At 64.1% G+C, this 56,002-nt stretch carries 60 protein-coding genes and 4 pseudogenes (2 of these 64 cut by a window edge); 28 read left to right on the top strand and 36 right to left on the bottom strand.

The features are described from left to right. From NV348_RS35650 to NV348_RS35640, 3 genes are all read left to right on the top strand, one after another. Positions 1-2,524, top strand: the 3' portion of a protein-coding gene (locus NV348_RS35650; protein ID WP_447150845.1) for a DUF4062 domain-containing protein. 848 nt of this gene lie to the left of the window's left edge; 2,524 of the gene's 3,372 nt are visible here — the last part of the coding sequence; the start codon falls outside the window, past its left edge; its stop codon occupies positions 2,522-2,524. Between the two features lie 120 nt (positions 2,525-2,644). Further along, positions 2,645-2,962, top strand: a complete 318-nt coding sequence (locus tag NV348_RS35645) for a transposase (RefSeq protein WP_447150835.1) — start codon at positions 2,645-2,647, stop codon at positions 2,960-2,962. A gap of 51 nt (positions 2,963-3,013) precedes the next feature. Beyond that, positions 3,014-3,907: a transposase gene (locus NV348_RS35640; RefSeq protein ID WP_447150834.1), complete on the top strand. Its 894-nt coding sequence runs from the start codon at positions 3,014-3,016 to the stop codon at positions 3,905-3,907. Here the strand turns inward: NV348_RS35640 and NV348_RS35635 are convergent. The 5 genes from NV348_RS35635 to NV348_RS35615 all read right to left on the bottom strand — a co-directional run bounded on the left by NV348_RS35635 (position 3,900) and on the right by NV348_RS35615 (position 7,769). Continuing rightward, positions 3,900-4,142: a hypothetical protein gene (locus tag NV348_RS35635; RefSeq protein ID WP_447150844.1), complete on the bottom strand. Its 243-nt coding sequence runs from the start codon at positions 4,140-4,142 to the stop codon at positions 3,900-3,902. The genes NV348_RS35640 and NV348_RS35635 overlap by 8 nt on opposite strands. A 172-nt stretch (positions 4,143-4,314) precedes the next feature. Further along, on the bottom strand, positions 4,315-4,803 hold the full coding sequence (locus NV348_RS35630) for a hypothetical protein (RefSeq protein WP_447150843.1): 489 nt from the start codon (positions 4,801-4,803) through the stop codon (positions 4,315-4,317). A gap of 50 nt (positions 4,804-4,853) precedes the next feature. Beyond that, positions 4,854-5,273, bottom strand: a complete 420-nt coding sequence (locus NV348_RS35625) for a hypothetical protein (protein ID WP_447150842.1) — start codon at positions 5,271-5,273, stop codon at positions 4,854-4,856. 94 nt (positions 5,274-5,367) lie between these two features. Then, complete coding sequence (locus NV348_RS35620; protein ID WP_447150841.1) at positions 5,368-6,996, bottom strand: hypothetical protein; 1,629 nt, start codon at positions 6,994-6,996, stop codon at positions 5,368-5,370. A gap of 386 nt (positions 6,997-7,382) precedes the next feature. Next, positions 7,383-7,769, bottom strand: coding sequence for a single-stranded DNA-binding protein (locus tag NV348_RS35615; RefSeq protein WP_447150840.1), 387 nt, complete (start codon positions 7,767-7,769; stop codon positions 7,383-7,385). 92 nt (positions 7,770-7,861) lie between these two features. Between NV348_RS35615 and NV348_RS35610 the strand changes: the two genes are divergently transcribed. From NV348_RS35610 to NV348_RS35600, 3 genes are all read left to right on the top strand, one after another. Continuing rightward, positions 7,862-8,986, top strand: a complete 1,125-nt coding sequence (locus tag NV348_RS35610; protein WP_447146861.1) for a tyrosine-type recombinase/integrase — start codon at positions 7,862-7,864, stop codon at positions 8,984-8,986. Positions 8,987-9,543: 557 nt separating this feature from the next. Next, positions 9,544-11,259: a tyrosine-type recombinase/integrase gene (locus NV348_RS35605; RefSeq protein WP_447150839.1), complete on the top strand. Its 1,716-nt coding sequence runs from the start codon at positions 9,544-9,546 to the stop codon at positions 11,257-11,259. Continuing rightward, positions 11,246-11,635, top strand: coding sequence for a DUF6262 family protein (locus NV348_RS35600; protein WP_447146859.1), 390 nt, complete (start codon positions 11,246-11,248; stop codon positions 11,633-11,635). Before NV348_RS35605 ends, NV348_RS35600 begins: the two co-directional genes overlap by 14 nt. A gap of 46 nt (positions 11,636-11,681) precedes the next feature. Here NV348_RS35600 and NV348_RS35595 read toward each other — a convergent pair whose 3' ends face one another. The 5 genes and pseudogenes from NV348_RS35595 to NV348_RS35575 form a co-directional block, all read right to left on the bottom strand. Continuing rightward, positions 11,682-12,182, bottom strand: a complete 501-nt coding sequence (locus NV348_RS35595; RefSeq protein WP_447146858.1) for a single-stranded DNA-binding protein — start codon at positions 12,180-12,182, stop codon at positions 11,682-11,684. A 287-nt stretch (positions 12,183-12,469) separates the two neighbouring features. Beyond that, complete coding sequence (locus NV348_RS35590) at positions 12,470-13,027, bottom strand: Pycsar system effector family protein (protein ID WP_447146857.1); 558 nt, start codon at positions 13,025-13,027, stop codon at positions 12,470-12,472. Continuing rightward, positions 13,008-13,607: a type II CBASS E2 protein gene (locus tag NV348_RS35585; RefSeq protein ID WP_447146856.1), complete on the bottom strand. Its 600-nt coding sequence runs from the start codon at positions 13,605-13,607 to the stop codon at positions 13,008-13,010. The genes NV348_RS35590 and NV348_RS35585 overlap by 20 nt, the downstream gene beginning before the upstream one ends. Next, positions 13,604-14,407: an adenylate/guanylate cyclase domain-containing protein gene (locus NV348_RS35580; protein ID WP_447146855.1), complete on the bottom strand. Its 804-nt coding sequence runs from the start codon at positions 14,405-14,407 to the stop codon at positions 13,604-13,606. The genes NV348_RS35585 and NV348_RS35580 overlap by 4 nt, the downstream gene beginning before the upstream one ends. An 866-nt stretch (positions 14,408-15,273) precedes the next feature. Then, positions 15,274-15,486: pseudogene (locus tag NV348_RS35575) on the bottom strand (single-stranded DNA-binding protein); the annotation flags it as partial. Positions 15,487-15,783: 297 nt separating this feature from the next. Between NV348_RS35575 and NV348_RS35570 the strand changes: the two are divergent. From NV348_RS35570 to NV348_RS35545, 5 genes and pseudogenes are all read left to right on the top strand, one after another. Further along, a protein-coding gene (locus tag NV348_RS35570) for an IS3 family transposase (RefSeq protein ID WP_447145096.1) occupies positions 15,784-16,916 on the top strand; the annotation gives its coding sequence in 2 pieces (ribosomal slippage) (positions 15,784-16,045 and positions 16,045-16,916; 1,134 coding nt in all). 55 nt (positions 16,917-16,971) lie between these two features. After that, a complete protein-coding gene (locus NV348_RS35565; RefSeq protein ID WP_174562715.1) occupies positions 16,972-17,349 on the top strand; it encodes a VOC family protein in 378 nt (125 codons plus the stop codon). 409 nt (positions 17,350-17,758) lie between these two features. Then, a pseudogene (locus NV348_RS35555) lies at positions 17,759-20,559 on the top strand (aconitate hydratase). Between the two features lie 90 nt (positions 20,560-20,649). Continuing rightward, a complete protein-coding gene (locus tag NV348_RS35550) occupies positions 20,650-21,066 on the top strand; it encodes a NucA/NucB deoxyribonuclease domain-containing protein (RefSeq protein ID WP_084504784.1) in 417 nt (138 codons plus the stop codon). Between the two features lie 183 nt (positions 21,067-21,249). Beyond that, on the top strand, positions 21,250-21,444 hold the full coding sequence (locus NV348_RS35545; protein ID WP_062992153.1) for a hypothetical protein: 195 nt from the start codon (positions 21,250-21,252) through the stop codon (positions 21,442-21,444). Between the two features lie 380 nt (positions 21,445-21,824). Here NV348_RS35545 and NV348_RS35540 read toward each other — a convergent pair whose 3' ends face one another. The 3 genes and pseudogenes from NV348_RS35540 to NV348_RS35530 form a co-directional block, all read right to left on the bottom strand. Beyond that, complete coding sequence (locus NV348_RS35540) at positions 21,825-22,256, bottom strand: hypothetical protein (RefSeq protein ID WP_143876129.1); 432 nt, start codon at positions 22,254-22,256, stop codon at positions 21,825-21,827. Positions 22,257-22,494: 238 nt separating this feature from the next. Further along, positions 22,495-22,962 (bottom strand): transposase, encoded by a 468-nt coding sequence (locus NV348_RS35535; RefSeq protein WP_255284832.1) that lies wholly within the window; start codon positions 22,960-22,962, stop codon positions 22,495-22,497. 20 nt (positions 22,963-22,982) lie between these two features. Further along, positions 22,983-23,576 (bottom strand): annotated as a pseudogene (locus NV348_RS35530) (cbb3-type cytochrome c oxidase subunit I); the annotation flags it as partial. 292 nt (positions 23,577-23,868) lie between these two features. On the opposite strand from NV348_RS35530, the gene fdxA reads away from it, so the two are divergent. The 4 genes from fdxA (at position 23,869) to NV348_RS35510 (ending at position 26,116) form a co-directional block, all read left to right on the top strand. After that, the gene (fdxA, locus tag NV348_RS35525; protein ID WP_357212895.1) at positions 23,869-24,219 is read left to right on the top strand and encodes a ferredoxin; all 351 of its coding nucleotides are present in this window, start codon (positions 23,869-23,871) and stop codon (positions 24,217-24,219) included. Next, positions 24,216-24,914, top strand: coding sequence for a helix-turn-helix transcriptional regulator (locus tag NV348_RS35520; protein ID WP_101466925.1), 699 nt, complete (start codon positions 24,216-24,218; stop codon positions 24,912-24,914). The genes fdxA and NV348_RS35520 overlap by 4 nt, the downstream gene beginning before the upstream one ends. Further along, the gene (locus tag NV348_RS35515; protein WP_062992144.1) at positions 24,911-25,345 is read left to right on the top strand and encodes a hypothetical protein; all 435 of its coding nucleotides are present in this window, start codon (positions 24,911-24,913) and stop codon (positions 25,343-25,345) included. Before NV348_RS35520 ends, NV348_RS35515 begins: the two co-directional genes overlap by 4 nt. A gap of 243 nt (positions 25,346-25,588) precedes the next feature. Beyond that, positions 25,589-26,116 (top strand): universal stress protein, encoded by a 528-nt coding sequence (locus tag NV348_RS35510; protein WP_357212899.1) that lies wholly within the window; start codon positions 25,589-25,591, stop codon positions 26,114-26,116. 247 nt (positions 26,117-26,363) lie between these two features. Here the strand turns inward: NV348_RS35510 and NV348_RS35505 are convergent, their stop codons facing one another. Then, positions 26,364-26,975, bottom strand: coding sequence for a DUF2249 domain-containing protein (locus tag NV348_RS35505; protein ID WP_357212902.1), 612 nt, complete (start codon positions 26,973-26,975; stop codon positions 26,364-26,366). Positions 26,976-27,142: 167 nt separating this feature from the next. Here NV348_RS35505 and NV348_RS35500 point away from each other — a divergent pair, with 167 nt between their 5' ends. Further along, positions 27,143-27,460, top strand: a complete 318-nt coding sequence (locus NV348_RS35500; RefSeq protein WP_357212904.1) for a hypothetical protein — start codon at positions 27,143-27,145, stop codon at positions 27,458-27,460. A 775-nt stretch (positions 27,461-28,235) separates the two neighbouring features. On the opposite strand, the gene NV348_RS35495 is transcribed toward NV348_RS35500, so the two are convergent. Both NV348_RS35495 and NV348_RS35490 read right to left on the bottom strand, forming a co-directional pair. Next, positions 28,236-28,568, bottom strand: a complete 333-nt coding sequence (locus tag NV348_RS35495; RefSeq protein ID WP_062992136.1) for a cupin domain-containing protein — start codon at positions 28,566-28,568, stop codon at positions 28,236-28,238. 79 nt (positions 28,569-28,647) lie between these two features. Continuing rightward, positions 28,648-29,825 (bottom strand): IS3 family transposase gene (locus NV348_RS35490; RefSeq protein ID WP_447150838.1). Its coding sequence is split into 2 segments (ribosomal slippage): positions 28,648-29,538 and positions 29,541-29,825, totalling 1,176 coding nucleotides; the frame shifts between segments, so codons are not numbered across the junction. Between the two features lie 420 nt (positions 29,826-30,245). On the opposite strand from NV348_RS35490, the gene NV348_RS35485 reads away from it, so the two are divergent. The 4 genes from NV348_RS35485 to NV348_RS35470 all read left to right on the top strand — a co-directional run bounded on the left by NV348_RS35485 (position 30,246) and on the right by NV348_RS35470 (position 32,972). Then, complete coding sequence (locus NV348_RS35485) at positions 30,246-30,470, top strand: DUF2798 domain-containing protein (RefSeq protein WP_062992134.1); 225 nt, start codon at positions 30,246-30,248, stop codon at positions 30,468-30,470. A 94-nt stretch (positions 30,471-30,564) separates the two neighbouring features. Beyond that, a complete protein-coding gene (locus tag NV348_RS35480; protein ID WP_357212907.1) occupies positions 30,565-31,065 on the top strand; it encodes a GNAT family N-acetyltransferase in 501 nt (166 codons plus the stop codon). A 208-nt stretch (positions 31,066-31,273) separates the two neighbouring features. Next, positions 31,274-31,747 carry an RrF2 family transcriptional regulator gene (locus tag NV348_RS35475; protein WP_062992132.1) on the top strand — a complete coding sequence of 158 codons (474 nt, stop codon included), beginning with the start codon at positions 31,274-31,276 and terminating at the stop codon, positions 31,745-31,747. 1 nt (position 31,748) lies between these two features. Then, positions 31,749-32,972: a globin domain-containing protein gene (locus NV348_RS35470; RefSeq protein ID WP_396908654.1), complete on the top strand. Its 1,224-nt coding sequence runs from the start codon at positions 31,749-31,751 to the stop codon at positions 32,970-32,972. A 129-nt stretch (positions 32,973-33,101) separates the two neighbouring features. On the opposite strand, the gene NV348_RS35465 is transcribed toward NV348_RS35470, so the two are convergent. The 4 genes from NV348_RS35465 to NV348_RS35450 form a co-directional block, all read right to left on the bottom strand. Continuing rightward, positions 33,102-33,290, bottom strand: coding sequence for a hypothetical protein (locus NV348_RS35465; protein ID WP_143876131.1), 189 nt, complete (start codon positions 33,288-33,290; stop codon positions 33,102-33,104). An 852-nt stretch (positions 33,291-34,142) separates the two neighbouring features. Then, positions 34,143-34,940: a SigB/SigF/SigG family RNA polymerase sigma factor gene (locus NV348_RS35460; RefSeq protein WP_357212914.1), complete on the bottom strand. Its 798-nt coding sequence runs from the start codon at positions 34,938-34,940 to the stop codon at positions 34,143-34,145. 46 nt (positions 34,941-34,986) lie between these two features. Beyond that, complete coding sequence (locus tag NV348_RS35455) at positions 34,987-35,148, bottom strand: hypothetical protein (RefSeq protein WP_447150837.1); 162 nt, start codon at positions 35,146-35,148, stop codon at positions 34,987-34,989. Between the two features lie 423 nt (positions 35,149-35,571). Beyond that, positions 35,572-35,730, bottom strand: a complete 159-nt coding sequence (locus NV348_RS35450; RefSeq protein WP_357212916.1) for a DUF1508 domain-containing protein — start codon at positions 35,728-35,730, stop codon at positions 35,572-35,574. Between the two features lie 77 nt (positions 35,731-35,807). On the opposite strand from NV348_RS35450, the gene NV348_RS35445 reads away from it, so the two are divergent. From NV348_RS35445 to NV348_RS35435, 3 genes are read left to right on the top strand one after another with little or no spacing between them, the layout of a single operon-like run. Beyond that, the gene (locus NV348_RS35445; RefSeq protein WP_447150836.1) at positions 35,808-36,284 is read left to right on the top strand and encodes an ATP dependent DNA ligase; all 477 of its coding nucleotides are present in this window, start codon (positions 35,808-35,810) and stop codon (positions 36,282-36,284) included. 20 nt (positions 36,285-36,304) lie between these two features. After that, the gene (locus NV348_RS35440) at positions 36,305-36,622 is read left to right on the top strand and encodes a transposase (RefSeq protein WP_447150835.1); all 318 of its coding nucleotides are present in this window, start codon (positions 36,305-36,307) and stop codon (positions 36,620-36,622) included. Between the two features lie 51 nt (positions 36,623-36,673). Then, positions 36,674-37,567: a transposase gene (locus tag NV348_RS35435; protein WP_447150834.1), complete on the top strand. Its 894-nt coding sequence runs from the start codon at positions 36,674-36,676 to the stop codon at positions 37,565-37,567. 189 nt (positions 37,568-37,756) lie between these two features. On the opposite strand, the gene NV348_RS35430 is transcribed toward NV348_RS35435, so the two are convergent. The 6 genes from NV348_RS35430 to NV348_RS35405 all read right to left on the bottom strand — a co-directional run bounded on the left by NV348_RS35430 (position 37,757) and on the right by NV348_RS35405 (position 42,768). Then, entirely contained in the window at positions 37,757-37,993 is a 237-nt protein-coding gene (locus tag NV348_RS35430) for a hypothetical protein (protein ID WP_357212921.1), read from the bottom strand. Beyond that, the gene (locus NV348_RS35425) at positions 37,990-38,568 is read right to left on the bottom strand and encodes a hypothetical protein (RefSeq protein ID WP_447150833.1); all 579 of its coding nucleotides are present in this window, start codon (positions 38,566-38,568) and stop codon (positions 37,990-37,992) included. Before NV348_RS35425 ends, NV348_RS35430 begins: the two co-directional genes overlap by 4 nt. Positions 38,569-38,624: 56 nt before the next feature. Then, positions 38,625-39,757, bottom strand: a protein-coding gene (locus NV348_RS35420) for an IS3 family transposase (protein ID WP_447150832.1) whose coding sequence is annotated in 2 segments (ribosomal slippage) — positions 38,625-39,496 and positions 39,496-39,757 — 1,134 coding nt in all. Because the reading frame shifts where the segments join, the coding sequence is not laid out codon by codon here. Between the two features lie 64 nt (positions 39,758-39,821). Further along, positions 39,822-40,331, bottom strand: coding sequence for a hypothetical protein (locus tag NV348_RS35415; RefSeq protein WP_447150831.1), 510 nt, complete (start codon positions 40,329-40,331; stop codon positions 39,822-39,824). A 417-nt stretch (positions 40,332-40,748) separates the two neighbouring features. Further along, a complete protein-coding gene (locus tag NV348_RS35410) occupies positions 40,749-41,072 on the bottom strand; it encodes a hypothetical protein (RefSeq protein ID WP_357212926.1) in 324 nt (107 codons plus the stop codon). A gap of 415 nt (positions 41,073-41,487) precedes the next feature. Continuing rightward, positions 41,488-42,768: a PucR family transcriptional regulator gene (locus NV348_RS35405; protein ID WP_447150830.1), complete on the bottom strand. Its 1,281-nt coding sequence runs from the start codon at positions 42,766-42,768 to the stop codon at positions 41,488-41,490. A 217-nt stretch (positions 42,769-42,985) separates the two neighbouring features. On the opposite strand from NV348_RS35405, the gene NV348_RS35400 reads away from it, so the two are divergent. The 3 genes from NV348_RS35400 to NV348_RS35390 all read left to right on the top strand — a co-directional run bounded on the left by NV348_RS35400 (position 42,986) and on the right by NV348_RS35390 (position 47,027). Further along, positions 42,986-44,194 carry an esterase/lipase family protein gene (locus NV348_RS35400; protein ID WP_062991517.1) on the top strand — a complete coding sequence of 403 codons (1,209 nt, stop codon included), beginning with the start codon at positions 42,986-42,988 and terminating at the stop codon, positions 44,192-44,194. Between the two features lie 7 nt (positions 44,195-44,201). Further along, complete coding sequence (locus tag NV348_RS35395) at positions 44,202-45,323, top strand: PucR family transcriptional regulator (RefSeq protein ID WP_062991515.1); 1,122 nt, start codon at positions 44,202-44,204, stop codon at positions 45,321-45,323. A 390-nt stretch (positions 45,324-45,713) separates the two neighbouring features. After that, on the top strand, positions 45,714-47,027 hold the full coding sequence (locus NV348_RS35390) for a lipase family protein (protein WP_062991534.1): 1,314 nt from the start codon (positions 45,714-45,716) through the stop codon (positions 47,025-47,027). Here the strand turns inward: NV348_RS35390 and NV348_RS35385 are convergent. The 3 genes from NV348_RS35385 to NV348_RS35375 all read right to left on the bottom strand — a co-directional run bounded on the left by NV348_RS35385 (position 46,977) and on the right by NV348_RS35375 (position 49,093). Further along, positions 46,977-47,387, bottom strand: a complete 411-nt coding sequence (locus NV348_RS35385) for a hypothetical protein (protein ID WP_447150829.1) — start codon at positions 47,385-47,387, stop codon at positions 46,977-46,979. The two genes, NV348_RS35390 and NV348_RS35385, sit on opposite strands and share 51 nt — an antisense overlap. A 22-nt stretch (positions 47,388-47,409) precedes the next feature. Then, entirely contained in the window at positions 47,410-47,868 is a 459-nt protein-coding gene (locus NV348_RS35380) for a hypothetical protein (protein ID WP_101466936.1), read from the bottom strand. Positions 47,869-48,493: 625 nt separating this feature from the next. Further along, entirely contained in the window at positions 48,494-49,093 is a 600-nt protein-coding gene (locus tag NV348_RS35375) for a hypothetical protein (protein WP_447150828.1), read from the bottom strand. A gap of 588 nt (positions 49,094-49,681) precedes the next feature. Here NV348_RS35375 and NV348_RS35370 point away from each other — a divergent pair. Next, positions 49,682-50,101, top strand: a complete 420-nt coding sequence (locus tag NV348_RS35370; RefSeq protein WP_062991507.1) for a hypothetical protein — start codon at positions 49,682-49,684, stop codon at positions 50,099-50,101. A gap of 59 nt (positions 50,102-50,160) precedes the next feature. Here NV348_RS35370 and NV348_RS35365 read toward each other — a convergent pair whose 3' ends face one another. The 6 genes and pseudogenes from NV348_RS35365 to NV348_RS35340 all read right to left on the bottom strand — a co-directional run bounded on the left by NV348_RS35365 (position 50,161) and on the right by NV348_RS35340 (position 53,985). Beyond that, a complete protein-coding gene (locus NV348_RS35365; RefSeq protein WP_062991533.1) occupies positions 50,161-50,697 on the bottom strand; it encodes a helix-turn-helix domain-containing protein in 537 nt (178 codons plus the stop codon). A gap of 112 nt (positions 50,698-50,809) precedes the next feature. Further along, positions 50,810-51,685 carry a dihydrodipicolinate synthase family protein gene (locus NV348_RS35360; protein ID WP_169812871.1) on the bottom strand — a complete coding sequence of 292 codons (876 nt, stop codon included), beginning with the start codon at positions 51,683-51,685 and terminating at the stop codon, positions 50,810-50,812. A gap of 35 nt (positions 51,686-51,720) precedes the next feature. Continuing rightward, positions 51,721-52,257, bottom strand: a pseudogene (locus NV348_RS35355) (aldolase); the annotation flags it as partial. A gap of 53 nt (positions 52,258-52,310) precedes the next feature. Then, entirely contained in the window at positions 52,311-53,045 is a 735-nt protein-coding gene (locus NV348_RS35350) for a transposase (protein WP_357214212.1), read from the bottom strand. Positions 53,046-53,213: 168 nt separating this feature from the next. Continuing rightward, a complete protein-coding gene (locus NV348_RS35345; protein ID WP_357214214.1) occupies positions 53,214-53,399 on the bottom strand; it encodes a transposase in 186 nt (61 codons plus the stop codon). A 445-nt stretch (positions 53,400-53,844) separates the two neighbouring features. Beyond that, positions 53,845-53,985, bottom strand: a complete 141-nt coding sequence (locus tag NV348_RS35340; protein WP_357213100.1) for a hypothetical protein — start codon at positions 53,983-53,985, stop codon at positions 53,845-53,847. 934 nt (positions 53,986-54,919) lie between these two features. Between NV348_RS35340 and NV348_RS35335 the strand changes: the two genes are divergently transcribed. Next, positions 54,920-55,330 (top strand): DUF6924 domain-containing protein, encoded by a 411-nt coding sequence (locus NV348_RS35335; RefSeq protein ID WP_447150827.1) that lies wholly within the window; start codon positions 54,920-54,922, stop codon positions 55,328-55,330. 419 nt (positions 55,331-55,749) lie between these two features. On the opposite strand, the gene NV348_RS35330 is transcribed toward NV348_RS35335, so the two are convergent. Next, a protein-coding gene (locus NV348_RS35330; RefSeq protein ID WP_447150826.1) for a fasciclin domain-containing protein crosses the window boundary here: on the bottom strand, positions 55,750-56,002 show its 3' portion. 356 nt of this gene lie beyond the right edge of the window; the window shows 253 of its 609 coding nt (coding positions 357-609); its start codon lies beyond the right edge, outside the window — the gene reads right to left on this strand; its stop codon occupies positions 55,750-55,752.

Here is a 56,002-nt window from a genome sequence, read left to right as displayed (position 1 = left end):
ACCGGAGGTGTCGACCACGCGGGCGGTCGTGGCACGGCTGGTGACCCTGCTGGGCGGCGCAGTCACCCCGACGATGGCCGTGGACGAGCTGATCGAGGCGTTGCGCATCTGCTGCGCGTCGGTAGCACCGCTTGTTCTTGCCGTCGATGGGATCGACGTGCTACCCGACTCGACGCGGCCGGTGTTCCTCGGTGGCCTGCCGTCTGGTGTCGTGGTGCTGGCATCGACGACGGATCCGGCCCAGGCGGGTTACCTGGCCGCATTGGGCGCGCGGATCGAACCGGTGGGCGAGATTGGCCCCGCCGAGGCGCGAGCCGTCGTCGCCGGAATCTGTGCCGCGATGGGACGCAGCCTGCCCGCGGCTGCGGTCGATTCGCTAGCTACACGGCCACGCAGCCCGCTGTGGTTGCGGCTCGCGGTTGGCGAGCTGTCTGCGCTCGATGCCGACGACTTCGCCGATATTGATCCCGCAGCCGACCCGTTAGCGGAGCTCGCCGCGCTGGTGATCCGGGTGGTCGGGCAGATGCCGACCGCCGTCGGCGATCTCGTCGCGATGATCGTAGATCGAGCGGTGCGGCGATTCGGGCACGAGGCAGTAGGCCGGACGCTCGCGCTGGTCGCCGTCTCGCGGTCCGGGCTGCGTACGGTCGACCTCGAGTCGCTGGTCGGGGTCGACACGTTGACAATCGCCGGTATCCGTAGGGCTCTGCCTGGGGTACTGATCGCGCGGGGCCCGGGCGGGCGGCTCGGACTTGCGCATCTCGTGGTGCGCGACTGGGTCTTGCGCGAATTCGTTACACCGGCAATCATGCGCGCCCTCCACCGCGAGGTTGGTTGGCAGCTGGTGCAATTCGCAGCCACAGACGAGATCTGCGATCAGGATGCGCTCTGGCATTTGCTGCGAGCAGGCGACTCGGCGGTGGCGGGGCGAATCGACCGAGCTAGCAACGAACATCGTGCTGGACTGGCCGCAGTCGTGCTTGATTCCCTTGGCGTCGAAGGCTTTCGAGATGCGCTGGCCGGGGTCGGCGCCGCAGGGATCTACTTCCTGGCTTCGATCGCATTGGAATACAAGCCTACGCTCGGAGCCCTTGAACGCTATGAATTCTGCCGGTGGGTGTTCGATACCGCCCGATCGCGTGCCGAGCGCGACGATGCGGGCGAAGCGGAGCTACAGGCGATGTGCGGGGCAGCCACCGGAATCGCTGACCTTCCGGCAGTGGAGGGTAGAGCGGCAGAGGAACAAGCCGCCGCAGGTGCCGCGCGCGAACTCGGCGAGCAGCTGGTGATGCGATTCCCTGAATCGGACCTGGCACGGGAAATCAGGGCGCACACCTCACTGTGGCATGCGCGAACACTGCGAATAGCGTCACCCTCGATCGCACTCGTCTCAGCTCGCCGGTCTGTCGAGGATTGGGAGCACATCGAGCGCCATACGCCCGGACGGCGAGTCGACGCATGGCTGCAGTTCGCGCTCGGACAGTACGGCGATATGCTCCGCGGGACTGGAGACAAGGACGCCGCTCGGCACATCTACGCACGGGCACTGTCGATTGCGGAGCGCCTCGCCGGACGATACCGGGTAGGCCAGGTCAACGTGGTCTACCAGCTCATCAACCTGGCCGACGATGCGATGGGGCAGGACAGCACCGACGAGGCGGTTGAGCTGGCGGCCCGCGCGGTCTGCCTGGCCGAAGCGGACTATGCTGCTGATCCGAACCGGCAGGCTACCGACACGCTCGCGCTCGCCTGCCGGGTCAACGGATTCGTGTTGGCCCGCACAGGTGATCTGATCGGTGCGCGTGATCAGATGACCCGGTCCGCAGGGCTGTTTCGCGCGGCGGCTCGATCCGACCCGGACAATCCGGCGACGGTTCCGTTCGCGGCGGACACATTGGCGGCTGCGGCCGCGGTGAATCTCGCGCTCGGCAACCCTTCGCTCGCCGCTGACCAAATCGCGGCGGCGAGGGCGCTCGATGTCGCGGACGAATCGGAGGTATGGCGCTTGGTATTTGCACAGGCCACGCGTTTCCATGCGCACGCGTCCAACGATCGCCGCTGGGCAGTTGCCGCGACCACCGCTGCCCGCGAGTACGCCCGCGTCGATCCGATCGCGACGAATCCGCATGGATGGCTGGCCGAGCATTTGGCGAACGAGGCATTCCGCGACCATTCGGACGCGGCTGAGCCGGTATGGGAAGCCGCGTGCGGTCACGCGAACGTACTTGTCTCGATCGATCCGTCGAACGAGGACCATCTCGCCACGATGCTCGGCGTGCACGACGCCTTCGGCGCGTGGCTGGCCGATCGGAGACGAATGTCGGAAGCGGCGCATGTCTGGCTCGGCCAGGCCAGTGCCGCGGGGGTGACCACAGCACACGCGGGTGTCCGGGCAGCACGAGCGAGTCTGGCCACGAACCTGCGACGGCTTGCGGTCGAACTCGCCGATCTGAACAAGCGCAGCTTGTTGGCGAAGGCATGCCGCGAGCGGGCGGACTGGTTGGACAAGTGGGAGCAGGGGTAGCTCCATGCTCGATGTCGTCTACTGCCCGGTTTCGGCGGTGCTGTGGGTTCTGGTGTCGCGCGTCAGACTTTGTGGCAGAGCCCGTTGTTTGCGGGTTTGACCAGTGAGAGAGTCTGAATCATGGCTAAACCATCGGCTGTTCCGGCCGAGGAGAAGGCAAGGATCGTGTTGTCGGTCCTTGCCGGTGAGCTCACCGTGGCCGAAGCGGCCCGGCGAGCGAAGGTGTCCGAGCAGTCGGTGGGCAACTGGAAACGCCAGTTCCTCGAAGCCGGCCGCGCCGGTCTGACCGCGGGCAAGTCTGGATCCTCCACGCGTGAGCAGCAACTCGAGGCCGAGATCGCAGATCTGACACAGGCTTTGGGAGAAGCGCACCTGGCCGCGCGGGTGTGGAAGAAGTCCGCGGAGGGCCGGTTGGGCCCTTCGAGGACCTCGAGGTGATCCGCGTCGAGGCGGGCACGGGCGACCACGAGGTTCTGCGCGGTGGTCGGTGTGCCCGAACGGACCTGGCGCCGTCGGCAGGCCCGCGCCCGCACCGGTGCCCCGGTGATCGGGCCGTGGCCCCGGCCGGCCCGCGAGAACGCTCGCGAGGCGGTGCGTCGGCACGCGTTGGCGCATCCGGCGTGGGGACACCGCAAGGTGTGGGCGATGTGCCGCTACGACGGTCACCAGGTGTCGCAGGCGACGGTGCTGCGGTGCTTACGTGATGAGGGCCTGCTGCTGTCGGCGGCGTATCAGCGTGAGCGCCGCCAGCTCGCAGCTCGGCGCAAGGCTGCGTTCGCGTTCGAGCCGACCGGCCCGAATCAGGTGTGGCAGTTGGACTTCAGCGAGTTCGAGACCACCACCGGCGGGACGTGGCGGATCGCCGGATGCCCGGACTACTGGTCGAAGTACGAGCACCCGTGGCATGTGTCACCGACGGCGAACCAGCATGATGCGATCACCGCGATCGAGCTCGCGCTGGCCGACTACGAGCAGGCGTTCGGCCGCCCGCTGGCCGCGACGGCAGCCCGTGACGGCGACGGCAACATCATTCCGGTGTTAACGATCGTGACCGACAACGGTGGTCCGTTCCGGTCGTTCCGGTTCGAGGCGTTCATCGCCGCTCACCCCGAGCTGCGGCACGTCCGCACTCGTGTCAGGTCGCCGGGCCAGAACGGCTCGCGTGAGCGCGGCTTCGGGTCACTGAAGTACGAGCGACTGTTCTGCGAGGAAATCGACGACGTGCTGGACCTGGTGAAGCACGCCGACGCCTACCGGGTCGAGTACAACACCGTCCGTCCGCACGAGGCCATCGCCTGGAACCGGCCGGCCGAGGTCCATCGCGGCCTGGTCGACCCATTGATCCCCAACTTTCCAGAGACCGAAAACCTGCCAACTACTTGACGCGGGACACTCGGGCGAAGACTCGCTCCAGCAATGCGGTATCGGCGAGACGAGGGGTGAAGTCGAGATCGAACTGGTCGGCAAGGATGAGCGGAGTGCCGGGTGTGTAGCCGGTGATGATCGCGCGTGGGTCGTGAGGGAGATACACGGTGACGAGGACTGATCGCTGTGGGCGCAGTCCGCGGGCAGCGGCGACGCCGAGCCGTGTGAGGAAGTGACGGGCGCGGTGGAACACGAATACCTCCGGTGAGAATGGTGGAACCGGCTGAGACGCCAACGCTGTGTCCGGCAACGGTGCGGGCGTCGTCGGCGAGGTGCACTCGCGAAAGCTGTGATTGGGCGTGAGTCCAGGCTGCGAGGATCGACGGGGCGGTTGCCGTGGGGCGGGGTGCGGTTGTCGCCGCGAGTCAGAACCAAGCTCGGAACTGGATTTCGGTGTATCCGTTAGGCACCGTGTCAGCGACACTGATACGTTGGCGCGCCCAGGATCCGATCGGGCCATGAGCGTTCTTGAAGTAGCCCTCACCGCGGTCGACGGTGAGCGCGGGAAGAGGATGGGCGACGTTCTCGTCGGGCGTGGAGTCTTTGAGGAGGTAGACGCGGCGGTCGTGGTTGATCAGATACCGCCCGGGCACAACATCGGGGACCGGTGTCTCAGAGATCTGTTCGGCGAGGCGATAGAGGTTGGTAGACGGCTCGGTGCCGGGTTCTGGGTCGCAGGATTCGCCGACCCAGACGATCCGGGTGGGTGTCGTGAGGATCTGTTCCACTTCGGTGACGAACCAGCTTCCTTGCCAACCGTGCTCGGCCAGTTTGTAGAAGATCCCTGGGTGGAGGTAGCCAGTGACTGTGTCGGAGTCCTCGGCGAGGAAGACCGGTTTGAAGTGTTGGCCCATGGTGGTTCACCTTTCGGATCGCGCGTGGTTGCAGTGGTGAGAGCTGGGGGTCAGCTGGGTGGGGGCACGTGCAGCCACCCGAGCGAGGTGCAGGCGTAGTGGCGTGAGCCCAGAGCGGCGACGTCTCCGACCATCAGGCGTCGGTGCGCGGGGCTGTAGCCGCGGCGGGTGCGGTGGTCATAGGTGTCGGGGAGTCCGTCTCGTGCTGCGATGGCGTGGTCGGACACCGCCTGGTCGTCGAAGCTGGGTTCGAAGATGTCGTGGAGGATCTCGACGTCGGTGTTGCGCGCTGAGACGTCGACGAGGAAACGGTCGGTGAGGACCAGGGTCATGCCGGGCGGGTACCCGCGGAGCATGGTGTGCGGTTCGGTGGCCAGGTACACGGTCACGCAGAGCTGTCGCAGCGCGGAACCGGTGGGTTGTTGTCGGAACCGGTGGCGGGCGTGGGGGAGATGGGCGCGGCCGAACACGAGGAACCTCCATCGGGTGAGCGGTTGGGGCACCCAGTCGCGCGGTGCCCCAACCGACTACAGAAAAAGTGAGTTGGGTCGGGCGAGGACGAGATCAGGCGGCGGTGTTGTCCCGCGTCGCCGGCACGTACAGGCCAAGGTAGACCCGGCACTTGGTGCAGAACCCGTCGTCGTGGACGGGCAGGTACTGGGTGCAGCCCTCGCACCGGCCCGCACGCTGGCCGGGCGGAAGCACCCGTGCTCGTCGACGCGATACGGGCTGCACTCGCGCGGGCGCGGGCTCGTCTTCGAGGTCGGCGAGGGTGGGCGCGCCGGGCAGATCCGAATGCGTGGCGAGGAATCCGTCGACGACACGGATCAGCCACTCGGGTGCCCGGCGACGTACCTCGTCGAGAAGTGCGCATGCCGCGTCGGGGTAGTGCTCGGCGAGGTAGGTGCAGTACGCGGTGGCGAGTTCGGAAAGTTCGAACCCGGCCGCGAGTGCGGGCAGACCGGGATGGTTGTCGCTGCGGCAGTAGTCACACAGCCCGTCGTCGGACCGCAGCACTCCCGCACGGGTGTGGATGGGGCGTTGGTCGGTGGCGGCGCGTTCGACAAAGCACGACACGCACCGCCATCCCGCGACGGGATTCATGGCGGTGCGGAAGTCATCGAGCCCGTTGCCCTGGAACATGTACGAGTTGCGGCGGTCCGAGCGCGAGCCCAGTCCGGTGCGTTGTTCGGCCCACAGCAACGAGTGCTCGTGCGATTTCACGGGAGCACCGGCCTCGGCCCGGTCGTAATCGTGTTGGTCGGCGACGAAGGCACAGTACTGGTGATCCCAGATCGCTTCGGAGACCTCGGTGGGCAGCGGCGCACGCTCGCCAGGGCGGCGAGGCGTCCAGCCCTGCACGGTTCCGGTGAATCGGACACCGCGCGCGATCAGTTCGGCCATGCGTTGGCGCAACCTGGCTTGGGTGTCGACTTCGGTGTCGACGAACAACGTCTCGGCGATGTAGTCGGTGACTTCGAACGGTTCGGCTTCGGCGGGTCGGCGTTTGCCGCGCGCGCCGACACGGGCACGGATCTGCTCGGGCCGGAGCCTGGAGGCGTCGACCGTGCGGGAGGCGGGCGACGTCAGTCGGGGCATCGGGTTGCGCCACATGCGGATCGACTGGCGCGGCATCTCGGCGGCGAGGAGTTGGACGTGGAGCTTGGCGAACTCGTCGGCCGCGGTGGTTTCGGGGTCGGGGTTGGCTTTGGCCCTGGCTTCCAGGATTTGGGCGAGGTCGTGGTCGGCGTGGGAGTGTAGGTCCGGGTCGGTGTCGGGGACCAACCGCACCAACCGTTCCCGTTCGAGGTCATCCCCGGCAGCCCACCGCGCGCGCAAGCGCCGCAACGCTGCTTCGCGCGGGTAGAGGGTGAAGACTTCGACCATGTAGTCGAGGACGTCCCAGTCGGCGTCGGTCGCCAGGTCAAGCGCGCCGCGGAACGCACGCTTGGCGGCGCGACGGTCACGCTCGAAGGTGAGCCCGATCGCGAAGATCGCATCGAGGAACGCCGCAGTGCCCGGCTCCGGCACCGGCTCGACCTCGGGTTCTGAATCGGGGGCGATGGGGGTGGACTCGGTCGGGGTGACGAGCGCCGGACCGACGAAGGTGCTCGGGTCGAACGCAGGCTCGACGACGCTAGTGCCAATGGCACCAATGAGCACAGGGGAGTGAGGGGCTACGAGGACGGACACAGCAGATCTCCTGACTAGGACGAGAGATTCGACGGCACCCGGGCGCGCTGGAACTGCCACGCTTTTCGCACAAAAGAGGGTGCCGGGCTGGGGTGGGCCCAGCCGAGGGCTACCGACCAGGACCGTGGGCGACACGACGGCGGGAACGCGCCTGGGCGTGCGGAAACGAATTCCCCGCGCTGACAGGAAGACCGGTGGCCTGTGCTGGTGGTGGCGCGGGGAATTCGTTTGTGCCGGGCGTGGGCCCGACGGCGTGGCGCACGCGGTCCTGGTAGCCCTCGATCGGCTGGGACCACCCCAGACCGTCACCCGGACCCACATCTGGAGAACCACTGGCCGACAGCCAGCCGCCGGCTGATCCGGATGCGGTCAGGAGATCGGTGCTCTCAGAACGGTGGTTCGCCGAAACCTGCACCGGCACCTGCGAGTACGGGTGTTTCCCACGACTCGCGACCATCACCACGATCGGTTGTGTGACTGGCCCCCAGATCCGCAGGCCCGCTTGCCGCGGCGGTCTCGGTGTTCGTGCGGGTGGTGGGTGTCGTGGTGTCGCGTTGGCTGAACCCGCTGCCGCGAGTGCCGCTGTCGGTCTGGCCTGTCGTGCGGGTGACTTGGGCACGGGCAAAACGCAAGCTCGGGCCGAGCTCGTCGACCTCGAGCTCGTACACGGTGCGCTTGTCTCCCTCGCGCGTTTCATAGCTGCGCTGCTTGAGCCGTCCCATCACCAGGACCCGCGCGCCTTTGACCAGTGTTAAGTAGACCTCTTCCGGCACTGTCCATAACGTCCGTACGGTTTGTATTCGGTCGGCAGTTCCTGCTACATAGACACCTGGTCTTGTTGTGTCGTTGTGGAGGAGGGTGGCCGGTGTCGCTACGGGTGCAGCGTTTGCGGGCACCGGATTCGGGGCGGCGTTCGTTCACGGTGGTCGACGTGGCTGGTGTGCCGGTGTGGCCGATCGAGGAGTTTCTGTCGCATCTGGTGGCGGTGGGTAAGGCGCCGAACACAGTGCAGGGCTACGCCTACGACCTGCGGGATCTGTTCGTGTGGTTGGGGCAGCGGGGTTGGGACTTCCGGGAACTGAATCTGGAGCAGTTGTCGGAGTTCTTCTGGTGGTTGCAGCGTCCGAAGTCGACTCGGCAACCCGGGGTGTTCGTGTTGCCTGGTACCGCGGCGGCGGTCGAGCGAACGACGTTGGTCCGTAAGCGTTCCGCGGTGGCATCGTTCTACCGATTCCATGCCCGCCGAGACGATTCGGTACCTGCATTGTTGGGAGAGCTGGTCGGCCCGCGCCCTACGGGTGGGTACGTGCCGTTGCTGGCGCACACCCGGCGGGGCGCGCCGAATGCTGATTCCTACGGCCCGATCCGGCTGCATGTTCATCGCAAGCCCGCGAAGACGGTGACTGTCCCCCAGCAGCGGGCCCTGATGGATGCGTGCACGCGATTACGGGATCGCTTCCTGCTCCTGCTGTGGTTCGAGACTGGGCTTCGGTTGGGAGAATCGCTGGGGCTGCGTCACTCGGATCTGCGGTTGCGAGCGGGTGAGGTTCACGTGGTGCCGCGTGAGGACAACGTGAACGACGCGCGGGTCAAGCGACTCAAGTCTCGCGTTGTTCCGGCCGCCGCCGAGGTGTTCGACCTCTACGCCGAATACATGGAGGTCGAATATGGCTGCCTGGACAGCGATTTCGTATTCGTGAACCTGTTCCGGGCGCCGGTCGGCGCACCGATGACGGAGACGAACGTCCACAAGCTGATCGAGCGGCTCCGGGATCGCTCAGGCGTCGGCTTTTTCGCGCCCCACATCGCCCGCCACACCTACGCGACCCGACTGCTCCGTGCTGGGGTCCGCATCGAGATCGTCGCTGAATTGCTGGGTCACTCGAGTTCGCAGACGACGGAGATGACGTACTCGCATCTGACGGTCGAGGACCACCGCCACGCCCTCGTCGCCGCGGGGATTCTCCGGGAAGGTACCGAACAACATTGACTACACCGCACGAGTTGCCGACCACCTCGGGGTTGCTGGAGCGGCTGATGCAGACCGTCGACCCGATGTTCCGCGGGGAGATATTCTTCCCGCCCACCGACAATCGGGTGTTCGTACAGGACATGTGTCGGATCCGATCCTGCGGCATCGCGCTGAGCTACGCTTCGCGGCGTTTGTGTCAGGGCCATTACCTGCGATGGACGGCGGCTGGACGGCCCGATCTGGAGCAGTGGACCTCCATCGAGGAGTTGGCGACTGAGCAACGGCGGATCATTGCCTGCTGTGTGGTCCGTGAATGCAACCGGGCCGCGAAGTCGAACGGGTTGTGCCATCGGCATGCAAACCAGTGGTCCCATTACGGCCGCCCGGATTTGGATGAATGGTTGGCGCGGACTCTCTATCACCCGCCACGCGGCTCGTTCGAGACCGATTGCCAGTTCCCAGGTTGCGCCCGTTGGTGTGACGGTCCGAGCAGATCGATGTGTCGGCCGCACTGGGACAGCTGGCTACGCGCGGGTCGAATGCCGATGGCGGAGTGGCTCGTTCACCTCGAGCGGATGCGCAACCCGCGTGTGAAGCTGCACCGATTGAGCGGGCAGGTGCGGTTGGAGATCGGCTATGGGTTGCAACGCCGACACGAGCTGGGCCATCAGCACACCGCACCTCGGGTCGTGACCAAAGCCATCGGGTGGGTTCGGTCAGCGGGCGTGCACAGTCTGTTGGACTGGGACGATGACGAATGGAGAGTGTTCTCCCGTCCTCGGGAGGCGAACTACGACACACTGTCGCTGGCATTCATCAAGGACACCCGCTTCGAGTTACAGGCATTGCTCATCGACGCCGACCCCTGGGCCGACCAATACCCGCGCGACACCTGGGATCTCAAACATGTTGGCCTGAACACCAGCGACGTTCGGTTCCTGCGGTTCGGCGCCATCGCGCAACCGTGGCTGAAAGAACTGGTCAAGCGCTGGTGCCGATGGCGCCTGAGCCGCGAGCTGAGCCCGTCGACGGTCGCCATCAACGTCCGAGCCTGCGTCCGGTTGGCCCAATACCTGCACCACGCGCTCGGCTCTGACGCGAAACCCGCGGACCTGACCCGCATCCGCCTGGAGGGGTGGCTGGCCGAACTCCAGACCAAGGTTCCAGAACCGACGACCCGTGGCGCGGCGATCGCGTCGATCAGTGGATTCCTCAAAGACGTGCACCGGCACGAGTGGCAACCCGATCTGGCTCGTAATGCCTTCATCTACGACGACATGCCCCGGCGGTCGCACCCCAAGCCGCGGTTCATCCCCGAGCAGGTCATGGCACAGTTGGAAACTCCGCGAGCATTGGCGCAGTTCCCGTCGCCGGACGGGAAGCTGATGGTGGAACTTCTCATCGCCTGTGGGCTGCGGCTCAAGGACGCGCGCACGTTGCCGTTCGACTGCATCGTCCGCGACGCTGACAACAATCCCTACCTCGCGTGGCTCAACCGCAAGATGGCCGATCGCCCGGCGTTCTTCCCGCTCGCAGAAGAGCTGGCTGCGAAGATCGTCACCCAGCAGCGAGCTGTGCTCGACCGATTCTGCGCGGGGTCACCGTGGTTGTTCCCGGCGATCCACAGCAACGTCGACGGCAGCCGATACGCCAGCGGCACCCGCCTGCGTGAGCAATTGGAGCGCTGGCTCGAAGCATTGGACATCGTCGATGAGCACGGTCCGCTGATCCGGGTCACCTTCCACCAATTCCGGCACACAGTCGGCACCAGGCTGATCAATGCCGATGTCCCGCAACCAGTGGTCCAGGCGTTACTGGATCACATGTCGCCCGACATGACCGCGGTCTACGCTCGATTGCACAACGAAACACTGCGTGAGCATTGGCTCAAGGCGGTGAAGGTCAATGCCGATGGTGAACCCGCCACGATCACTGCCGATCACCCACTCGCCGACGCGGCCTGGGCCAAGCTGAGCATGGTCCGCGCGAAAGTGACACTGCCGAACGGATACTGCGGAGCTCCGGTCCAAACCGACTGCGAATACGCCAACCCATGTCTGGACTGCCGATTCTTCATCACGACCACCGAATTCCTCGGCCAACATCGTCGTCAACGCGACGACACCGCACGCATGATCGACGATGCCGAAGCTGCCGGGCACCGGAGAGTCGTCGAGAAGAACACTCGCACCCTGATCAAGCTCGACACCATTATCGAAGCACTCGAATCCACGCGTGACGGCCAGATCGTGGCCGGGGGAAAGGTCGAAGAACTCGATGCCGCTGGCTGACAACACCCGATTCCTCCTCGAAGCCACCCGGCAGCGCAGCACGGACGCACGCAAACGAGCCGAGGCCGCGATCACTACGGCGACCCGCGGCACAGGTCGCATCACCGTGGCCGGGATAGCCAAGACCGCAGGCGTTTCACGGTCCTGGATCTACACCCAACCCGACCTCGTTGACGCGATAGCTGCTCTGCAACAACGGAATCCGACGACGGACCGGATGGTGACTACCTCAGCGACGGTGGAGTCGTTGCAGACCCGGCTAGAGGCAGCCAACGAACGCAGCAAACAGTTGCGCACGCAAATCGCGCAGCTGACAGCCCAACTTGAATCCGCATACGGCGAGATCCGGGCACTGCGCAACGCTGCGCCGAATTGACCAGGACTGCGGCACGATCGGTTTGGTCAGAGCAGATTGGTGCGGGTCAGACGGCTGAATCCTCGCGGACGCCGCGATTGCCGAAACCTGTAGTTGCACTGGCGAATACGGCTTCTTGGTCGGGCGCATAGCCTCGCGGATCAGCACCCCCACTGCTGCCGAAGCCGTTGCTGCGGTCGTTGCGGTTGACCCGGCTTACCTTCGCAGTCGCATATCGCAGTGAGGGGCCGAGCTCGTCGACCTCAAGCTCGACCACCTGACGCTTCTCACCTTCGCGAGTTTCATACGAGCGTTGTTTGAGTCTCCCGCTGACGATCACGCGCGAGCCCCTGGCCAGGCTCTCGGCAGCATTCTCCGCTGCCTCGCGCCAAATATTGCAACGCATGAAGAGCGCTTCGGCGTCCTTCCACTCGTTGGCGCTTCGGTCGAACACGCGAGGAGTCGAAGCGACGGTGAAGTTTGCCACCGGCACGCCCGCTGGTGTGTACCTCAGCTCTGGCGCGGCCGTCAGATTACCTATGACAGTAATGACCGTATCTCCGGACACGATGGTCCTCCCAGGATTGTAGTGGACGGTGCTTTTCCCGGTTGCGCTGGGCAGCAGGGGATTTGAGGAACACCCGCGGAATTCCCGAACTCGCGGTCAGATATCTCCGTCGTCGGGGCGGCGCACTTCAGTTAATGTGCGAGTCGCCTCGGGGTCGAGTGAAATACGAAGAAGAACCCCGGATTGAGTTCAATCCGGGGTTCTCTTGTTCGCGTAAGGGCGCAAGCCGGGAGGGCTTACCGTGCATGCGCACAGCATGTTTGGCGTGGTCTGGTTATCGCTCGGTACTATGTGGGTGGCGAACTCGCACCCCATGTGGCAATTGCGATCGCAGCTGCGCTTAGGCCCAAGACGAACCCGAATGCACGAAGGGCATTCTTGAATGCTGAATATTTGCTCAGGGCGATCTGAGCGAGCGTGTGATTCTGTCGCCAAGCTTCCTCGATGACGGTCAGCCGGTCTAGATCCGCGGGAGGGTGGGGCATGGCTGCAATGGCGGGCCACGCGAACCGGTTGCTTTCTGCCGATGTCGTGCGCGGTATCAACGCTTGATAGACAAACGCTGCAGTAGTCATCGCAGCCACTGCCCAAAGGGCCAGGGCGGTGATCAAGACCCATTTGCAGGAGAAGTTGGGATTGCTGAGAGTGCTTCGAAATACATCGGCTTTGGACGCAGTCGCGGTAATCACGACACCGAGGCCGGCGGCCAGAACTGTGACCTTCGTGTCGGCGTTCTTGATCCAGTTGCCAAACTCCTGCATGGCAAACTTGGCGTCCTCCCAGCCTGCGACGGCCTCCTTTTCAGGGGGTTGAGATACTGCCCTCCTACGCAGCATGTGAGACATAGCTTTCCGTCGGCCATTTTCCTGTATAGACCCACTCGACGTAGCACGCATGCCAGTGGGCTGCCCACCCGACTACTGTTGCGGCGGTGTCGGTGGAGGGGTCCCAATCCTCCTGCGCTGCTACGCAGAGAAAACCACTCAAGTAGAGGTGGGGCGCGAGGAGGTGTATCCGCCCGACTCGCCTTCGGCGCGGTTTTGGATCGATTGGCGCAACATCGGGAAGCCCATGGCTGTAGCGATGCATCACCGCAATCTTGAACTCGGCATTGTTGGTTCGCACTGAGCCGATCCATGCCGGAGGTGAGTCCGCATCGCCAACGACGAGTTGGAAGCCGGGGAAGTTCTTGCTCATCGCCTCTGTTTCCGCGTCGAGCGCTCCCTCGGAGAGCCACCATCCTGGTGATTCCTGGGTGTCCTGTGGGGCTTCACCTCCGTGGAAGGTGTGTGACTTCAGCGGCATGGCTGAAGCGGCCTGTCTGATCTCAGCGGAGGTATCGAAAACGAGCAGGCCGTTTGGGAGAACGCGCCGCGTCAAATTATGTCCATGGATCCTGAGCAGATTTGAGATTGTCACCGTCATATCCTTCCGAGTACTGATTCGAGAGGCCTACCGCTAATCTCGGACATCGCCGAATCTATCTCGGGTAGTATGCGCTGCCAGGAGTGCTGATAGTAACTGTAGCGACGGACATCCGTGCCTCGGGAATACCGCTTGGGTGAATCCTCATGGGCTGTCAGAAGATCCGGAGAGTTGATGTATTCCGCGAATCCTTCGCCAACTACCAGTTCCCATGACTTCGCCGCCTTTTCGCACTTGGCAGCGAAGTTCGAGGCGAATCCTACGATGTTGATTTCATTCGCCGTGGGTGTCCCGGACCGGACGAAAGTCGCCTTACCGTAGTCGGCACCTGCTCGTGCCTGTACGGGCTCGATTCCCCAGGTCTTCAACTGGGGGTTTAGGTAGTTGCGAGTCGCATCCAGGGCAGCTGCGCAGGCTGCCGCCGCAACTACGACAACCGCCTCTGGCTGAGGCGCGGGGCCGAAGCCAGCAAAGAGTCCATCACCACGAAGGCCGAGCACGTGCCCGCCAAAACGCTTTACGACAAGCGTGAAGCCGGATAGCACTGCGTGTGCGAGGCGGGTCATGTCTTCGGGGTCGTCCCAGAACGTGCGGGCCGTGAAGTTGGTCAGATCAAGGAACACCGACGCCATGTCGCAGCTACTCGATTGCCCCACCGCAAGATCTGCGAACCGAGGGTGTCCGGTGACTATCTGTCCTGCGGAGGCAGTCAGGGGAGCACTCGCTTCTGCCTTGCTCTCCACCGCGCTTCGGTAGCTGGAGAGCACTTGGTTGGAGAACTCGTTCCCCATCTGCGTCATGGATGCCTCGATCGCTGATTGTGCACTGCTTGACGTGGGCCTGTTCGCGGCTCGACCCGGGCGGAACGGGGTAACTTCGAACCGTGTAGTTACATCTACGCAATTTACTGCCACCACTATAGCTAGTGCCATGAGTATGGTGCAAGCACGACATGTTGTGTCTCTGCCTCATGGGCCTTGCTGATCGGCATTCCGTAGGTTGCTGTGGTCTGGAGGCGGTCTCAGCGCGAGCTGGCCGAGCGGCGGTAGCCCGATGTGGGCGATGGCTCCGGCCCGTGGTGATTGGTTCCGGCTCAACGATAGAGCGGTGGTGAGACGCACCATCGATTCATCCAGCGATGTGGGTATGCACGCTGAGAAGGCGCTGGTAGGGGCATCTATTGCTCTTCAGATCTCATTGGTCCAGCTCTCGGCGGCATCCTCGAAGGGTCGTTCCCGGCGCTGAACCGAAAGAACAACCCTGCTTTTTGTCGAGACCGACCCTCTCACCTGGCGTCGAACTGGCGAGCGGTGACGCCATCGCGAACGACAGGACCGTTGTGCGCTGAGTTGGAACACCTCGGGTTCGCGAACCGACGAGTCAGATCGACGAGTCGTCGGCGACGCTCACGTCAGTTCCGCGCAACAGGCACTTCGGCTTTCGTGAACTGACGGGAAACGGACGTGAATCTCAACTCTGGTGCGGATGTCAGATTTCCGATGACCGTGTCTCCAGCCATAAGGAGCTCTACTCAAGATCGACGATGGATGCGCTGAGCGTGTCGTTATGCGGCGAGGGCTACGGCATGACGCGTGCTCGACATGGACATGTCCACGCCGCAAATTTCCTGGTAGGTAGTATGTTTCAATTTTGAGATCCACATAAACAACGACTCCGCGGCGTTCTCCGCGGCATCTCGCCACAGGTTGCAGCGCAGGAACAAAGCTTCACCGTCGAGCCACTGGTTGGTGGTGCGGTCGAAGTAGCGCGGTGTGGAAGCGACGGTGAAGTGAGCGACCGCCACACCCGAAGGCGTGAAGGTCAGCTCGATCTCGGAGGACAGGTTGCCTACCAGTGGAAGTGTCGGCTCGCCGGGCATAGTCGTTCCCTTTCTGAGGATGAGTCGAGGATGTGAAGGCAGTCCGCCTGGCGTCGGAAGCCCGACCGGGCGGTTGCGTGAGGTCGGTTGCGCAGGTGAATACCGGAACAAGTCGGTGCCAGGTCACGGCGTTGTTGTAGATGTCGCTGACGGTTGAAGGGGACGATGAGACAGGCTTACCGAAGCCGGGACCGCGGCAGGGGATGGGATAGGTGGTGACTGGATCCCTTTGAGCAGGTCCAGTGGTTGTGAGAGTTCTGATGCACCAGAATGGGTGCAGGAGGACGAGAACACACCATGGCACGACGACACACCCCCGAGCAGGTCATCCGGAAGCTCCGCGAAGGCGAGAAGCTGATCGGGCAGGGCTTCTCGATCGAAGAGGTCTGTAAACACCTCGAGATCTCCGACGCCTCCTGGCACCGCTGGCAAGCCCAATACGGCGGCATGAAGTCCGACGACGCGAAACGGCTCAAAGAGCTCGAACGCGAGAACGCGCGGCTGAAGAAGATGGTCGCCGAGCAAGCCCTCGATATCGACATGCTCAAGGAAGTGAACCGGGGAAACTTCTGAGCCCGGACCGACGCCGCAGAGCCGTCGTGTTTCTGCAACAACGGTTTCGGGTGTCACAGCGACGCGCGTGCGCGGTCGTGGGGCAACCCCGATCAGTGCAACGCCGACCACCCACGATCACTGAGCTCGACCGGGCTTTACGGGCGCGGTTACGCGAGATCTCGGCCAAGCACCCGCGGTGGGGATGGCGCAAAGCCCACGCACTTTGCCGCGGCGAGGGCATGGTCACCAACCACAAACGGACCCAACGGCTTTGGCGCGAGGAAGGTCTGAAACGACCATTCCGGGTCCGGAAGAAACGGCGGATCGGGGCAGGCCGCAATCAACGGTTGCGGGCAACCGCACCTGATCAGATGTGGGCGTTGGATTTCCAGGTTGATGTCACCGTCGACGGGCGCCAGGTCCGGTTCCTCAACATCGTCGATGAGTTCACGCGGGAAGCGTTGGCTACCAGAGCATTTCGGTCGTGCACGTCGGATCAGTTGGTCGGGGTGCTCGATGAGATCATCGCGGACACAGGCCGGCGGCCAGTCCATATCCGGATGGACAACGGCACGGAGATGACCGCGCACGCGATGCGGGATTGGTGCCGGTTCACCGGTGTCGACGCGTCGTTCATCGATCCGGGATCGCCGTGGCAGAACGGGATCTGCGAGTCGTTCAACGGGCGTTTCCGCGACGAGTTCTTGTCGTGCGAGGTGTTTCATTCGTTGACCGAGGTCCGTGTTCTTGCCGAGGACTGGCGGATCGAGTACAACAGTTACCGACCCCACGGGTCGTTGGGCTTTCTCAGCCCGGAAGCGTTCCGTGAGCAGTGGTCACCGACCGAGTTTCAGCAGCAGCTACAACTCGCATAGCCGGTGGACCCACCGACGGGGCCCAGTCAGTACCGTGCGGGCCGGGTCGTGCCTGATGAGAGTGTCGGACCTGCAAAGTTCGCAGCGCTTCTACTGCGACGTATTCGAATGCCGCGTCGCGCTCCAAGAACCCGATGCGGCGCTGCTGCTGACACCCGCGGGTTTCCAGCTGTACCTGCGGGTCAGCGAAACCTCGCGCAGGCGCAAAATCGGAGACTTGGGCGTCGAGCAAATCGTCTGGTCCGCCGACAGCAAAACAGAACTCGACCGAATCGAACACCGACTCCGCACCTACTGCTCCACTACCTACACCAACACCGCGAACGAGGTCAGTTTCGTCGATGGCGTCGATCCTGACGGCTGCCGCGTCCTTGTCACCTACCCAACCCCCGCACAGCTTCCCCGCGCGGTCATCGACGCCCGGTTCCGATGAATCGTCAGCGCTCGCTGATCGACAGCCGACTCCACGCGCGTCATCACCGCGGACTGACGCACAGTTTCGTGGCATCTTCTTCAACCCCAGCCCGAACTGATGGTCCATGCTCCATCAAGCTACCAATACCATGCACTGGCAGCCATCAGCCTGTTATGGGCCCTTTGCCCGGCTCGTGCACGTATTCACCGCTCTACTTGGATACATCTTCTGTCCATACATCCTCTACCGCAGCCGTGACGACCACAAAGGATCCCGCGAACGCCGCCGTGGCTGGGACAAGGTGGACACGATTCCACGCCGTAGGTGACCTGCTCCCACCTTGGCCAGCCCAGGCCGAGACTTGTTGAGCGCATGTGCCGTTGAGAACTTCACACCGATAGAGCGACTTCAGAAGGCGAGAGCTGTGATGAGTGAGAACAGTTTCGGCGCGCGAGCTCGATTGAACGTCGACGGCGATGAGTACGAGGTGTATCGACTCGACCGCATCGGCGGCGCTCAGCGCCTCCCCTACAGCCTCAAGGTGTTGTTGGAGAACCTGCTCCGCAACGAGGACGGGCACCTGGTCACCCGCGAGCAGATCGAGGCGCTGACGGGCTGGGATCCGAAGTCCACCCGCAACCCCGAGATCCAGTTCTCCCCCGCCCGCGTGCTCATGCAGGACTTCACCGGAGTCCCGTGTGTGGTCGACCTCGTCGCCATGCGCGACGCGATGACCGAGCTCGGTGGCGACCCGAACAAGATCAATCCCTTGATCCCGACAGAGTTGGTCATCGACCACTCGGTGATCGCGGACTCGTTCGCTTCCGACGATTCCTTCCGCATCAACGCTGACCTCGAATTCGACCGCAATCAGGAGCGCTACGAACTGCTGCGCTGGGGCCAAACCGCCTTCGACGACTTTCTGGTGGTGCCGCCGGACACCGGCATCTGTCACCAGGTGAACCTGGAGTATCTGGGTCGCGGCGTATTCACCCGCGACAAGGCGGACGGCATCACGGTCGCGTACCCGGACAGCCTCGTCGGCACCGACTCACACACGCCGATGATCAACGGGCTCGGTGTGGTTGGTTGGGGCGTCGGCGGCATCGAGGCCGAAGCTGCGATGCTCGGCCAGCCGATGTCGATGCTCATCCCGCAGGTGGTGGGGCTCAAGCTCACCGGTGAGCTGCCCGCGGGCACCACCGCCACCGACGTCGTTCTCACGGCGGCCGAGCTGTTACGCAAGACGGGTGTCGTCGGCAAGTTCGTCGAGTTCTACGGCCCGGGGGTCGCCAAGATCCCTCTCGCCAACCGGGCCACCCTCGGCAACATGAGCCCCGAGTACGGCTCCACCATCTCCATCTTCCCGATCGACGACGTCACTCTCGACTACATGCGCCTGACGGGCCGTCCCGAGTGGCGCATCAAGCTGGTCGAGGCCTACGCCAAGTTGCAGGGGATGTGGCACGACCCCGACCACCAACCGGACTTCAGTCAGACCGTCGAGCTGGACCTGTCCACCATCCGCCCTTCGATCGCCTGCCCGAAGCGACCGCAGGACCGTATCCCGATCAGCCACGCCAAGCGCGCTGTCAAGCAGGTCCTTGCCGGTAAGGACACGGCTGAGGTTATCGACGAGGTGCAGCGGGTGGGGCTCGACGAGGCCTCCTTCGAATCGTTCCCGGCCTCTGATCCCGTGGCGATAGTCCAGGACCATGGGGTGGTCCCGTCGGCCGAGATCGACATCGACAGCCCCGCGCCGGACTATCCACAGAAACCGACGGCCGTCACCATGCCGGACGGCAACGAGATCCAAATCGACCACGGCCACGTCGTCATCGCGGCGATAACCTCGTGCACCAACACGTCGAACCCGTCGGTGATGATCGGCGCAGCCCTGCTGGCGAAGAAGGCCGTCGAGCGCGGGCTGGCGAGCAAGCCGTGGGTGAAAACCACCCTCGCGCCCGGCTCTCGTGTGGTCACCGACTACTACGAGCGTTCCGGTCTGACCCCCTATCTCGACCAACTCGGGTTCAACCTCGTCGGCTACGGCTGCACAACGTGCATCGGCAACTCCGGACCCTGCTGGGGCCCATCGCCGACGCCATCGATGAGGCTGACCTCAATGTGGCCGCCGTGCTGTCGGGAAACCGTAACTTCGAGGGGCGCATCCACCCGCAGTCCCGGATGAACTTTCTGGCGTCTCCGCCCCTGGTGATCGCCTATGCCCTCGCCGGCAGCATGCTCGTCGACCTCACCGCCGACCCGCTCGGCACCGACACCGACGGCAAGCCGGTCTACCTTGCAGACATCTGGCCGACGGAGCAGGAGATCGAGTCGGTTATCTCCGCGTCGGTCGAATCGTCGCTGTTCACCGAGGGTTACTCGGACGTGTACGCCGGCGACGACAACTGGAAAAGTCTCGATGTCTCCGACAGCGAAGTATTCGAGTGGAAAGACGACTCGACGTACGTACGTCGACCCCCGTACTTCCACGGGATGACGCGAGATCCTGAGCCGGTGCAAGATATCGCGGGGGCACGCGTTCTCGCCAAGCTGGGTGACTCGGTCACCACCGACCACATCTCGCCCGCCGGCGCCATCCGGCGCAACGGTCCCGCCGGGGCATACCTGCAGGAGCACGGCATCGGGCCGAAGGACTTCAACTCGTACGGGTCCAGGCGTGGCAACCACGAGGTGATGATCCGCGGCACGTTCGCCAACATCCGTTTGCGCAACGAGCTCGTGCCGGGCGTCGAGGGTGGGGTCACCCGTTACCTTCCGACCGGCGAGCAGTTGAGCATTTTCGAGGCGGCCGAGAAGTACGCCGAGGACGACACCCCTTTGGTCGTGCTGGCCGGTGCAGAATACGGTTCCGGATCCTCCCGTGACTGGGCGGCGAAGGGGACGCTGTTACTGGGAGTCAAGGCGGTGATCGCGCAGTCGTTCGAGCGAATCCACCGTTCCAACCTGATCGGCATGGGCGTGCTGCCATTGGAGTTCCCGGTCGGGGAGACGGTGCAAAGCCTGGGTTTGACCGGCGAGGAGGAGTTCTCGATCACGGGCATCGTCGGCGCGGACTCGGGCGACTTCCCCGACTCGGTCACGGTAACGGCGGGCGACACCGAGTTCACCGCTAAGGTACGTATCGATACTCCCGCCGAGGCGTCCTACTACCGGCACGGCGGCATTCTGCAGTACGTGCTGCGCCAGCTGCTGAATCCGTAGCATCGCCAGCTCAATGAGCCCGAGGCCAAGCTCAAACGAAGGTCGACGCGGCTTCAGCGTGTGTCGCCGTGACATTCGCACTAGGCTCTCTTGGAGAAGGTTCAAGCGGCCGTTGGGTCGGGTCTTCCGGGCGTTGGGACGCCGCTGCACCGCCAAGCAGATCCCGTTACCAGGGATATCAACCGACAGACAGCTTGCCCCGCTCAGGGGGCGGTCCGTGACGGGCGCCGTCTGGATGGCCGCTCGTGTGACGAGTACCCGTTCGCGTCGACCACCGAAGGCGCGGCGACCTCGGGGGGCGGCGGGAGGACCTTCAACCCCCAGTGTCACGTGCCAGACCTCGGTCCGGCCAGCGGCTCCACCGGCTACAGCGTCTGCATGATCGACGCGGCGCAGAACTCGCACGCAGGCAGCCTCCTCGGTGCCTTCTATGGCACGAATCGAGTCATCAACCAGGATCCGTTCAAGGTGCAAGCCCAAGGAGGTTCGCTGCCGCCGACGCCCTGAACCGGCTATCCGTGAGAGCTATAATGGCGTCAATTCAATCGGCGAGGAGGCTGCGTGCGTGGAACAGCAGTTGGCGCGGCCGCACTAGGGGCGCTGGTGTTAGCGGGTGTCGCCATCGGCATCGTGCGCTCTGGCGATCCCAGCGCACCAGCGACTCCATCGACAGGACAGGACGTAAGCACCGTGACCAACGAGTCCAAACCTGCTGGCGATGACGAATACGACCCCGACCTGGAAGAACCAGTGATCGAGCCGGGCAAGCCGAACACGTTGAAGGAGTTCGCTGAGGACTCCCGAGACGGCGTGGCTCCCGGCGAGTACCAGATCGGCCCTAAAGGCCTTGAGAGCGGCCCCCTTAGGTCGACCTACAATCCCTGACGATGCTAAATCGGCTAGGCCTGGAACCGCGTCAAGGCGGGGCCAGGCCTAGTCTGTCTTCCGGCTGTCGCGGGTGAAGTCTCCTCGCGGTCGGCAGGCAGCAGGCACCGCAGTTATCCGCTTCTGCCCGGCACCAATTTCTGGTGCGAGCCATGGATCTTCTGTCATACCGGGTGGGGAGGTCAGGAATGCGAAGAGCAGCAGTACAGAATCGCGCACGCCATTTATGATCCGACCGACTGCGAGACCTACCATGAGGCACCGGGACCGTTCGAGCCGATCGGACTGGTTACCGCTTACTGCGGTGGTGGTGACACCCCGCTGTCGGGAACATCGATTTGTGATTCCTGGGTTGATTCCGATTTCATGAATCCAGTCAATTAGCCAGCCGGAGTCGGTGGATGGGTCACCCAGTGAACTCCATCCACCGGCTCCGCTTCGCCGGGCATAATCGGCGCAACGACATCATCGAAATACATGTTCATCGCCGAGCCGGGATCGTCATCGACCGCGACGGCTCGCAGCCTCGACAAGATCAAGCGATGCCCGACCCGCGACTGCACGAACTCACTGTTTCCGTAGTGTTCGATGACGACCACGACCCCGTCTTCGATCGAGTTCAGCTCGACGCTGGCGACACGAAGTCCGCCCCGGTCCTGACGAACGATCAGTCCACCGATCAGCCGCTGCGTGAATCGCATTGCCCACGTGTCGAATACCGTGCCGTACTCGCGAAACAGCAGTCCACCCTCATCGCGGCTTACTGGCGGTGGAACGTGTTCATCCGGTCTCTCGGGCTTTCGACGCGACATCGCTGTCTCCTGGGCCAGCCGACATTCTGATAGCTGCCAATCGTAGCGGTCGACGCGCCTATGACCGGCTTCGCCGCAGTTCGCACAGCGTATCCGGGCTCCGTGGCTGGCTGGCCACACAATTCAGCACGGCTCCTTAATGACGCGGCCGGATTGTGGGCCAGTGCGCCGAATACCCAGCTCACAGGACGAGCACCGTGCTGCCGGACAGTGTGACGAGCGACGGGCCCATGTACGTTCATTCGTCCTCGTCGGCGGCGTCGGGATCGCGTAGCGGTCGGTGGTTGCCACCGAGATCGGGCAGCGCGAAGCTGTAGTGGCCTTCGAGCCGGATATGGCGGCGCATGAACGCCGACAACCGGACGGCATCCTCATCGCGCACCGGATAGTCCTGCGCTCGTAGCTGCACCAGCGCCCGGTCTAGATACACCGAGTTCCACAGCACGACACAGTTCAAGATCAGCCCCAGCGCCGCGAGCTGGTCCTCCATCCCGTCGAGGTAGGCGCGCGTCATCTCGCCCTTCTTGCCGTGAAAGACGGTGCGGCCCAGGTCGTGGCGTCCTTCTTGGATGTTGGCTTGGGCCTTGGCTTCGCGTCGATACGGTTCGTCGTCGGCCAGACGTAAGATGTGCAAGGTCTTGAAGATCCGCCCGTAGTGGGCGATCGCCTGCCCCAGACTGGTCGGGTTGCCGTCGCGCGAAATCATCCGGGTGACCTCGTGGGTGGAATGCTGGTGACCAGGATGTTCCATGTGAAGATCGGCATCCGGAACATCGTCATCCCGGGTGCGCGCAGACAGACGACGGTGGTGATCATGTTGACCGCCCCCAGGATGGTGCCCAGACCCGAGAGCGCCAAGCCCATGATCCACAGGTCCGCGCCGACGCCGGGAGAATGCTCGGCCAAGCTCAACGGCACATAGGCAGTCCACCCGAAATCAGCAGCCCCGCCGGGGGTGACGAAGCCGGCGGTAGCGATCGATGCGCCGAACAAGTACAGCCAGTAACTGAGCGCGTTCAACCGCGGGAACGCCACATCGGGGGCACCGACCTGCAGTGGCAGCACACAATTGGCGAAGCCGAACACGATCGGGGTCGCGTAGAACAGCAGCATGATGGTGCCGTGCATGGTGAACAGCTGGTTGTACTGTTCGTTGGACAAAAACAGCAGGCCCGGTCGCGCCAACTCGACGCGCATCAACAGCGCCATCATCCCGCCGATCAGGAAGAACGACATCGCGGTGACCACGTACATGATCCCGAGCAGCTTCGGATCGGTGGTGGTGAGGATCTTGAAGATCGCCGACCCTTTCGGCCCCATCCGTGCCGGGAACGGGCGTGTGGCCTTGGCGGTGGGGGTGATTTCGGTGGGCGCTGCAGACACCGGCGATCCCCTCTCGGTTGATCTTCCTCGGCGGGCGCCCTCACGACGTACCCCGGTCCTTACGGGTTGAGCCGGCGAGTCCTTGTTGCCGCCGCCGGTGATGATGATGGCGTTGTCGCGATGCGGCGATCCTAGATCCGTCGGTCAGCCTTGACGCTCCGCATCAGTGTTCTGGTGCGGTGTGTCACCCGCCGCTTAGTTTATACAAGATTTCACTGTATAAATAGGTATGGCGTATGTGATCAGCGAGCCTTGTGTGGATGTGCTGGATCGGGCGTGTGTGGAAGAGTGCCCGGTCGACTGCATCTATGAAGGCATCCGCGCTTTGTACATCCATCCCGACGAGTGCGTCGACTGCGGCGCGTGTGTGCCGGTATGCCCGGTGGAAGCGATCTACTACGAAGGCGACCTGCCCGCCGAGCTCGAGCCCCACCTCGCCGACAACGCCGCCTTCTTCACCCAGGCCCCGCCCGGGTCTCAGCAACCGCTCGGATCTCCCGGTGGCGCGGCCAAACTCGGTGCGGCCGGATTCGATGCCCCGCTAGTGGCCCGGCTGCCGCAACGGAGGGCCCAGTCATGACTCCCACATCCGGTCTTACGCCGAACTCGCCCGGTGGTGGGCGCCGCGGCGAGGTCCTTGCGGTGTTGCGGGCGTCCCCGGTGGCGTTGAGCATCGTCGAGCTCGCCGCGCGACTGGACGTGCACCCGAACACGGTGCGGTTTCACCTCGAGGCATTGGTCACCGCGGGGCAGGCCGAACGGGTCGAAAGCCCGCGCATCGGCCCCGGGCGCCCGCCACAGGTCTTCCGGGCACATCCCGGCATGGACCCCGCCGGGCCACGCAACTACCGGCTACTCGCCGATATCCTCACCGCACAGTTCGCCGCCGAACCCGATCCCGCGGCGCTGGCAGTGCGGGCAGGGCAGGCATGGGGCAAAGACCTGGCAGCCTCGACCACGGCGCCCGCAGCAACAGCGGAGCAGGCCGTGGATGACATGGTGCGGATGCTCGACGACCTCGGGTTCGAACCCGACACCGACGACGCGCGGACACGGATCCGATTGCGGCACTGCCCGTTCCTGGACCTGGCCGTCAGTCACGCGACAGTGGTGTGCCCGTTGCATCTGGGCTTGATGCAGGGAGTGCTGCAGGGCCGCTCGGCGCCGGTCACCGTCGATCGGCTCGAGCCGTTCGCCGCACCGGACCTGTGCCTTGCCCACCTCGCCCCCGCCGGCGATGCACCCGCACAACCACAGACAGGCTCCACGCCATGACCACCACCAGCGCTGTCATCACCGCGCTCGGGTTCTGCTGGCTGGGCATGGTGCTGGCCATCTCGTTTCTGGAAGCACCGTTGAAGTTTCGGGCACCCGGACTCACCCTGCAAGTGGGACTCGGTATCGGGCGGCTGGTCTTTCGCGCCCTCAACACCATCGAGATCGTCTTCGCCGCAACGATTCTCATCGCTATCCTCTTCGACCCGCCTCCCGTCGGCGCCGTTGTCGCGTTGATGGTGGCGATGGCGACGCTGATTGTGCAGTTGGTGGTGGTCCGGCCGCGGTTGACCCGGCGTAGCGACGCCGTGCTCGCCGGTCGCGATGTGCCCCGCTCCCACAGCCACTACGCCTATGTGGCATTGGAAGTGCTCAAAGTCATCGCGCTCCTGATCGGTGGCATCGCAGTGCTGGCCCACGGCGTGTCATGAGTTGCCCGTCGCTGACCTATGTCAGGCCGCCCGGTGCGATATTGCACCCGGCGGGTCCGTGGCGATCAGGACGGCACCGGCACAGATACCGCGATGCTTCGTCCTCGGTACTGGGCATCGAAACCCAGTGCATCGGAGGGAAATGCGAATGCAGGGAAGACATCTGGGTCACCGCCGAAATGTGTGCCCAAGCAGCGTTCGCCCACTCCACCACCGCCGCGCACACCTCCGCCGAGGCTGCTGGTGAGTAGATTCCGGCCCGAACAAGACGGCGATCCTGGCGATCGGTGGCACGACGCCGCGATCGAGCAGCCGCACGCCCACCGCGACGACCGTGAGCGCTTGGAGGGCCCGTTGATCGTCGTCGGTTTCGACACCTCACTGGCCTCCCAGCACGCCCTCGCCTACGCCGTCGGCGCGGCTGTCCGCATGCGCGCGGGTCTGCTGGTCGCCTACATCAGCACCCTGCCCAACCCCACCTATCTGACAAGCACCGTGCCGATGTTCGGCGACATACCCTTCGAGTCCGAAGCCGATCAAATCGCCGCGGCTCACCACTCGGCTACCGAGATCCTCCATGACGTCGCGGTGTCCTGGTCGTTCACCGTACGTACCGGGGACGCCGCGGCCCAGCTGGCGCGGCTGGCCGACAACAACAACGCCGACGTCCTCGTTGTCGGCCGCACGAGCAGCTGGCTGCACCGCAAGATCGGCTCGATCTCGGCTCGGCTGCTCTCACGAGCTCGGTGTCCGGTCACCGTCGTGCCCTGAAGCCGTAGGTCACGGCCAACCGCGACGAGGCACAGCAGTCGGCCGCGCGGGCGCCGCGCCGAACGTGTGGTTCGCTCACGTACGCGAAAGAGCTTGCCCGCCAAGGCGTCAGTTCTTCCCCGGAACGCTTCGACACGATCGGCCCAATTGGCCAAGACCGCGCGCCATGCGATCGCAGTGGCATGACCGGCGCCACTTCATCAGCTCGTCTCTGACGGTGTTCATCCACCGTAGAACGGCAGGGCCTTCAGTTCGTGCGCTCAGACGCGCTGACCGGGTCGAGCACAAACCCTTGACGGCGCTGATGCACCGTTAGATACCGCAGCCCGTCCGGGCCTGCGGTGAACGCGCGCCGCGACCGGCGCGGTAGCCACACCAGGCCCCCGGGGGGCAATTCGATCTCGCCCATCTCGGTGGTCAGGGTGCCGGTGCCGTCGAGCACGTGGATCAAGACGTCCAGATCGGGCCCGGTATGTGCATCGATGCGCTCCCGAGCGGCCAGACGGATGATGTTGGAATCCAGGTCGCGTCGGCGCATCGGCAACGTCCACACCGCACCGGTTGCATCCAGCTGCCCTGACGTCAACACAGTGGTGTCGGTCAACACTCGCGGCAACGCTGTCGAGGCCAGCTTCTCGATCCGCACCCGCCACACCCGTGGCCCGTCCTCGATCACCTCCCAGCTGTACCCACCGGGAACCTCCACCTCGAACTCCTCGCGCAGATGTCGCGGATAGTGATTGTTCACCAGCACGAATGAGCCGCCGACCGCCAGCGCGTCGAACCGCACAAAAATTGCTGGATGCTTCTCAGGCTTACTCAATTTCCGCACGTCGAGCTCGGGATCCACGTCGGGCATGTGACCCTCTTCCTAGTTTTTACAACCCTCTCTTGTATAAACTAAACCGGTAGGACTCACCCGCCAAGCGGTATCGGATATGACACACGTCTCCACCACAACCTGCGCGACGCGGGTCTCTGCATCAGCAGATATCAACAGCAGGCTCAGAGGAACGAAGGACTGCGATGACCACCGCAACAACTCCTGTCCCCACCCACCGCCCCGCGGTCCGGCGTAATCCACGGGCTGCGCACAGCGCGATCACCCGTCTGCGGAATACGGTGTGCGCCCTGCCGGCCCCCACGCTGCCTCACGACACTGTCCGTGCCACCACCGTGGACGATCTCGCCACCGTCGACATCATCGACTCACACACCCTGGCCGTCGTCGCCCGCCGCGACCGCCACATTCGCCCGATCGCCGCGCTGATCAGCCAGCAGTTTCCTGAGCTCACCGTCACCGTCACCGTCATCCACAGCGCGATCCTCGTCTGCACCGCCTGACACACCGCAGTCCCGATGGGCGCTACCAGTTCGCCGATACCGGTGAGCTCCCGCCCGGTCAACTACTTCCGGTCGGGCGTTGCCATTCAGGCCGGTCGCGATCCGACCGAGCGTCAATCTGCGCTCACGACGCTTCCAGTCGATGTTCACGATCTCTCGACGTCGGCACTGCGATCTGGACCGATGGTCACATCACCGCAGTCGATGTGACTATCCTCGCTACAGGATGGGATTCGAACATCTTCTGCGTCAGCGGTATTGGCGCATTCGTGATGCGGTCGAGCATTCATAGCCAAGAATGTCGACCGCCCGTCCCGGACCGGGCTCCGTCGGACTCGAGCGCGGGGCCGCCAAGGTTGATCCCTGCTCGCTACCTTCACGTGTTCACCGTCCTCGGCGGCGGGGTCGCAGGGCAACGTCCGCTACGACAAATTGACAACTGCGGGGGCAAGGCGCTTGGGTTGAACAGGGCTGGGGCCGAATCCGCGCGTTGGATTTCATTCCGCGGCCACCACCGCATTGATGATCCGTTCTACTGCGTCCAAGCATCAAGGACGCCGACGAGCCGGGGTGGTGTCGAGGGCAGATCGGCAACTGCCGGCGCAACCCGTCCCCGTCCCCGTCCCGAGGTCGAGTCCCGTGAGGAACTGAACTTGATGTCGGGCAGTGGGACACCCAGGAGCTGGTCCGTCGGATCGGAGTCCGACCGCGCACGTGCCCAACATCATCCACGCCGAATATCGCGGAGCTCGTCCACAGAGGATGTGTTTGGCCCCTAGCCCAGCTTCGCGACGGTCAGCAACACTGCCGCATCGTCGAGGGCTTCCAGCGAATGCCGCATGTTAGGCACGGTCAGCAGGTCTCCAGACCGACCTTCCCAGCTGTTCTGGCCTGCGGTGAGCCGGACCCGTCCGTGTAGGACGTGAACAGTTGCCTCGCCCGGGTTTTCGTGCTCGTCGAGACGTTGTCCCGCCGCCAATGCGATCAAGGTTTGGCGCAGAACGTGCTCATGACCGCCGTAGATCGTGCGCGCGCTTCGACCACTCGATGCGGTGCCGGCAAGCTCGAGTTGCTCGCGCGCCAAGGCTGTCAAGGACATCTTCTCCATCGTGCATTCCTTTCTCGTGGATCTTCAGCTCACCGTCATCGCCGGAGATCGGGACTGCTGCACGATCCGGTGACAGCGGTCAGGCAGCCCGAAGGGCTGCTGGGGTCATGATGGTCTCGTATTCGATGGGGGTCAATTTGCCGAGCCGAGTCTGACGTCGACGACGGTGGTAGGTCCGCTCGATCCAGGTCACGATCGCGATCCGCAACTCCTCACGAGTTGCCCATGGCCGACGATCGAGAACATTCTTTTGCAGCAACGCGAAGAATGACTCCATCGCGGCGTTGTCCCCGCACGCGCCGACCCGGCCCATCGATCCGACGATCGCGTGTTTGTTCAAGGCCCGCACGAACTTTCGCGATCGAAATTGCGACCCACGATCGCTGTGAACGACACAACCAGCGACGTGGTCACTGGCCGCGCCACGCCTGGCCACCGCTGAGCCAAGTGCATCGACAGCGAGGCGGGCCTTCATTCGCGAGTCGATCGAGTAGCCCACGATCCGGTTCGAGAACACGTCCTTGATCGCGCACAGATACAACTTGCCTTCACCGGTGTGGTGTTCGGTAATATCGGTGAGCCACAACATGTTTGGTGCATCAGCGGTGAAGTTTCGTGCGACGAGATCGTCATGAACTGGTGGCCCTGACCGGCCATTCTTGGAGCCGCGTTTTTTACCGAAACTGCTCCACCATTTGTTGGTCGAGCAGATCCGCCACGCGGTCCGTGAGGCCATCGCCTGGCCGGCGTCGGCGGCCTCGTCGGCAAGGAACCGGTATCCGAACTCGGGGTCGTCGCGGTGAGCATCGAACAACGCGTCGGCTCGGTAGGCCTCGTCGAGTTCGGCGGCTGTGATCGGGTCAGCGAGCCACCGGTAATACGGTTGGCGCGCGATTTTCAGGACCCGGCACGTCACCGCGACGGGGATCCCGTCAGCGGCCAGCTCACGAACGAGCGGGTACATCATTTTCCCGGCAGGTTCGCCTGCGAGAGATAGGCCGCGGCTCGGCGCAGGACTTCGTTTTCCTGCTCGAGGAGCTTGATCCGTTTCCGGGCCTGGATGAGTTCGGCGTTCTCGGTCGCGGTCGTTCCGGGTCTGGTCCCGTCTTCGACGTCGGCGGCCTTAAGCCAACCGGCCAGACACGACTCGCTGATCCCGAAGTCGGCGGCGATCTGCTTGAGCTGTTGGCCGGGTCCTCGGTTGCGGGCTACGCGCACGACGTCGTCGCGGAACTCTTTGGGGTAGGGCTTGGGCACGGTTACATCCTTCCAGCAGTGCCTGTCGGCACCACAGTTCAGATGTCACCTATCCGTGCAGCAGTCCCATCACCTGCAGCCGAAAGCTTCGAGGTTCCGCCACCACGCTACCGAGTCCAGCTCTAGCCCAGCGTCTCCGAGCTGTGCAACGTTGTGACTCCTCGCGCGGGGCTGAACGAGCACCAGGTCATGTTCTTGTTTGCATCAAGCTATCGGCACCAGGCAGAGGGTGCGGCATCCATCTCCGGCGCGCAGAAGCCCACACGCTGGGGCCGCAGGAACGAGTTGACCATGTGCTCGCCGTTGGCCTGTGTTTAACATCGAGATCGCGATCTCACATGCCGTCAGCGTTCACGTCAATCAACGCTCCGGCCCACTTCCCGGTGGAGCCGTTGCCTGATGACCGTTTACGGAGCAACGATGTCTTCCTTCAAGCTTCGCGCCCGCGCCGCCGGTGTGGTTCTGCCACTGCGGCTTTCGCTGCTCATGACCTGTCTGGTCTCGCTGATCAGCACCCTCATGAGCGACAGCGTGAACGCCGTCCTGTGGCTGCGCTCCTGGCCGATCGCGTTCCCTATCCCGCTACTCGTTCTGCCGATCGTCCGCCGACCCACGGCGCTACTGGTCCGACCAGCACGTCCATGAACGTCGAGTGGCCGTCACCTACCCATGGCGGCGAGCACTCGCCCGGAAATTATCCGTGTGACAAACCCGGCGATCCTCGACCATGCTCGACCGCATGCTGATTCGCACAGGTGGCTCCGCCGACGCTGCGGCCATCGCCGCTCTCCATACCGCCAGTTGGCGCATCGCCTACGCGGGCATCTTTCCTGACGAGTACCTCGACGGCCCGGTCGACGCGGATCACGCCACCCGGTGGCGCATGCTGTTGTCCGAGCCGGTCACGGCGGGTGTGTTCGTTGCCGAGGAAGACTCAACCGTCGTCGGGTTCGCCTATTTCCGTCCGACCGAAAATGGCAGAGTCCTACTCGACAACCTCCACGCACACCCCGATGCGCACGGCGTCGGTATCGGCACCGGCCTCATCGAGTCGGGCCTGAGCTGGTCGGCCGCTACCTACCCCGACCGCCCGGTCTACCTGGAGGTCCTTACTGCGAACACACCCGCCATCAAGTTCTACGAGAGTAGGGGCTGGCACCGAACCGGTTCCGGCACCGTCACATTCGAGGCGGGATTCACTGTCCCCGAATACGAGTACACCTGGCAGCCGACGGGGTGAGCGGGGTGTGACGGCGTCGGCCACTGAGGTGGTCCACGCGCGACGATGGGCACCGACCAACCTAGGCCAGCGCTCATCGGCGCTAACGCTGATCAGGCGTTGACGGCGGCAGCCACGTCGAATCGCCTGACCTGTGCGCACATCCAGCCGCGCGTAACACCCGTCACAAAATTAGTATCCTATTTGCGAATTAAAGTACGGTCTGGTCATGCAGCTCACCCGCTTCACCGACCTCGGACTGCGGATCGTCATGCGGCTCGCCGTGGCCGCCGACGGTGAACGCCCCGGAAGCCGAAGCATCGCCGACGAACTGTCGGTGTCCTACGCACATGCGACGAAAGTGATCACCCGACTCTCCGAACTCGGCATCGTCGATGCACGACGCGGACGTGGAGGTGGCCTGGCCATCACCGAACTCGGGCACACCGCCTCGGTGGGATGGCTCGCGCGCCGCCTCGAAGGTGACGCGGAAGTGGTCGAATGCGACGGCGCCAATCCGTGCCCGCTGCGGGCGGGTTGCCTGCTGCGCTCGGCGTTGCGCCACGCCCAGGAAGCCTTCTTCGAGTCACTGGACCCTCTCACCATCGCGGACCTCACCCGGGCGCCCACCGGAACCATCCTGCTCGCCCTGCCCCAGCCGGTCGGCGCAGTCACCCGCATTTCTTCAACGATCGGAAAATGACATGCTCTCGCCCACTGCGACCGAGATAATCCGCGCGACCCTGCCCGTAGTCGGTGCCGCCATCGAAGACATCACAACGCTGTTCTACCGCAGGATGTTCGCTGCCCACCCCGAACTCGAACGCGACCTGTTCAACCGCGGAAACCAGAAGCAAGGCAACCAGCAGAAAGCGCTCGCCGGAGCCGTCGCCGCCTTTGCGGCTCTTCAATTGGAGCCCGATCGGCCCCGTGTCGATCTGATCCTGTCGAGAATTGCCAACAAGCACGCGTCGCTGGGAATCGAGCCCGCACAGTACGCGATCGTGCACACGCACCTGTTCGAAGCCATCGCCGAGGTGCTCGGTGACGCCGTCACCCCCGAGGTCGCTGCTGCCTGGGACGAGGTGTACTGGCTGATGGCGCAGACACTGATCTCGATGGAAACCGGGCTCTACCAGGCTGCAGGTGTCGCGGTAGGCGATGTCTGGCGCCAGGTGCGTGTTCGCGACCGCCGCCACGAGTCGGCCGACACGGTCTCTTTCGTGCTTGCCTCGGCAGACGGCACACCCCTGCCATCCTTTGCCCCGGGACAATATCTGTCGGTCGGTGTCCATCTCGAGGATGGCGCGCGGCAGATCCGTCAGTACAGTCTGTCCTCTGCACCCTCGCACGATGACTGGCGCATTACCGTCAAGCGCGTCGACGCCCGGATTCTGGCGAACGGGTCGGTTGTCCCGGCTGGCGAAGTGTCGAACTTCCTGTTCCACAATGTTTTCGAAGGAGACCTGCTGAACGTCACCACGCCGTTCGGTGACCTGGTACTTCACGACGATGACGCGCCGTTGCTGCTGATCTCGGCCGGTATCGGCTGCACGCCGATGATGGGAATGCTCAGCCACCTCGCCGAAACCAATGACTCGCGTCCGGTCTCGGTGCTGCACGCCGACCGCTCACCCAGCAACCACGCTCACCGTGCCGAACTCACCGAACTGGTAGAACGCCTGCCGTTCGCGGTCATGCACCGCTGGTACGAGGACCTCGGCGCCCGCCGCCCCGAAGACGGCCTCCGGCAGGGCCGCGCCGACCTCGGTGAGATCACCATCGCACCCGGCACCCGGGCCTACCTGTGCGGTCCTCTGCCGTTCATGCTCGGCATGCGTGAGGTGCTGCTCGCCAAGGACGTGGCACCCGAGAACATCCATTACGAGGTCTTCGGTCCCGACAGCTGGGCGACTGCCACCGTGTGAGCCGCCCATCCGCACGACCGACAAGGGGCGGCAGAGCGGGTAGCCCGGCCTCGGACATTCGGACAGAATCCGCCGGACCCGTGTCCGGAGACGATGCTTGATTGGATCGCTCGACTTAGCCGGCAGTCATCATCGGTGGGTGCTCTCGGCCGCGGTCAGCCAGTCGGCCACATTGCCCAAAGTGCCGAAGCACACAACCCGGAACGGGTTGTAAAGCTCCCACCCGGTGGGCGGTTCGTCGGACCACCTGATCGCCATCGAACGGCGCTTGGCCCGCTCGGTCAACTCGGCGGGTACGCGGCGGGTTGTGTCGTTCATCGGCTGTGCGGTCTCCTCGAGGGCGGTGAAGTGAGCGCCCACGGCGCCGGTGACTGCTCGTCGGATCGGCGTCGTGCGGCGTGGCCATAACGCTAGGAGTGGGGGCGACCGCGACAGAAGAATGTTGCGAAATGTTGCGCAACTGTGAGCCATTGACCCATCCGCACCCCGGAGAGACCAGGATGAACGGGCAGCAGATCGCGCAACACCTTCGGGAGGGGTCCGTCATGAGTTTGTTGTTCGTCGCCTTGAACGCTTGTGGTGGAAGAATGACCATGGCCGCGGTCGTCGGGTTGATCTCCTCGGCCGTGTCGGGGCCCGATTGAGGGCGTAGCGTTCGCTTCCGCGATTCTCGTCGGTTGCGGTTCAAGCACGGGCGAAGCTGCGGCGTTCAAGTAGCGCGCAACGACCCGCACCTGTCTGAACGAATTCAGGGGCGGCTTCGTTCGGCTCGACTGCGCTGCAACACTTCCCGGCACCCTGGCGACGAGGCTGGCGGCCGACACATTGAAAGGTCGGCTGCGGATGCGAGGTCGATGTGGGGGCAAAGCAGGCTATGAACTTCCTGGAGAATCGAAAGCTGTCCCGCCCGCCCCACCGCCCCATCCATCAGGCACCGGCGTGAACCGGGCATTTATTCCGGTCGCGGCCCGGTACCGATTGAAGAGCGGGCTGGCTTCTCCCGGACCGCGAACGGGAGCGACCCGATATTCGCAGCGATGCCGAATCATCCGATATTCGAGGCTCGCGAGCCCGCGGACTGCTGGCAACCAACGATCAGACAGCTCCCGGCCGACACAAGCGGGGCGGACGACTGCGAAGTGGAAGACAGCTGCAGGCGAAGGTCAGAGTTCAGGCCGCGACCCTGAGGTGGTCATCGGTGGTCTGCGCACGCAGATCACCCAGCAGTCTGGTGAGTTTGCGTGACACGCTCATCTGGGAGATGCCGAGGTGTTGGGCGATCTCGCCTTGGGTGAGTGTGTCGTAAAACCGCCAGATCAACAGCTGTTGATCCTCGGACGACAACTGTGCCAACAAGGGTGCGACGGTGATCGTGTCTTCGGCCAGCTGGAAGCGGGGGTCCTCGTCGCCGAAGGTCTCGGCGATCGTCATGCTGGGATCGCCGTCGGTCTCGCGGGCGGGGGTGTCGAGGCTGCGTGTCTGGAACGCGTTGGCCGCCACCAGGGTGCGGGTGATATCGGTGACCGGAACATCGAGTTCGGTGGCGAGTTCTTGAGCGGTGGGGGAGCGGTGCAGGCGTCGGGTCAACTCGTCGGTCATCACCCTGACTTTGCCCTGGAGCTCCTTCTCGCGGCGCGGCACGTGCAAGGGCCAGATGTGGTCGCGGAAGTGTCTGCGTACTTCGCCCATGATGGTGGGGACCGCGAAACCCAAAAACGGTGATCCGGTACTCACGTCGTAGCGGTCGACTGCCATGACTACGCCGAGGCGCGCGGTTTGGAGCAGGTCGTCGAAGATCTCGCCGCGGCCGGCGTACTTGCGGGCGATGTTCTGGGCCAGCGGCAGGCAGATCTCGATGATCTCCTCGCGCAGCGCGTCGTGTTCGGGGCTGCGCGGGTCGGTCAGCGCCAGGTGTACGAACAAGGGTTCGGGGTTTTCGTAGGTGGGGAGGGTGGCGGTGGTGGGCATGCGGTTCAGCTCCTGGCGTTCGTAATGCTCAACGGGGGGAGGTGAGTTAGAGGCCGTTGAGGCCCAGCATTTTGGAGGACATCGTCATCGCCGCGCCCAGGCTGACGGCGCCGAAGAAGGCAAAGGTCAGCGACTCGGTCAGGGCGGTCATACCCAACAGAAAGAACACACAGGTCGCCAACATGATGGTGGTGCTGGTCAGATCCATGCTCGGCGTACTCGGTGCCCGATTACGTGAGTTGGTCATGAGTGAAGGGTTCACCGTTGTGGAGACGAATAAACCGGAAATGGTCGATGATGTTGATCCGGCGACAGTTCTCGGACTTCAGGGTTGAAACACCTGCCTGATGGGAAGAGGTCAGTTTCGGTCTGGCCCGAGACAGCGGCCGTGACCCATTTCGAGTACCGCCTTAGCCACCGGTATGCCTTCGGAGTTCCGCTTGACCACCGCGAACGCGCCGGCCCCTTGCTTTCTCGCCGGGCGAGCTGTCTGAGCATCGACGGGCCGAGGTGAGTATCCGCACCGTTCACCGCCCGACGGCAATTTCGCCGTGCCTGTGAGGTCGACGAGGGTCGCGCCAGGAGCATTGGTCTGCACCGAGGAGATGTCCTTCTTCGCCGATTCCTTGGACTAATAGGCCTGCGACTGGGCGGTGATCTCACCGTTGCCCGCTTTGAGCCGCCACCGGAACTTGCCCGCGGGTCGTCGAAGAGCTCGAACTTTCCTGCCATGACCGGGCCTCGCTTCATCCAAGGAAAACGCGCCTACCAGCGCAGAATAAGCCCGCACCGGTCCAGTGGGCGGCGCCCGCGCCGAGTATCCGTCGCCCGAGCGGAACGGCTCCGAGCCCGGATTAGGCTGATTTTGTGGGTCTTGCCGTGCCAGCAACGATGCTGGCCAAACCCGTATGCAAACACGGCGACTCGATCTACCAACCCGGCCGCCGCTCCTCGGCCTGGACGAAAGTGGTCTCGAGTCTCACAACCGAGGCCGTCATCGTCGGCGCGGTCCCCGGCAACGGCGCCAACACCACGACCTTCGGCCGCCTCGTCCTCACCGCCCACACCCCGGCGGGCGTCTGCGCTGTATTGGCGGGGTCGGGACCGGCTTCTTCGCGGCGTATCCGCGCCGCGCTGGACAGGGTGCGCCGCGAGACCAGTCCGCTCGATGACCCGCCGCCGACGTCGGTCGCGCGGACCGCGTGGTGGTTCGAACTGGTCTTCGTCGACATCGAGTACCGCGAGATCAGCGGCGACGGACTGCTACGCCATCCCAGATTTGGATGGGGTTTGAGACTGTCGCGCGTCAGACTTTGTGGCAGAGCCCGTTGTTTGCGGGTTTGACCAGTGAGAGAGTCTGAATCATGGCTAAACCATCGGCTGTTCCGGCCGAGGAGAAGGCAAGGATCGTGTTGTCGGTCCTTGCCGGTGAGCTCACCGTGGCCGAAGCGGCCCGGCGAGCGAAGGTGTCCGAGCAGTCGGTGGGCAACTGGAAACGCCAGTTCCTCGAAGCCGGCCGCGCCGGTCTGACCGCGGGCAAGTCTGGATCCTCCACGCGTGAGCAGCAGCTCGAGGCCGAGATCGCAGATCTGACACAGGCTTTGGGAGAAGCGCACCTGGCCGCGCGGGTGTGGAAGAAGTCCGCGGAGGGCCGGTTGGGCCCTTCGAGGACCTCGAGGTGATCCGCGTCGAGGCGGGCACGGGCGACCACGAGGTTCTGCGCGGTGGTCGGTGTGCCCGAACGGACCTGGCGCCGTCGGCAGGCCCGCGCCCGCACCGGTGCCCCGGTGATCGGGCCGTGGCCCCGGCCGGCCCGCGAGAACGCTCGCGAGGCGGTGCGTCGGCACGCGTTGGCGCATCCGGCGTGGGGACACCGCAAGGTGTGGGCGATGTGCCGCTACGACGGTCACCAGGTGTCGCAGGCGACGGTGCTGCGGTGCTTACGTGATGAGGGCCTGCTGCTGTCGGCGGCGTATCAGCGTGAGCGCCGCCAGCTCGCAGCTCGGCGCAAGGCTGCGTTCGCGTTCGAGCCGACCGGCCCGAATCAGGTGTGGCAGTTGGACTTCAGCGAGTTCGAGACCACCACCGGCGGGACGTGGCGGATCGCCGGATGCCCGGACTACTGGTCGAAGTACGAGCACCCGTGGCATGTGTCACCGACGGCGAACCAGCATGATGCGATCACCGCGATCGAGCTCGCGCTGGCCGACTACGAGCAGGCGTTCGGCCGCCCGCTGGCCGCGACGGCAGCCCGTGACGGCGACGGCAACATCATTCCGGTGTTAACGATCGTGACCGACAACGGTGGTCCGTTCCGGTCGTTCCGGTTCGAGGCGTTCATCGCCGCTCACCCCGAGCTGCGGCACGTCCGCACTCGTGTCAGGTCGCCGGGCCAGAACGGCTCGCGTGAGCGCGGCTTCGGGTCACTGAAGTACGAGCGACTGTTCTGCGAGGAAATCGACGACGTGCTGGACCTGGTGAAGCACGCCGACGCCTACCGGGTCGAGTACAACACCGTCCGTCCGCACGAGGCCATCGCCTGGAACCGGCCGGCCGAGGTCCATCGCGGCCTGGTCGACCCATTGATCCCCAACTTTCCAGAGACCGAAAACCTGCCAACTACTTGACGCGGGACAAGACTGACCGTTGACCGTTGACTCGGCGATGATGTGGTGATCCGCCAGGCGGTTCCGTTGACGGTAGGGATGAAGTTGTCGCGACGGTGGGTGGCGCAGTATCCGTTGATCCAGGTAACGAGGGAGTTGAGGTGGTCGTTCGTCGTAATCGTCCGTAGCGCGTATTCTCGGGGTTCTTGGTCAGGGAGGCAGGCCTGTATCCGCCGGTGAATTCTGTTGCGGCGAAAAGATATTCGACTCCAGCTGGTTGGAGCTGTTCGAGAACGCGGATGGCCCGCGCGGCAGGCGCGCCGCCGATCCATGTTGCCCGAACCCCGCGGTGATCTCTTTCGCCTTGAACACGAGGCCGACGACCTTGTAGCGATAGATCCGGCCCGTGTCGTCGCGCTGAACGGACAGACAGCTGCGCCGCGTCACATCGGGGCGAGAAACTCTCGGCGGGTACGGGCGATCAGCTCAGGGTAGTCCCGCCCGAAGGTGCACAGCGCAGAGTGCAGTGCTGTCAGTGTCTGCCATGGCTCGATGGCGGGAACAGCCGCATACATGTAGACACCGATCGCGCTGAACTGCGGAATCAGATCACCGATCCCTTCGAAGCCGGGAACCACAGTCAGCTTGATCTGCGGGTCGGTGTCGAGACGTTGCCCGAGCAGCGAGGCGTTGGCGAAGTCCGGCGGCGCTGTCGCACCGGCAACGAGAGCGTCCAGCACAGTACGAAAGTCAGGGATCGCGGTCAGACCTGCCCGTTCGAAGGCTTGTCGGGCACACCACCGGATCAGCACCTGCTGGACGGGGCCAGACAGAGCGAGGACTTCGTCGACCAGGTCACGATCCAGGTAGGCGATCATCGACGCCGCGCCCTTCACACTGAGGTCGAGCAGCGCGAGCCCGGTCGGTTGGCGACCCCCGAAAGCTTCTCTGCGAGCGTAGAAGGCATAGGCCTCAGGCCCGAACCGATCCACCTTCGCGTAGGTCTTGCCCTCGTTGAGCAAGTAGATGTGCTCGGCGTCGATCTGTGGTGACTGGGCCCCGTCGGTGGGTCCACCGGCTATGCGAGTTGTAGCTGCTGCTGAAACTCGGTCGGTGACCACTGCTCACGGAACGCTTCCGGGCTGAGAAAGCCCAACGACCCGTGGGGTCGGTAACTGTTGTACTCGATCCGCCAGTCCTCGGCAAGAACACGGACCTCGGTCAACGAATGAAACACCTCGCACGACAAGAACTCGTCGCGGAAACGCCCGTTGAACGACTCGCAGATCCCGTTCTGCCACGGCGATCCCGGATCGATGAACGACGCGTCGACACCGGTGAACCGGCACCAATCCCGCATCGCGTGCGCGGTCATCTCCGTGCCGTTGTCCATCCGGATATGGACTGGCCCGCCACCTGTGTCCGCGATGATCTCATCGAGCACCCCGACCAACTGATCCGACGTGCACGACCGAAATGCTCTGGTAGCCAACGCTTCCCGCGTGAACTCATCGACGATGTTGAGGAACCGGACCTGGCGCCCGTCGACGGTGACATCAACCTGGAAATCCAACGCCCACATCTGATCAGGTGCGGTTGCCCGCAACCGTTGATTGCGGCCTGCCCCGATCCGCCGTTTCTTCCGGACCCGGAATGGTCGTTTCAGACCTTCCTCGCGCCAAAGCCGTTGGGTCCGTTTGTGGTTGGTGACCATGCCCTCGCCGCGGCAAAGTGCGTGGGCTTTGCGCCATCCCCACCGCGGGTGCTTGGCCGAGATCTCGCGTAACCGCGCCCGTAAAGCCCGGTCGAGCTCAGTGATCGTGGGTGGTCGGCGTTGCACTGATCGGGGTTGCCCCACGACCGCGCACGCGCGTCGCTGTGACACCCGAAACCGTTGTTGCAGAAACACGACGGCTCTGCGGCGTCGGTCCGGGCTCAGAAGTTTCCCCGGTTCACTTCCTTGAGCATGTCGATATCGAGGGCTTGCTCGGCGACCATCTTCTTCAGCCGCGCGTTCTCGCGTTCGAGCTCTTTGAGCCGTTTCGCGTCGTCGGACTTCATGCCGCCGTATTGGGCTTGCCAGCGGTGCCAGGAGGCGTCGGAGATCTCGAGGTGTTTACAGACCTCTTCGATCGAGAAGCCCTGCCCGATCAGCTTCTCGCCTTCGCGGAGCTTCCGGATGACCTGCTCGGGGGTGTGTCGTCGTGCCATGGTGTGTTCTCGTCCTCCTGCACCCATTCTGGTGCATCAGAACTCTCACAACCACTGGACCTGCTCAAAGGGATCCAGTCAGTGGGCGCTGTTTGGTCGTCGGCGCGGTCACGGCGACGGTGTGGGCATCGTCGATCTTGTGCAGCCGGGTGATTCCGGCAAACTGGCTGGTTGTGGTGGTTAGCTGGATCAGGTAGGTCTCGGTAGGTTCAGTGACACCGAGATCGAAGTGGGTGTCACGGCCGCGAGCGTGGACCCGCACGCGGTAACGGCCCGCCGCGATGGCGAGGAAGTGTTCGGTGAGGTCACCGTCGAGACTCATCACCTGCAGCGGTGAATCGGTCTCGATGACGGTTTCCTCGATTGCTTCCCAATCGTCGAATCGGAGTTCGGTATCGGCGGTGCAGTCGAGGATCAGGGTGGCCGGGCCATTGGCGATGCCCGTCAGCACGCAGACGAATCCGGGACCGGTCCAGATTAGGGTTCCTTCTGCAGTGGCGTCGGTGGGATCGGCGTCGATGGTGGACAGCAGGAACTGGTGGTGATCGACCTGGACGGTCCCGGTTTCGCTCATCGTCTACTCCTTCTCGGTTACAGGCCCTTCACGTAGAAGGTCTCGCCATCGTGGACTCGGTTCTTCGTATAGAACCAGCTCACGATCCCTCCGCCGCGCATGTTGTCGCGTCCGGCGTCTCGACACTGGTCAGCACCAGGCCGCTCGAGGAATACATCGAACGTGCGTCACAACCGCCTGCCTTCACTCAGACCTGCGATGTCATCGCGGGTCACGTCCCTGAAAATGTCAGTGCCGATTCGTCACCTCGTGTCAGTAGCGACTCGCCGACGTCGGAGAGTCAACGGTTCCAAATCGACGCTCAGTTACGTTCGTTTGATGTATTTGCCCGGCAGTGCCTCTGCGCTGCACCATGCGCTGCTGCAGCATGAACAAGCGGCGAGATCGCACAATCGGGGATGGTGCTGATGCGGCGAGCTATCGAGTCCGTATGCCGGCGTAGGACGAAGCGGTCGCATCGGCGAAGTAGCGCACGGCGCCACTGGCGGTGATCCGTTTGCGCCAGCCACTGGAGCGCCGATATCCGGCGCCGGCCAGCAAGTGATCGAGCCGTTCCAGATCAGCTGCGGTACCTGGCCGCACCGGCAAAGACCACGACCGCGACCACTCGCCCGCGTGCCGACCGTTGCCCGGGGCGTCGAAGATTCTGCTGTAGACATCGACCGCGCTGTCATCGAGATCGAGGCGGGCGATGATGTAGAACTCGCTGCGCGAAGTCTTTCCCGAAGCAGAAGCGGTCACAGCTCCGGATCGGTGATCGGCTGGGCCCCGATCACCGGAATCATCTGGGCAGCAGGAGTTTACGCATCTACTTCCCCGGCTTTGCTGCGCGCAGGATCGGCTCGCAGTCTTCGGTTTCCGGCCTTCGACAGCGCACTCGTTCGCAGGGCAAACAGAATTAGCTGACGGAACAACGGTCATCGGCGCACCTCACATTTTACGGGGACGGAGCATTCACGAGAAAAACCCCATCACAGTTACCGGTAGGCAACTAGGGCAGAAAGTCCTTCCAGAAGAATGGCTTTCCGCTGCGCACGCTTCACAGCAGCGGCCACCGATTCACGCGGCGACACCGCCTGATCAGAAGCGGTTTGCTGACACTCATGACGAGCCTGGATCACCGCAGCTATCGAGAGCGGGACGCCGCGATCGGTCGTTACTGGGTCGCGGCGACGACCGGCGGCGGGTACATGTGGTGGATCGTCAGTGACGCCGCCAGAATGCGTGATTCGTTCGGGTCTGTCGGACTCATCCCGGTGAGTTCACCGATTCGGCTCAGCCGGTAGGTGAAGGTGTTGGGGTGCACATGCAGGTATTTCGAGGCCGATTTTCGGTCGACCCCGAAACGCAGATGCGCCTCCAGCGCTTCGAGCAGATGGGGGGCGCTGAGCAGAGGAGCGATGAGTCCGGCGAGTTGGTCGCGTGATGGGCCAGGGCGGGTGAGTTGGTATTCGAGTAGTAGATCTTGGATCCGATACAGGCCCGTGGGTCGTCCGAGAAGACGGGCGAGAGTCGCGAGCTCAGCGACTTCTTCTGCCGCGCCGGGCAGGTCAGCTCGCGCGACGGTGACCCGGTTGGCGAGGAAGACCGGCTTGCCGAACTGCTCGGCGAGATCTGCCGCCATCGCAGCGTGCAGTGCCGCGGTGCTGTTCGGGTCGGCGTCCTCTGGCAACAGCGCGATCCCGTTGGCGCCGTCGAACGTGACCAACCCGGTTCCGTTGGTGAGCGTTTCCAGCGCCCGATGCAGGATCCTCATCCGTCGCCGTGCCAACAGATCCGCTGTCGGGCCGGGTTGGTCATCGGGCACTGTCTGGATCGCGAGAACGGTGTACTGATCGGTCACCGGCGTCGCGGCGCGAGCAGCAAGTTCATCGGTGGGCTGACCACGAAGCAGCGCCAGGCACAGCTCTCGGCGAGCGGCTCTCTCGGCGTTATAGATCGAGTGCTCGACATCGTTGTAGGACTCTGTCACGACGACATTGATGTGCATCAGCAGGACAAGCGCGCGTGAGGAGATCGCGACCAGCTCATTGATCTCTGTTGGTTGTGCGAGCGCGGCGGCCGCGGCCAACACCGCCTGGGCGGATCCGTGGATGGCTTCGATGAGGATCGACAGCGGAAAGCGGTCCTCCGCGTGACGCTCCGCGACCGGGGCGACAAAGGTCTCGACCTCGGCTCGGGTGAGGTCGCGGTTCTCACCGAGAGCGAACAACATCGCCCGCCCGCAGGCATAAATGGCGGGCAGCACTTCGCCGGAAAAGTGGTCGTCCGGAAGGCCCGCTGCCGGTGTCGTGGCACCCAGACCCAAAGCCAGCATCCCCTCAGCGAGCTTCGGCCAATTGGTAAGTATGCGTGCGGCGAGGGGCGGATCTGCGGTGGTCGACGGTCTAGCGGCTGACATGGGTTGATTGTGACCCCAGGGCAGCCAATCGGACAACAGAGCACCGCTGGCTACTCAGACTTTGGCGTCGACTACAAGGTCAGGTCTCTCGACTCTGGACGTCAGTGCAGTGACGGCCCATACCGATCGGTACAGACTTTTCCTTGCCGCCACCACGAAGCGACGTCCATCACAGCGTCACTTGATTGTGGTCCGAGTCACTTGGATCGGTGGTGCGCGGTCGATCAGATAGGAATTGTTGGAAATGCTTGCAATGAAGCAGCACATGCGCCGGTCCGTTGTGGCCGCCGCGCTCATCGTGGGAGTCGCCGTCGGGCACGGACTCGCAGCCACACCCGCCATCGCAGAGCCCGCGCCCACCGCGGACTTGCAGTCTCTGGCCGACGCGATCAGCGAGGGGCTCAAGCCTTCGCCGGACGGCAGACAACCTCAGGCGATCGTCGACTCGGGCGGTAGCTCGGGCAGCGGTTCCGGTAGTTCGGGCAGTGGATCAGGCAGCGCGTCCGGGAGCGCCTCGGGCAGCAGTTCCGGGTATGGACACAGCACGGCCGCAGCGCCTACCGGTCAGGGCCCGGAACTGACCGCCCCGCTCGCCGCCTTCGCCTACGGGCTGGTCAGCCCCGATGTCGCCCCCGCGGGCGCGAACAACTGGGATTGCAAGCCCAGCGCTGCTCATCCTCGCCCGGTGGTGCTGTTGCACGGCACCTGGCTCAACGCCTTCGACACCTTCAGCTACCTCTCACCGCAACTCGCGCGAGCCGGGTTCTGTGTGTTCGCCCTGAACTTCGGACGCTCGGGTCTCATCGAGGGCGGCGGTGTCGGCGCCATTCTGCCCGGCCGCTACGGCGTCGGACCCATCGAGAAGTCCTCTGTCCAGGTCGCTGACTTCATCGACCGGGTACGCACGACGACCGGTGCGGACAAGGTCGACATCGTGGGCCACTCCCAAGGCGGCACCGTCGCGAACCACTACCTGAAATTCGAAGGCGGCGCGGACAAGGTCGACAAGCTGGTCACCTACGGTGCCACCCACCACGGCACCACACTGATGGGCATCGCGACGCTCGGTCGGGCGATCAACAACCTCGGCATCGACGTCCTCGGATTCGGTGAACCGATCATCGGAATTGCCAACATCCAGCAAACGGTCGGGTCCCCGTTCTACGCCACGCTCAACGCGAAGGGCGACACCGTCCCTGGTGTCGACTACACCGCGGTGGCATCACGCTGGGACGAGGTCACCAACCCCTATGACCTTGCGTTCCTCAAAGCGGGTGAGGGCGCGACGGTCCGTAACATCACGCTGCAGGAAGGGTGCGAACAGGACCTGTCCGATCACCTGACCCTGATGTATTCACCGCGCTCGGCCTCTATCGCTCTCAACGCCCTCGACCCCGTCAACCACCCGGCCCTGAACTGCTCGTTCAACCCGTGGTTGATCGGTGGCAGCGGAAAACTGTGAGTCCGCGATGACCGCCGCTCATATCGAGGTCGACTCGCCGGCGCAACTCGCGCCGGCGACCGACCGGATCGCACACAAGATCCTCGAAACCATCCCCCGTCGCAGCCGACGAGGAAACGTTCTGCGCGACGAGATCAGCGCCATCGTCGCCGACTGCCTGGCACTGGTCTCCGACACAGAGCCAACACAGCACGGCCGCCGGATCTCGCGTATTCGTCCGGCCGCCGCACGCTGGGCGAGCATCGGTGTACCGATCGAAACAGTGCAGCAGCATGTGCACGCCGGGTTCCGGCTACACCTCGACGATCTCGAGGCCCGCGGTGCGCCTTTCGACGAAGTCCATCGATTGATGGACGCGTTGAGCTCGGTGACCGCGACGGTGTCGACGATCTATATGGAGGTCGCACCGCCTAGCGACGATCGCGGTGGGTACGTGGCCCACACGCTGCTCAGCGGCCGCTATACGACCAGAGCTACTCGTGAGCACGGTGCGCCACTCGATGAGCGCTACACCGTGCTCGCGGTGGCCGCCGATCGGTCCGGGCGTGATGCGGTATCACCGCGCGAGTTCCGAGAAATGCTGTCGGCACGATTCGGGCAGCCCATGCCGGGATTGGAATCCCGTTTCGGCGCAACGATTCTCGTGCCGGAGTCCTTCACCATCGACAAGATCCGCCAGATGGTCGGACGGACCTCACTCACCGTGGTGGGGGTGACTGTCGACCGAGACCAGGTTCGCTGCGCCGCTGAGGAGGCACACGAACTGTTGGATGTGGCGATACGCCTGCATCACCCGCCGGGCATGTACGAGATCGAAGACCTCGCTATCGAGTATCAACTGACTCGGCCGGGGCCGGGACGGGATCGCCTCGAAGTGTTCCTCGACCCGGTGGCCGAGTTCCCGGACTTGATCGCCACGCTGCGCGTCCATATCAACAACGGCCTCAGCCGCAGGCTCACCGCACGCGAAACTCACATCCACATGAACACCGTCGACTACCGGCTCCGACGGATCTACGAGCTCGTGGGACTCAACGCGCGCAATCCAAAGCTCATCTGGATTCTGCAAGCCGCGCTGATCGTGCGCGACTACCAATCGGTCGACCAGCCCACCAGCACGGCCGTCTAGTGCCCGGTCACGCCACAGGGAGATAGTCCGGCGCTGGACCTTGGAACCGGTGGCGAGGTCACGGACCGGCCCCGCGGACCGCCAACGGATGTAACCCATGATCGCGTGCCCTGCTCGATCAGTCGTCCGGAGGGCCGAACGCCGGGCCTGCAGCGCGGTAGCACTGCCCGTCGGCGTTGACCGGACCCCACAAGCAGGGGCCCAGTTCAACGCCGACGTCGGGACCCCTGCTCTGCGGGTACATATAGTAGCGATCGAATTGTATTGGGAGACAATTCTTTTCACCACCACTTGTCGTTAGGTTTGGGATGTGCATGCGGCCGTTCGGCCCGGCTACCCCCTCTGCCATATCGGCGCCCGGAGAACGTGGCGCGCGAAAGGACCACCAGGATGAGCTCACCCCGCGTGTCGGATGCTGCGCCCCCGACGCTCACCGACAATCCCGCCGCCCGGGCGATCCGCCCGGAAAGCGACGAGTTCTACTGCCCACCCGCGGATTTCGCGACCCGACCGCCGGGTACGATCCTGCGCACCCGCGTCACCGAGATCGCCTTGTTCGGTCTGATCCCTCAGCGGTTGTCGGCCTGGCAACTGCTCTACCGCACCAGTGATCTGCACCGTGCCCCCGAGGTCGCAGTCACCACGGTGCTGCTTCCGGCCGACGCCGAAGCCATCGCGCGCCCGCTGGTGTCGTTTCAATGCGCGATCGACGGTGTCAGCTCGAACTGCTTCCCCTCCTACGCCCTACGCCGGGGCGCGCGAGCACTGGGGGCGATTCCGCAACTGGAGTTACCGGTCATCGCCGAAGCCCTAGCCAGAGGCTGGGCGGTTTCGATCCCCGATCACGGAGGCATGGGCGGGCATTTCGGAGTCGCGCGCGAACCCGGCTATCGCGCCCTCGACGCCGCCCGCGCGGCACTGGCTTTCGAACCACTGAGCCTATCGCCCACCACCGAGGTCGGCCTGTGGGGCTATTCCGGCGGAGGGCTTGCGACCGCGTGGGCGGCAGAAGTCGCCGCGGATTACGCACCAGAACTCAATATCGTCGGCGCGGTCGCGGGCTCACCCGTCGGCGATCCCGGGGCCACCTTCGTCCGGCTCAACGGCTCCCTGATGTCAGGGTTCTCCACGGTCTGCGTCGCGGCATTGCAGCGCGCCTACCCAGAACTCGAGCAACTACTGGCCAACCACGCCAAACCCGAATTCCACACCCTGCTCGCCGACGCCGCCTCGCGCACCACCTTGGCATTGTTGTCGCGATTCGCGGGCAAGAACCTCGACCGCTACAGCGAGTCCAGCTTCGCCGAACTGCTGGACCTGCCCGAGATGCGCGCTGTCCTCGACGACATCCGCCCCGGGGCGCAGGCGCCCTCGATGCCGGTCCTGGTCATTCAAGGTGTCAACGACGAACTGATCGCCGTCCAAGATGTGGACCGCCACGTCGAGCGATACCGGCGTGCCGGCGCACATGTGCACTACGTCCGCGACCGCCTGAGTATGCACCTGGCCCTGCTCTACCTCGGCACCCCGTTGACCATGGCTTGGCTGGCCGATCGATTCGAGGGCCACACTCTGCCACCTAGTACCACCACGACGGTGTGGTCACTCACCTGGCGCGGACCCGATGTCCTGGCCCACCTACGATTCGCCGCACTATTCGTCCGGATGCTGTGCAGCAGGCCCATTTCCCAACGTCACAAGTAGGAATGACACGCTCTGGCGGGTTAGCGGACTCGTTGGCCGCCCATCGGGCGAACCAGCTCGGCTGAATCTTCGGGAACTATTTTTGGTGTGGGCCGACGCCGGGGCGGGCCGCTCGGCCAGGCCGAGACCGAACATCACATCGGGATGGATCCGCAGGCCCGCAGCGGCTTGTTCGGGATCGTTGATCCCGTCGTAGTCGTCGAAGCTGAGCGCGAGCTCGTCGCCAGGTTTGGTGCCGCGCCCGACCGCAACTCCGGCATCGAGAAGCCGACGGGTGTCGACGTCACGGTCGGCGTTGACCTCCGAGGGCAGCGGTATCGGCCCACCTGGGACCGGGCGCAGAATCTCCTTGCGCACCAACCGCAGCAACTGGATCGCGGTGTCAGCGTCCAGGCCGCGCCGCGCCGCGCCGCATCGCGGTCGGACGCGCCAAGGCCACCCGTAGCGGGCCAGGCAGGACACCCGGGCGCAGCGCCAGATGCGGCACGACATCGGTGGCCAGGACCTGCGACGCGGTCCGATCGAGCTGCGCGCGCAGATAAGTCAGGCCGGCCTCGAACTCGGCGAGCGACCATCGTGTCGCCGCGAGCACGACATCCACGCCGATGCCGTCCTGGCTGACCAGCACCGCGAGCAAAGTTCGAGCGTGCATGGCGGCGTCGATGTCGTCGACCGCGTCCGGGTCGTGTTCGGCGAGCCCTTTCGCGGCGCGATCGGTCAGCAGCGTCTCATCCAGGCTCAAGCCCAGCGGATCGTGGAGGCGCGAGAGCATCGTTAGCGTCACCGTGCGCTGGTCGGGGTCGCGTTCGAGGTCGGTGAGGCCGAATTCGGTCGCCTGCACGATCGCGGCCGCCGAGAGCCCCAGCTCGTGGGCGCGGGCGGCGAGCAGCTTGTGGCGCCCTCACCGTGCGCAATGCCCCTGTCTACGACCTGTCCACCCTGCCGCCGACCCCGTTCAGCACCTATGTCGGATACGACCACCTCAACACCGACGGCCTGAGCCCGACCGAGCGCGCCCACGCGATCGTGACCACCTGGAACATCAGCCCCGCCACCGCCCAGGATGTCCTCGACCGCGAGCTGCCCCTGATCGGCTGCGTCAAGGGCGTCATCCCCCCGACACCATTTTTGGCCCCGCGACATGCTCCGGCTCACCAACGGCATCGGATTCGTCGTCGATCCCGACCGGCGCGGCCACGACGAGATAGGCGCCGGCGCCATTACTACCGTCCCCGGAGGAGGCCCCTGGCGCCTCGTCGAACACTCCTAGCAACCACGAGTTCCACGCCTGGGCCGAGACATCCCGTTCCCACCCAACCTGGTCCTGGACGTCACGACCAGGACCAAGTCGTGGGTTTCCCGGCGCGGTGATGGAGCGCCGGCTCAAGCAGGCCAAACGGGTCATAACGCTTGAAAGGCCGTAGATGAATGCTGCCCTATTTCGCGCTTATCTGGGCGGCGGGCGATCAGCTCAGGCGGCCCAGTGGCCGGGTCACCGCGGCACCGACTCGGGGAAGTCGGACAATCCGCGCGTTCCCGCCGACAGCGACATTGTCTACTCGCTCAGGATGCTCGATGCAATAGCGCGCGACATGGCGTGCCAGCCGGAGGAGCTCGGCGTCGGAGCCGTCGAAGGACCCGAACTGGTCCAGGGGCACCTCGGGGCGAATCAGAGTTCCCTTACGAGTTTCGGTCTCGCGGGCGAAGTTCGACCGGGAAGACACCGAGATCCTGGTGGCCCGGCCGTAGGGGTTGAAGAAGAACGTCCAAGCGGTGGTCGGGCCGAGCTGATCCTCACCGACCTGCTCGCTCAGCTGGCGCCACAGCTCGGGCAAGATCCGCTCGGCCTCGGCGATGACCGCGGGCACCGCTCGATTCGGATCGGCGGCGATCGCGCGCAGCCACGGCTCGACGATCGGGGCGGTGCCCGTGCCCGCGACGATGAACTTCCCGCCAACAGGCGCCCAGCATTTGGTGAAGTACGACCCGACAGGGGCATTGGCGCCGAACGTGTCCATGACGATGGCGATCTCGTCATCGTCGAGCATCGAAATCAGCAACGTCACGATCGGCAGATTAGCCGGTCACCACCGAAGCCGGTGATCGCAGGTGGATTCACCCCTGGCCCTGGGCCCTGCCGGAGAGCACCCTGCGGTACTGGGAACGGATCAGGCTCGTTCGTTGCGTCGCACGGGACCTTTTTAGTGGTCATCGCTGCCACACCGACGACGACATCGACACGCTCGGCAACCTCCGCGCGCAGGGCATGCCGGTCGCCGACAGTTGAAGCGACCAGCAACTTCTAGCATCCGGCGAAAATTTGGAACAACTTCGACCAGGATCGCCGGGTTACTCGCCCCATGCTCGGTGAGCACAAGTCCAGCGCAACGCACTGCCCTCTCGTAGTAGTCCCGGTGCGCAAGGCAACGATCAGTTGAAGATTATTCGGTCCAACAAGTCACACGTTCGCCATCGAATGCCAGATACGAAGGGCCTTTATCCTCTACTTATCCGCCGACTTTCGATGGTGGGATCGGAAAGTCGGTGAAACGCTCCGCCCCGAGGAGTGAGGTTTTCAGATGTCAACTTCCGAACTACCGGCTTCGTCTCGATCTGGATCCGACTCCGTTGTTGTCCACGAGCCACTGCCGACGATGGGAAGGGACACGCTCACCGGCAAAGCCTCTCGCTATTCTGACGATTCCGACAACAACCGCGACGCTGTAGTTCTGCGACGCCGCCGCCGAGCTCCCATTGCGACCGAGACCAGCGACCTGTACGTCATCGCCCGCCTCGACATCGGTGATGCTGCGGCCGATGTCTACGACAGCGGGGTTCACTACGACATCCACGGCCATGACGGCGCATTCGGCCCCCACACCACCGCTAACTGGTCAACGTCACTGCCTCTTGAACCGAACGTATCGGCCGACCTGGACGGCCTCGACCGGACTCTGGCCGCCGCTGGGTACTACCGCACCGGCGGGTGGCGTGAGAGGGTCACGGCCAGTGGCGCGGTTCGGTACTTCGCCGAAGCCACACCACTACATCGACAATCACGGGGGCACTGGTGAGGCGATCGCTTCTGTCTGCGCGTGTCTCCCGTCGCCCCGACGCCAATATCCACGACCTTTCACCGGTGTGTCGCGCCTGGCTGATCGTGCACCACGACGAGGACCCTGGTCTTGGCGCGGCCACGCGCCCGAATGCGATGCGCCACGCTGGAATCGAAATAGGCGCTGTCGCCTTGGCTCATCGGTGTGACTTCGTCGCGGTAGTGCAGGTCGATCTGACCCTGAAGCACGTAGACCAATTCCTGTCCGGGATGCTCGGCATGATCCAGGTCCGCGTCATCGCGACGAGGGTCGAGAACGAACGGCGACATAGTCTTTCCGAGCATCGAGGCCCCGAGCATGCGCAGGTGCGTAGCCTTGTCGCCCTCTTCCGGCAGGCGGTCGACCACGAAGCTCTGGGACTCGGTATCGGCGGCGAAGAGCTGACCGACCTCGACCTCGAGCGCGGCAGCAACTTTGATCGCTACGGCAATAGACGGTGTGCTGCGTTCGCGTTCGATTTTCGACAGATAGCTCTTGGTCAGGCCGGTGCGCTGGGCAATGTCGTCGAGTGTGAGTCCACGCTGGCGGCGAACCGCACGAACCAACGACGTCACGCCAACCTCCACTACTTCCTCGGCAAACAGCTCGCGTTTACAACGAACCCATTTGACCACATACCCGAGTGGCCGCCCAACGCCGAGCGAACAGAGCTGATACCGAGCGTCTTCACAGACCCGCGAGGATGCTCTTCAGGGCGCTGATGTCGTCCTGGGTCGGAGGCAACAGAGGCCGCCGAGGCGCACCCACACCGAGACCGAGCAAATCGAGACCGGCTTTCACCGTGGCGGGCAGTCCGCCGGCGACGATGAACTCCAGTAGGGGCCGCAACGTGGCGTAAGTGGCTGCCGCGCGGGCAATCTCACCGTCGCGTACGGCGTGGTAGAGCTCGAGGCACAGCTGGGGCGCCAGGCAATGCGCGGCCGTGCACCATCCCGAGGCGCCATGGCTCAACGCGTCGAGGACCAGGGGGTTACTGCCGTTGTAGTAGGGCAGCTGCCCGCCGCTGTAGTCACGGATGGCCGACATTCGGGCAAGGTCGCCAGTGGATTCCTTCACCATCTGCACGGCGGGGATGGTTTCGAACATCGACACCAGCAGCCGCGGCGACATATCTATGCCACTGGTCGCAGGATTGTTGTAGACCATGATCGGCAATTCGATCGCATCGCCGATACTGCGGTAGTGCTCGATGATCTCGCGTTCGCTGAGCTTCCAGTAGGAAACCGGCAGGATCATCACGGCGTCGGCGCCCGCGCGTTCGGCGCGGCGGGCCCGGCTGATCGTGGCTGCTGTGGTCAGCTCAGAGGCGCCGACGATGACGGGGACACGGCCCGCGACGACATCGATCGTCGTTTCGACGACGGCGTCGAACTCTGGTTCGGTGAGATAGGCCGACTCGCCGGTGCTTCCCGATGGCGCGACGGCGTGGGCCCCGGTGAGGACCAGTCGATTCACCAGTTCGGCGAGTTTGCCGGTGTCCACCGTGGTGGTTTCGTCATCGGCGAACGGGGTCACCGGGTAGGCGATGATGCCTTCGATCATGGTCAACGATCCTGTCCTGTCCTGGGATGTTTCGGTCATCGGTTGATAACGTCGGGGTGCGAACGCAGGGCGCGTCGGGCGTAGTAGGCGAAATTGGCTTGGCTGCGGCGCGGAGTGAGAGTCCAATCGTGTGCCTCCCGCGCCAGCCGTTCGGGCAGAGCGACGATGGTTCCGGCGGCCATGGCCGCCAACTGCAGTGCGGCGGCACGCTCGATGAGCACTGCGAGCGAGCACGCTTCCTCGATGCTCGCCGCGGCGACGACGTGACCGTGATGAGCTAGCAAAATCGCCTTCTTGTCCCCGAGGGCTGCGCTGATGATCCGCCCCTCCTCATTACCGACCGGGACACCGGGCCAGTCCGACAAGAATGCGCAGTCGCCGTAGAGCGGGGCGAGGTCCATCTGCGATACGACCAACGGCACCTCCAGCATCGATAGCGCGGCCACGTGGAACGGATGGGTGTGCACTATGCACTGAACATCCGGTCGGGCGCGGTAAATCCAGCTATGGAAACGGTTGGCGGGATTGGCCATTCCGCTGCCGTCGAGAACCTGAAGATCTTCGTCCACTAAGGGATGTCCCGTAAGTCTGGATCGGTGATAGCGGCTTGTCCGTCGATTCGGGATCAGTGAGCATGGGCGAGGTTGGCCAGCCTCGCCACCCCTGTCATCGCGATACCCACCCCGTCGCCACGAAGACGGCAGTCGCGCAAGATCTTCCAGGTCTTCATCCGGGCGAAGGCGTGTTCGACGCGAGCACGGACCTTGCGGTGGGACTTGTTGTGCGCCTGTTTCCATTCCGGCAGCTCGACACCAGGTGACCGGCGGTGCGGAATAATCAAACCGGTGCCCTGGTAGCCGCCATCCGCGATCACCACCGCATTACGGCAGGCATCGGCCGCACCGGACTCGGCCCATGCCCGGCAATCGTTACGGTTGCCCGGCAATGGTTTTCCGAGCGCGACGACGAGTTCGGTGTCAGCGTCGATCACGACCTGGTGGTTTGTCGAGTACCGGTAGTTCTTACTCGGCACTGCGACCTTGTGATCTCGGGTCGGGACCAGGGTGCCGTCCACGATCAACACCGCACCCCGCGGAAACCGGGCGCGGGGCCGCAGCGCCAACGCCGGCCCCAGATCCTCGATCACCCGGGCCGCGGCCGACTTCGACACCCCGAACACCGCCGCGAGCTGCCGCATCGTCAGATTCGTGCGCCAGTAGGTGGCCACCAGCAGCACCCGATCTTCGAAACACAACGCCCAGGGCCGACCTCGCAGCGGCCGGTCGACGCCCTCGCGCCGCAACCCGGTGATCAGGCGAGCGAACGTGCGAGGCCGCAGCCCGGAGAACAACTCCACCATCACTGGATCGGACGCCGAGATCACCACCGTCGACACGATACCTGTTGCCGTTCAACGACTTACGGGACACCCCTTAGCCTCGGCTGTTCACCGAAATCCCGGGGCGCTGGCTCAGATGTGACGAAAGGTGCTCTGACCTGCGATAATTCTTCTTGTTTGGAGCGTGTCTCATGTGGCACTCTGTTCCTTGGCGAGCTTCTTGTTGCAGGTCAGTGCCGCTGCCAGGGTGAGCAACCCGCAGTAGTGGGTGTCCTTGCGGTCGTAGCGAATCGAGAGCCGGTGATAGCCGCCGAGCCAGGCGATGGTGTGTTCGATGACGCACCGATGGCGGCCGAGGTGCTGGCTGGACTCGATTCCTTTGCGGCGATCCGGACACCGATTCCCCGATCACGCACCCAACCCCGCAGTTCCCGGTGGTCATAAGCTTTGTCGTGTGCAGCTTTCCCGGTTGACGTCGGCGTGGACCGCGCTGGGAGCAGACCGCGGGGATTGCTCGCACCAACGGTCGCGGAGCTTCGGCGTCGGGAGTGTTCGCCGCCGAGACCGCGACCGTGAGGGGGATGCCCGAGCGGGGTCCAGTCTGGCTGGCAGTGTCGTGTACACAGGATTGCCTCATCCTGGTACGCGCCGCGATCGATGGTCCCGTCCACGTGACCGATCTTCTTGCGTCGGGTCGTGTCTACCCGACCGTTCGCGTGCATCAACCGCTCGACGGTGCAGCGGGCAACTCCGCTGCCATGCCCTCCGAGACTGGTTCTGGAGCAGCGGGATTCGCTGTTGCAGCTGGTGTTTTGCGGACCTAGTTCCGGGACAGTTTCGGGTCCGCGCCGATCCGTTCGGTGACGGTCTTGATCGCGGCCCATTCTGATGGGTAGTCGAGGATTAAGCGCAGGGCCTTCTCGCGGATCTCGTCGGGATAGAACTTCGGTATGGAACTCACCTTTCCAAGAAAGAAGGTGCGCATCAAACCCTGGACGGTTCAACCGATCGTGATCGAGATCCGTTGGGACAGTTGGTGTGCGTAGTGGTCGAGTCCCCCTCCGGACACAGTAAACAGCAGGTCAGGGGCGTAATCGCGAGATTGCGCCCCTTCTGCGTCCACATGGCGGTCCACACCAGGGAACCTGAGGGGGTTCGGCCTGACGCAAGGACCATGCCAGGGCTACAACTCCCCGCGTGTGTGCGCAAGGACGGCACCACTTACAGCCAAGTGCGCTACCGCGTGGACCGTGATGGCAAGACCGTTCAATCCTCGCAATCCTTCGACGATCACGGCGCCGCGATCCGTTGGGTGAAGCTGCCTGACCGGGTCGGCGCGATCGAGGCCGAGCGTGTGCTTGCCGCCCAACTCGCCTCGGCGCCGGACGTGATCATGCTGACTCCGTGGCTTCGCCGACACGCCGTTCTTCAACGGCGAGCACCTGCCGGTCGACGCGGTCACCCCCGACATGGATGTCGCGTGGGTCGAGTGGCTCGCGCACGAGCTCGGCAACGCCCCGAAAACCATTGCGAACAAACACGGTTTGCTCTGCGCTGCGATAGGCGCGGCGGCTCGCCGTCGTCCGACGCCGCTCATCGCATGGAATCCGTGTGCAGAGACCAGGTTGCCCAAGCGGACCGCGCGCGAGGTCGATCACGAAAGCGTGGAAGTGGGGCGAACGGCAGGCTCGAGCTCGGCGACCCGAAATCAGCCCGCGGCATTCGCACGACATTCGTTCCGCTCGAAACCATGACGCGAGCGAGCAGCTGTTCGTGTCGCACACCGGGCGGCCGGTGAGCTGTCGACCCCCAGGATCTGCAGACTCGGCGCCGCGATGATGGTTGCGTGTGGTATCCGGCTGCCGTAGTGCACAATCGGCTGCATGGCACGGTCTTTGCCCGAGGGCGAATCGCTTCTGGTGCGTACTGACTTCACCGACGAGGCGGCGTGGGCACAAACCCTCGCCGCGGTCATCGCGTCCTACGACGAAGACATTGTGACAGGACTCACGCCTGTCGACGACGTCACCTTCGATGGGCTGACTCCGGCCGGCCTCGGTGATCTGGTCGACAGCCGGATTTATGTGTTCCTCGCCGATACCACCACGATGACCAACCCCGAGCACCCAGTGCTGGCGGTCGATACCAGCGGCGAAGACGTCCGAGGCGACAGCGACCTGATGTTCCGGATTGCGCCGAGTGCGATGGCCGGAGTCGAGGTCAACTTCTTCCTCGCCAACATGGATTTCGAGGACTATGTGGGCAGCGTCGACGACGATGGCGTTTTCCGTGGCTTCGATCGGTGAACGCGAGGGGCATTCGTGACCGACCACAGGCCACGCGAAGCTATGGATGAGTTGCCCCTCGCTGGGGCGATTCGCTGGCGGTGAACCATCAGGCGCAATCACTGGGCGAGGTTGGCCGGATCTCATGGTGGGGGTTCGCGGTAGCGCTGCGGGCCGTGCTAGTTCGTGCTGCCTTGACCTTCGCGGTCGCGGGTCAGCCACCAGCACCCTTTCGGAAGGTCGCGAACATTTCGTTTCCCACGGGGTGCGGGCCTACCGTGGCCTCGTCGGCACTTACACCGATCCGCGTCACGTGATCGCCTACAGTCAGGTCGGGCGGCCCTCGGACGTAAGAAGCTCCAGCGAGAACACGACCGCGCCACATTTCCCGTGCCGACCTTCGAGTGCGCGGGAAATGCGACGGTGATGGACAGTGTCCGCTAGCTGGTGGGCGGTGTCAGGACACCGTCGATCAGGTAGACGGTCGCGTTCGCGGTTTCGACGCCGCCGCAGATCACGGTTGCCTCGTTGACACTGATCTGATCGCCCGATTCGGTCACTGTGACCTCAGATCCCTCGACGGTCGAGTGTGTGCCGACGACGGCTTCGGGTGACATCCGTCCCGGTACGACGTGGTAGGTGAGAATGCTGGTCAACATCGCCGAATCTGTTTTCAGTGTTTCCAGCGTGGCC

The sequence above is a fragment of the Nocardia fodinahabitans genome (assembly GCF_052983615.1).
Note: the sequence above shows the minus strand (reverse complement) of the source record. Positions and strands in the feature narration are given on the sequence as shown.

What these genes read in the sequence shown, in the direction of transcription:
- NV348_RS35645 (WP_447150835.1), top strand. Translation starts at nt 2,645, where the DNA reads ATGGCTAAACCATCGGCTGTTCCGGCCGAGGAGAAGGCAAGGATCGTG.
- NV348_RS35630 (WP_447150843.1), bottom strand. Translation starts at nt 4,803, where the DNA reads ATGGGCCAACACTTCAAACCGGTCTTCCTCGCCGAGGACTCCGACACA.
- NV348_RS35605 (WP_447150839.1), top strand. Translation starts at nt 9,544, where the DNA reads ATGCGCAACCCGCGTGTGAAGCTGCACCGATTGAGCGGGCAGGTGCGG.
- NV348_RS35600 (WP_447146859.1), top strand. Translation starts at nt 11,246, where the DNA reads ATGCCGCTGGCTGACAACACCCGATTCCTCCTCGAAGCCACCCGGCAG.
- NV348_RS35590 (WP_447146857.1), bottom strand. Translation starts at nt 13,027, where the DNA reads ATGTCTCACATGCTGCGTAGGAGGGCAGTATCTCAACCCCCTGAAAAG.
- NV348_RS35585 (WP_447146856.1), bottom strand. Translation starts at nt 13,607, where the DNA reads ATGACGGTGACAATCTCAAATCTGCTCAGGATCCATGGACATAATTTG.
- NV348_RS35580 (WP_447146855.1), bottom strand. Translation starts at nt 14,407, where the DNA reads ATGACGCAGATGGGGAACGAGTTCTCCAACCAAGTGCTCTCCAGCTAC.
- NV348_RS35565 (WP_174562715.1), top strand. Translation starts at nt 16,972, where the DNA reads ATGAGAGTGTCGGACCTGCAAAGTTCGCAGCGCTTCTACTGCGACGTA.
- NV348_RS35540 (WP_143876129.1), bottom strand. Translation starts at nt 22,256, where the DNA reads ATGTCGCGTCGAAAGCCCGAGAGACCGGATGAACACGTTCCACCGCCA.
- NV348_RS35535 (WP_255284832.1), bottom strand. Translation starts at nt 22,962, where the DNA reads ATGATTTCGCGCGACGGCAACCCGACCAGTCTGGGGCAGGCGATCGCC.
- fdxA (WP_357212895.1), top strand. Translation starts at nt 23,869, where the DNA reads ATGGCGTATGTGATCAGCGAGCCTTGTGTGGATGTGCTGGATCGGGCG.
- NV348_RS35520 (WP_101466925.1), top strand. Translation starts at nt 24,216, where the DNA reads ATGACTCCCACATCCGGTCTTACGCCGAACTCGCCCGGTGGTGGGCGC.
- NV348_RS35515 (WP_062992144.1), top strand. Translation starts at nt 24,911, where the DNA reads ATGACCACCACCAGCGCTGTCATCACCGCGCTCGGGTTCTGCTGGCTG.
- NV348_RS35505 (WP_357212902.1), bottom strand. Translation starts at nt 26,975, where the DNA reads ATGCCCGACGTGGATCCCGAGCTCGACGTGCGGAAATTGAGTAAGCCT.
- NV348_RS35500 (WP_357212904.1), top strand. Translation starts at nt 27,143, where the DNA reads ATGACCACCGCAACAACTCCTGTCCCCACCCACCGCCCCGCGGTCCGG.
- NV348_RS35495 (WP_062992136.1), bottom strand. Translation starts at nt 28,568, where the DNA reads ATGGAGAAGATGTCCTTGACAGCCTTGGCGCGCGAGCAACTCGAGCTT.
- NV348_RS35485 (WP_062992134.1), top strand. Translation starts at nt 30,246, where the DNA reads ATGTCTTCCTTCAAGCTTCGCGCCCGCGCCGCCGGTGTGGTTCTGCCA.
- NV348_RS35480 (WP_357212907.1), top strand. Translation starts at nt 30,565, where the DNA reads ATGCTGATTCGCACAGGTGGCTCCGCCGACGCTGCGGCCATCGCCGCT.
- NV348_RS35475 (WP_062992132.1), top strand. Translation starts at nt 31,274, where the DNA reads ATGCAGCTCACCCGCTTCACCGACCTCGGACTGCGGATCGTCATGCGG.
- NV348_RS35470 (WP_396908654.1), top strand. Translation starts at nt 31,749, where the DNA reads ATGCTCTCGCCCACTGCGACCGAGATAATCCGCGCGACCCTGCCCGTA.
- NV348_RS35465 (WP_143876131.1), bottom strand. Translation starts at nt 33,290, where the DNA reads ATGAACGACACAACCCGCCGCGTACCCGCCGAGTTGACCGAGCGGGCC.
- NV348_RS35460 (WP_357212914.1), bottom strand. Translation starts at nt 34,940, where the DNA reads ATGCCCACCACCGCCACCCTCCCCACCTACGAAAACCCCGAACCCTTG.
- NV348_RS35455 (WP_447150837.1), bottom strand. Translation starts at nt 35,148, where the DNA reads ATGGATCTGACCAGCACCACCATCATGTTGGCGACCTGTGTGTTCTTT.
- NV348_RS35440 (WP_447150835.1), top strand. Translation starts at nt 36,305, where the DNA reads ATGGCTAAACCATCGGCTGTTCCGGCCGAGGAGAAGGCAAGGATCGTG.
- NV348_RS35415 (WP_447150831.1), bottom strand. Translation starts at nt 40,331, where the DNA reads ATGAGCGAAACCGGGACCGTCCAGGTCGATCACCACCAGTTCCTGCTG.
- NV348_RS35400 (WP_062991517.1), top strand. Translation starts at nt 42,986, where the DNA reads ATGAAGCAGCACATGCGCCGGTCCGTTGTGGCCGCCGCGCTCATCGTG.
- NV348_RS35395 (WP_062991515.1), top strand. Translation starts at nt 44,202, where the DNA reads ATGACCGCCGCTCATATCGAGGTCGACTCGCCGGCGCAACTCGCGCCG.
- NV348_RS35390 (WP_062991534.1), top strand. Translation starts at nt 45,714, where the DNA reads ATGAGCTCACCCCGCGTGTCGGATGCTGCGCCCCCGACGCTCACCGAC.
- NV348_RS35370 (WP_062991507.1), top strand. Translation starts at nt 49,682, where the DNA reads ATGGGAAGGGACACGCTCACCGGCAAAGCCTCTCGCTATTCTGACGAT.
- NV348_RS35360 (WP_169812871.1), bottom strand. Translation starts at nt 51,685, where the DNA reads ATGATCGAAGGCATCATCGCCTACCCGGTGACCCCGTTCGCCGATGAC.
- NV348_RS35350 (WP_357214212.1), bottom strand. Translation starts at nt 53,045, where the DNA reads ATGGTGGAGTTGTTCTCCGGGCTGCGGCCTCGCACGTTCGCTCGCCTG.